General features: G+C 52.8%; 38 protein-coding genes and 1 other annotated feature (1 of these 39 running past the window's edge). Of the genes, 28 read left to right on the top strand and 10 right to left on the bottom strand.

Annotated features, from left to right (window positions below):
• Positions 1–629, bottom strand: partial view of a bifunctional aspartate kinase/homoserine dehydrogenase I gene (gene thrA, locus R2X38_RS21940; protein ID WP_317524487.1) — the 5' portion only. 1,831 nt of this gene lie to the left of the window's left edge; the window shows 629 of its 2,460 coding nt (coding positions 1–629); it begins with the start codon at positions 627–629; its stop codon lies beyond the left edge, outside the window.
• Positions 630–699: 70 nt separating this feature from the next.
• Positions 700–819, bottom strand: a sequence feature (Thr leader region).
• Between the two features lie 316 nt (positions 820–1,135).
• Between thrA and aceK the strand changes: the two genes are divergently transcribed.
• Both aceK and R2X38_RS21930 read left to right on the top strand, forming a co-directional pair.
• Positions 1,136–2,866: a bifunctional isocitrate dehydrogenase kinase/phosphatase gene (aceK, locus tag R2X38_RS21935; protein WP_317524486.1), complete on the top strand. Its 1,731-nt coding sequence runs from the start codon at positions 1,136–1,138 to the stop codon at positions 2,864–2,866.
• Positions 2,867–3,004: 138 nt separating this feature from the next.
• Complete coding sequence (locus tag R2X38_RS21930; RefSeq protein ID WP_317524485.1) at positions 3,005–3,463, top strand: hypothetical protein; 459 nt, start codon at positions 3,005–3,007, stop codon at positions 3,461–3,463.
• A gap of 96 nt (positions 3,464–3,559) precedes the next feature.
• Here R2X38_RS21930 and R2X38_RS21925 read toward each other — a convergent pair whose 3' ends face one another.
• Together R2X38_RS21925 and R2X38_RS21920 are read right to left on the bottom strand one after the other, a co-directional pair.
• The gene (locus R2X38_RS21925; protein ID WP_317524484.1) at positions 3,560–4,057 is read right to left on the bottom strand and encodes a putative 4-hydroxy-4-methyl-2-oxoglutarate aldolase; all 498 of its coding nucleotides are present in this window, start codon (positions 4,055–4,057) and stop codon (positions 3,560–3,562) included.
• A gap of 73 nt (positions 4,058–4,130) precedes the next feature.
• Complete coding sequence (locus R2X38_RS21920; protein WP_317524483.1) at positions 4,131–4,532, bottom strand: DUF3293 domain-containing protein; 402 nt, start codon at positions 4,530–4,532, stop codon at positions 4,131–4,133.
• 394 nt (positions 4,533–4,926) lie between these two features.
• On the opposite strand from R2X38_RS21920, the gene arcA reads away from it, so the two are divergent.
• Entirely contained in the window at positions 4,927–5,646 is a 720-nt protein-coding gene (arcA, locus tag R2X38_RS21915; RefSeq protein ID WP_039467143.1) for a two-component system response regulator ArcA, read from the top strand.
• 102 nt (positions 5,647–5,748) lie between these two features.
• Here the strand turns inward: arcA and R2X38_RS21910 are convergent, their stop codons facing one another.
• The 4 genes from R2X38_RS21910 to R2X38_RS21895 form a co-directional block, all read right to left on the bottom strand.
• The gene (locus R2X38_RS21910; RefSeq protein WP_317524482.1) at positions 5,749–6,318 is read right to left on the bottom strand and encodes a hypothetical protein; all 570 of its coding nucleotides are present in this window, start codon (positions 6,316–6,318) and stop codon (positions 5,749–5,751) included.
• Complete coding sequence (arcB, locus tag R2X38_RS21905) at positions 6,315–8,681, bottom strand: aerobic respiration two-component sensor histidine kinase ArcB (RefSeq protein WP_317524481.1); 2,367 nt, start codon at positions 8,679–8,681, stop codon at positions 6,315–6,317. Before arcB ends, R2X38_RS21910 begins: the two co-directional genes overlap by 4 nt.
• Positions 8,682–8,808: 127 nt before the next feature.
• The gene (locus tag R2X38_RS21900; RefSeq protein WP_317524480.1) at positions 8,809–10,635 is read right to left on the bottom strand and encodes a diguanylate cyclase; all 1,827 of its coding nucleotides are present in this window, start codon (positions 10,633–10,635) and stop codon (positions 8,809–8,811) included.
• Positions 10,636–10,818: 183 nt separating this feature from the next.
• The gene (locus R2X38_RS21895; RefSeq protein WP_317524479.1) at positions 10,819–11,763 is read right to left on the bottom strand and encodes a TIGR01212 family radical SAM protein; all 945 of its coding nucleotides are present in this window, start codon (positions 11,761–11,763) and stop codon (positions 10,819–10,821) included.
• Between the two features lie 616 nt (positions 11,764–12,379).
• Between R2X38_RS21895 and gltB (R2X38_RS21890) the strand changes: the two genes are divergently transcribed.
• The 10 genes from gltB (R2X38_RS21890) (at position 12,380) to R2X38_RS21845 (ending at position 29,636) form a co-directional block, all read left to right on the top strand.
• A complete protein-coding gene (gene gltB, locus R2X38_RS21890; RefSeq protein WP_317524478.1) occupies positions 12,380–16,927 on the top strand; it encodes a glutamate synthase large subunit in 4,548 nt (1,515 codons plus the stop codon).
• Entirely contained in the window at positions 16,920–18,392 is a 1,473-nt protein-coding gene (locus tag R2X38_RS21885) for a glutamate synthase subunit beta (RefSeq protein WP_317524477.1), read from the top strand. Before gltB (R2X38_RS21890) ends, R2X38_RS21885 begins: the two co-directional genes overlap by 8 nt.
• A gap of 349 nt (positions 18,393–18,741) precedes the next feature.
• Positions 18,742–23,205, top strand: a complete 4,464-nt coding sequence (gene gltB / locus R2X38_RS21880; protein WP_317524476.1) for a glutamate synthase large subunit — start codon at positions 18,742–18,744, stop codon at positions 23,203–23,205.
• A 12-nt stretch (positions 23,206–23,217) separates the two neighbouring features.
• The gene (locus R2X38_RS21875) at positions 23,218–24,630 is read left to right on the top strand and encodes an FAD-dependent oxidoreductase (protein ID WP_317524475.1); all 1,413 of its coding nucleotides are present in this window, start codon (positions 23,218–23,220) and stop codon (positions 24,628–24,630) included.
• A gap of 119 nt (positions 24,631–24,749) precedes the next feature.
• On the top strand, positions 24,750–25,448 hold the full coding sequence (mtnN, locus tag R2X38_RS21870; protein WP_317524474.1) for a 5'-methylthioadenosine/S-adenosylhomocysteine nucleosidase: 699 nt from the start codon (positions 24,750–24,752) through the stop codon (positions 25,446–25,448).
• A gap of 1 nt (position 25,449) precedes the next feature.
• Positions 25,450–26,406 carry a cobalamin biosynthesis family protein gene (locus R2X38_RS21865; RefSeq protein WP_317524473.1) on the top strand — a complete coding sequence of 319 codons (957 nt, stop codon included), beginning with the start codon at positions 25,450–25,452 and terminating at the stop codon, positions 26,404–26,406.
• Positions 26,407–27,231, top strand: a complete 825-nt coding sequence (gene btuF / locus R2X38_RS21860; protein WP_317524472.1) for a vitamin B12 ABC transporter substrate-binding protein BtuF — start codon at positions 26,407–26,409, stop codon at positions 27,229–27,231. It abuts the gene before it with no gap.
• Positions 27,232–27,351: 120 nt separating this feature from the next.
• Positions 27,352–27,963, top strand: a complete 612-nt coding sequence (locus R2X38_RS21855; RefSeq protein ID WP_317524471.1) for a TRIC cation channel family protein — start codon at positions 27,352–27,354, stop codon at positions 27,961–27,963.
• Positions 27,964–28,131: 168 nt separating this feature from the next.
• A complete protein-coding gene (locus R2X38_RS21850) occupies positions 28,132–28,548 on the top strand; it encodes a VOC family protein (protein WP_317524470.1) in 417 nt (138 codons plus the stop codon).
• An 89-nt stretch (positions 28,549–28,637) separates the two neighbouring features.
• Positions 28,638–29,636: a questin oxidase family protein gene (locus tag R2X38_RS21845; protein ID WP_317524469.1), complete on the top strand. Its 999-nt coding sequence runs from the start codon at positions 28,638–28,640 to the stop codon at positions 29,634–29,636.
• Positions 29,637–29,774: 138 nt separating this feature from the next.
• Here R2X38_RS21845 and tyrS read toward each other — a convergent pair whose 3' ends face one another.
• A complete protein-coding gene (tyrS, locus tag R2X38_RS21840) occupies positions 29,775–30,962 on the bottom strand; it encodes a tyrosine--tRNA ligase (RefSeq protein ID WP_317524468.1) in 1,188 nt (395 codons plus the stop codon).
• A 127-nt stretch (positions 30,963–31,089) separates the two neighbouring features.
• Here tyrS and R2X38_RS21835 point away from each other — a divergent pair, with 127 nt between their 5' ends.
• The gene (locus R2X38_RS21835; RefSeq protein WP_317524467.1) at positions 31,090–32,409 is read left to right on the top strand and encodes a peptidoglycan DD-metalloendopeptidase family protein; all 1,320 of its coding nucleotides are present in this window, start codon (positions 31,090–31,092) and stop codon (positions 32,407–32,409) included.
• Between the two features lie 116 nt (positions 32,410–32,525).
• On the opposite strand, the gene erpA is transcribed toward R2X38_RS21835, so the two are convergent.
• Together erpA and clcA are read right to left on the bottom strand one after the other, a co-directional pair.
• Positions 32,526–32,867 (bottom strand): iron-sulfur cluster insertion protein ErpA, encoded by a 342-nt coding sequence (gene erpA / locus R2X38_RS21830; RefSeq protein WP_107301349.1) that lies wholly within the window; start codon positions 32,865–32,867, stop codon positions 32,526–32,528.
• 60 nt (positions 32,868–32,927) lie between these two features.
• Positions 32,928–34,331 carry a H(+)/Cl(-) exchange transporter ClcA gene (gene clcA / locus R2X38_RS21825; protein WP_317524466.1) on the bottom strand — a complete coding sequence of 468 codons (1,404 nt, stop codon included), beginning with the start codon at positions 34,329–34,331 and terminating at the stop codon, positions 32,928–32,930.
• A gap of 277 nt (positions 34,332–34,608) precedes the next feature.
• Here clcA and hemL point away from each other — a divergent pair, with 277 nt between their 5' ends.
• The 14 genes from hemL to R2X38_RS21755 all read left to right on the top strand — a co-directional run bounded on the left by hemL (position 34,609) and on the right by R2X38_RS21755 (position 57,047).
• Complete coding sequence (hemL, locus tag R2X38_RS21820) at positions 34,609–35,907, top strand: glutamate-1-semialdehyde 2,1-aminomutase (protein ID WP_317524465.1); 1,299 nt, start codon at positions 34,609–34,611, stop codon at positions 35,905–35,907.
• Positions 35,908–36,241: 334 nt separating this feature from the next.
• The gene (locus tag R2X38_RS21815; RefSeq protein WP_317524464.1) at positions 36,242–37,327 is read left to right on the top strand and encodes an AI-2E family transporter; all 1,086 of its coding nucleotides are present in this window, start codon (positions 36,242–36,244) and stop codon (positions 37,325–37,327) included.
• A gap of 101 nt (positions 37,328–37,428) precedes the next feature.
• A complete protein-coding gene (gene rsmC, locus R2X38_RS21810) occupies positions 37,429–38,448 on the top strand; it encodes a 16S rRNA (guanine(1207)-N(2))-methyltransferase RsmC (RefSeq protein ID WP_317524463.1) in 1,020 nt (339 codons plus the stop codon).
• 302 nt (positions 38,449–38,750) lie between these two features.
• Entirely contained in the window at positions 38,751–42,137 is a 3,387-nt protein-coding gene (locus R2X38_RS21805) for a response regulator (protein WP_317524462.1), read from the top strand.
• Between the two features lie 614 nt (positions 42,138–42,751).
• Entirely contained in the window at positions 42,752–44,431 is a 1,680-nt protein-coding gene (locus R2X38_RS21800) for an ABC transporter substrate-binding protein (RefSeq protein ID WP_317524461.1), read from the top strand.
• A 134-nt stretch (positions 44,432–44,565) separates the two neighbouring features.
• Positions 44,566–45,552: an ABC transporter permease gene (locus R2X38_RS21795; protein WP_317524460.1), complete on the top strand. Its 987-nt coding sequence runs from the start codon at positions 44,566–44,568 to the stop codon at positions 45,550–45,552.
• A gap of 2 nt (positions 45,553–45,554) precedes the next feature.
• The gene (locus R2X38_RS21790) at positions 45,555–46,580 is read left to right on the top strand and encodes an ABC transporter permease (RefSeq protein ID WP_317524459.1); all 1,026 of its coding nucleotides are present in this window, start codon (positions 45,555–45,557) and stop codon (positions 46,578–46,580) included.
• Positions 46,580–47,551 (top strand): ABC transporter ATP-binding protein, encoded by a 972-nt coding sequence (locus R2X38_RS21785; protein WP_317524458.1) that lies wholly within the window; start codon positions 46,580–46,582, stop codon positions 47,549–47,551. The genes R2X38_RS21790 and R2X38_RS21785 overlap by 1 nt, the downstream gene beginning before the upstream one ends.
• A gap of 22 nt (positions 47,552–47,573) precedes the next feature.
• A complete protein-coding gene (locus R2X38_RS21780) occupies positions 47,574–48,569 on the top strand; it encodes an ABC transporter ATP-binding protein (protein WP_317524457.1) in 996 nt (331 codons plus the stop codon).
• Positions 48,570–48,579: 10 nt separating this feature from the next.
• A complete protein-coding gene (locus R2X38_RS21775; protein WP_317524456.1) occupies positions 48,580–50,313 on the top strand; it encodes a glycoside hydrolase family 9 protein in 1,734 nt (577 codons plus the stop codon).
• A complete protein-coding gene (locus R2X38_RS21770; protein WP_317524455.1) occupies positions 50,306–51,193 on the top strand; it encodes an N-acetylglucosamine kinase in 888 nt (295 codons plus the stop codon). Before R2X38_RS21775 ends, R2X38_RS21770 begins: the two co-directional genes overlap by 8 nt.
• Before the next feature lie 7 nt (positions 51,194–51,200).
• A complete protein-coding gene (locus R2X38_RS21765) occupies positions 51,201–53,132 on the top strand; it encodes a beta-N-acetylhexosaminidase (RefSeq protein WP_317524454.1) in 1,932 nt (643 codons plus the stop codon).
• Positions 53,133–53,171: 39 nt separating this feature from the next.
• Positions 53,172–55,577 carry a GH36-type glycosyl hydrolase domain-containing protein gene (locus tag R2X38_RS21760; protein ID WP_317524453.1) on the top strand — a complete coding sequence of 802 codons (2,406 nt, stop codon included), beginning with the start codon at positions 53,172–53,174 and terminating at the stop codon, positions 55,575–55,577.
• Positions 55,578–55,634: 57 nt separating this feature from the next.
• Positions 55,635–57,047, top strand: coding sequence for a phosphoglucomutase/phosphomannomutase family protein (locus R2X38_RS21755; RefSeq protein ID WP_317524452.1), 1,413 nt, complete (start codon positions 55,635–55,637; stop codon positions 57,045–57,047).
• The last annotated feature ends 624 nt before the right edge of the window (positions 57,048–57,671 follow it).

Here is a 57,671-nt window from a genome sequence, read left to right as displayed (position 1 = left end):
GAATAGTCCGAGCCATTACGGCCAAGGGTGACCAACTCGCCTTTTTCGTTACCGGCAGTAAAGCCCGGCATGATATTGACATGGTCCTGCGGCAGAGGGTTTTGACGGAAGTTCTGGGTAGAGGCTTCAATATCAACGTGGGCCTCGAGGTAATCACCCTGTGCCAGCAAGTACTCCACAGGGTCAATCAGACTAGCCTGGTGACCTTTGGCCTGCAGCAGCGACTGCATCATAACGATAGACAGCCTTTCACCCTTACTGATGATTTTGGCATAGACATTGTCAGGGCAGAGGCCCAACAATTTAATACCGTGAACGTATTGCTTCAGCTGACCCAGCGAGCTCGCCAATTTGGCCTCCAATGCCTCCTTGTCAAAGCCAGGCTCAACCTCTTTTAGCCCCGACAGCAGTTCATTGAACACCGCTTCCAGATCGGCCAATTGTGCTTCCGCCTCACCAAACTGGATACTGTTTTCAATCACTGACACCAATTTATTGGTGACTTTACCCGGTGCCGACAGCACCACTGAAACCGGCCCCTGCTGGGCGTTATTGGCGATAATATCCGCTGCCCGAGAAAACCGGTCAGCATCGGCCAACGATGAACCACCAAACTTTAATACTCGCATTCCCTACTCCCACAACTTCCTAAAACGTGCCCCCGGCGACTTTTTGCCACTCCAGGATGAAATATCAGGTTAAAAAAAAGCCCACATCTTTTTGGGATGTGGGCTTTTTTTTGCAATTCTTTCGCGCATCAGCCCACCCCAGCAATCATGGTGCCGGTAATAATAATGGTGGTTGTATTCATGCTGAATGCGTTAAACATAGGTGTCCTAAAAAGATAACCAATATATGTATGCATTTACGTTTACCGTAATCATTTTCCCGAGTCAACCTTATTTTTACCGCAAGATGTCTATTTAACTAGCAAAATGCAGGTAAAACTAGCAGCATAGCTATACCATTAAGGTATGGTTGATATCATTTTATTGCAGTTATCTAAAACACCATGCATAGTAGATATGGTGAATAATTAAGCAACTTAGGATGATGCGCCTGAGCTAGGGAATCTTGAGCTTGGGAACAATGTGCCGTCACTTGTAGGCTAACTTGATAAGAATAGGGAGTTCGGATGACAGCTGCTATGGAACAACTTGTCGCCCATACGATTCTGCAAGGTTTCGATGCCATGTATGGCCGATTTTTGGATGTGACGGCCGGCGCGCAGGAGCGCTTCGAAAGCCAGAATTGGCCAGCCGTTCAACAGGCGCTCAAGACCCGTATCAAGTTCTATGACCACCATGTCGGACTCGTCACCAGCCAAATTACCATCATGCTGGGTAAGCGCTATGCCAACCACGCATTTTTGATGGCGGTCAAAAATGCCTATGAGGATCTGCTGCTCGATTACCCCCGTTACGATATTGCCGAGAGCTTTTTCAATTCAGTCTATTGCCGGATCTTCGAGCATCGCAATATCAAACGCGACAAGCTGTTTGTCCATAGCTCGCAGGAAGGCAGGATCCCTATTTACCCGACCAACCTCAGCCGGCTGTACAATACCGGGGCGACGCTCGACACCTTGCTGAGCCGGATCCTCGATGATACGCCGTTCAGCCTCGAATGGGAGGACAAGCAACGGGATGTCCAGTTGCTCAGCGAGCGTATCAGCCAGCATTTGGCAGCAGTTGGCAATCCACCACCAGTGATCGAAATGATCCGCGAGCCGTTTTTCCGTAACAAAGCTGCTTATCTGGTAGGGCGTCTCCGTTTTGACGATGACCACCACCTCCCTATCGTGCTCCCTATTCTCACTACCAACGAAAACAAGCTGTATGTCGATGCCTGCCTAGTGGATGTCGATGCGGTCAGTATCCTGTTTGGCTTCGCCCGCTCCTATTTCATGGTTTACGCCCCAGCACCGGCCGCACTGGTCCGTTTCCTCAGTGAACTGATGCCAAACAAAACCAAGGCAGAGCTCTATACCGCAATAGGTTGCCAGAAGCATGGCAAAACCGAGCTATACCGCGAGTTTCTCCACCATATTGAACATTCCGATGATCAGTTCGTGTTAGCGCCGGGGATCAAAGGCATGGTGATGTCGGTATTTACCCTGCCGTCCTATGGTTTTGTGTTCAAGATAATCAAAGACAAATTTGCCCCGCAAAAAGAGATAAGCCATGCCGTGGTGAAGGAAAAATATCGGCTGGTAAAAGAGCACGACCGGGTAGGGCGAATGGCCGATACCCAGGAATATCGTAACTTCAGCTTCGACCGCCACCGCTTCAGTGACGAACTACTGGAAGAGTTGCTCAAGGTCGCCCCGTCTATCGTCAAGGTCACCGAACAACAAATCCTGATCAAGCACCTGTATATCGAGCGGCGGATGATCCCTTTCAATTTGTATATTGAGCAAGCCAACGATGACGATCTGCGCCATGCGGTTGATGAATACGGCAAGGCCATCAAGCAGCTGGCGGCCGCCAACATCTTCCCCGGCGATATGCTGTTCAAGAATTTCGGGGTGACCCGCCACAAGCGGGTAGTGTTCTACGACTACGATGAGATCAGCTACATGACGGAGATGAACTTCCGCCAGATCCCACCTCCACGCTATCCGGAAGACGAGATGGCGGCAGAACCTTGGTACAGTGTCGGGGTTAATGATGTCTTCCCGGAAGAGTTTCGGACCTTCCTGCTGATCAATCCAAAGGTTAGGCAGCTTTTCAACGAACTGCACAGTGATCTGTTCGAACCCCAATACTGGCAGCAATTGCAGAGCAATATCGAGGAAGGCAAATTCGAAGATGTTTTCCCTTACAGTAACCAGCAACGACTCATTTTCGGCCTGAGGCCTAGCTAAATAGGGCAAAAATGTCTCAGCAATGCAAAACCATTGTGTCATTTTTGTACTAAATGGCTTAATATTATTTTGTTCTTGATGGTACTTTGTTAAGGATACATACAAAAAATCACAACAATAAAACAGGGAAGGTGATGAATGCGTACATGGCTAATCACAATTGCCCTGCTGGTAGTGGCGTTACCAACAACAGCAGCAGAAAGCAGGCTATTGAACATACTTGACGATAATTCGTCTTCTGGGTGGTTTATGTCATCCCAGTCCAAAGGCGCAGAGCAGTTCGATCTCTGGCAAATCGACAGCGGCTATGCCTACTCTATTTCAGATAACACTGAGCTTTATCTCAGTACCCGCTTGAAAAGCGGCAACGAAAACCAATCAGCCAGTCGTGGGCTGTTATCCGGAGTGAAATATAGTTTCACCCCGAAACTGAGCTTACAAAGTGCCGTGACTTCCGAAACGCAGAACCAAGACACAGTGATGAGTGTGGAGGTATCGAGCCAATATGAAGTAACGGAAAGGCTGAACTTGCATGCTACGCTCGACTATGAGTCACTGGAGCAAATTTACCAATTCGGGATAGGCTTTCGTTTCTAGCGCTATTCCATCACCTCTTTTCCCGTAAACCTAGCAAAACGCCTGGCTCAGCCAGGCGTTTTGCTATTGGGTTCCTTGTTGCCATCAGGCCTTTCACTACGAATTGATAACGGATAGATCAAGCGGCTGCTTGCTAAAGACAATACCATTGAGGTCGGCATAGAGCATGTCTCCCGGATACACCAAGGTATGGGCAACGGTAAGCGTGACGTTTTCCTCACCGGTTTGGCGCTTGACGGTTTTCACCGGACAGGTTGCCAATGCCTTAACTCCGATATCCAACGTTGCAATGATCCCGACATCGCGCGCAGCACCGTTTATGATGATCCCTTCCCAGCCACTTTTCTGGGCCAGCAGCGCCAGCTGATCGCCAAGCAGGGCTTTGTTACAAGAAGCGTGCCCGTCGATAAACAGTACTTTTCCTTTACCTTCGCGGGAGAGGATATCTCGCACCAAGCTGTTGTCCTCAAAACACCGCAAAGTAACTACTTCACCATAGAATACCGTCCGGCCACCATAATTCTGCAGAGTCAGCGGTAACCAACGCACATCCTGTTCAAAGTGATCGCATAAATCCGGGGTTAAATCTTTCATCGCAGGCTCCTTTATTGTCTTTGTTGCCTTCCCTATCCAAGGCCATTTTTTCCCCATCTCCTTTGGGGCTACGTTAAGTGTAGAGAAAGCTCGGCCAATCACCCAATCTTTGTGTCTCCACACCGTCGAGTAAAACTGGCACTAAAAACAGCTCGTTACCTTCGACCCAATAAATTGCGTTCTGCTCCCAGCGCCGGGCTTCCAAACATGCGGCCTCCTTGCTCAGTGGCACGATAAAGCCTAATTCCTGCCACTGCCCATCCGGGGCGCTGCAGCTGATCGGCAACACACTGTCGCATTGTGATTTGAGCGCTAACTCAAGCTTTTGATGTCGAACTAGGTTGTCTTTCTTGCTAAGAACGATGCTTCTCGGATTAAATGCTGTTAGAATTGCAAAGCAAGGGTAAACAGGGTGTTGCTTAAGATTAAAGATGATCGATTGGTAGCTACACCATAGCGATTTTTTTTCACACATAGAAAGTGACACCTGAGGGACGATGCATTTTTTTGTAGCGAATGTTAAACAAAGTAGAGAGTCGTAATACACTTCATACTGTTTGATGTAAATCAATAAAGTGCCCGAAAGCAGCACGGAAACAATGCACTTATATTGTTAGCGAGCTGTTAAGTGAATACAATCGTCGCCATCCCACGGAAATTGTAGCCAATGCCCCTAAGTTTGGGCTTTTTCAGCGAAAATCATCATGTCATGATGAGCTGGATAAATGGATGGCGTACCAACAGGAAAATGAGGAAATACGACCAAGCACGTATTTCTCCCAAGTTTTTGCCTGTATGTGAATTTTTTATATAGAATTTTACTATTCTGTTTTTGACCAGATTCCGTTTTTAGAAATTAGGTACTGCCAATGCAAACCCCTCACATTCTAATTGTAGAAGACGAGCACGTAACACGTAATACCCTGAAAAGCATCTTTGAGGCAGAGGGTTACACAGTATTTGAAGCCAATGACGGCGCTGAAATGCACCAGATGCTTTCTGAGCACCCAGTTCACCTAGTGATCATGGATATCAACCTACCAGGCAAAAACGGCCTGCTGCTTGCGCGTGAACTACGCGAGCAAGGTGACATGGCACTGATGTTCCTGACTGGCCGTGACAACGAAGTGGATAAGATCCTTGGTTTGGAAATTGGTGCTGATGACTACATCACTAAGCCATTCAACCCTCGAGAGCTGACTATCCGCGCTCGCAACCTACTAACCCGTGCGATGAACCAAGGCTTGCCAACTGAAGACAAGCGTATGGTTGAGCGTTACGAGTTCAACGGCTGGTCGCTTGAGATCAACAGCCGTTCATTGGTTAGCCCAAGCGGTGATCAGTTCAAACTGCCACGCTCTGAGTTCCGTGCCCTGCTTCACTTCTGTGAAAACCCAGGCAAGATCCAGACACGTGCCGAGCTGCTGAAAAAAATGACCGGCCGTGAGCTTAAGCCACATGACCGTACTGTCGACGTGACTATCCGCCGTATCCGTAAGCACTTCGAATCCGTGGCTGATACCCCGGAAATCATCGCGACAATCCACGGTGAAGGTTACCGTTTCTGCGGTGATCTGGAAGAAGAATAATCTCTCCGGCTCTTGGCATAGCAAAAAGGCTCCTTTCGGAGCCTTTTTTGTTTTTGTTTTTTGTAACAACGGAAATGGCTGAGGCCGAATTACAACCACCAATCAGAACACCTGACTGATCAATACCTCTTGCTGGATCACTACCTGCTCCTGACCTTGGTAAAGTACCGTCACCGCAATATCAGCCTTGCTACCCGGTAGCCACTCCGGCCCACCACGCATACTGACTTCCAGGCTCATTTCACCTTCCGAGCGAATCTCCAGGTTTTCCTGCGCCAACCACTGCTGGTCGTCCTGCGCTATCATCACCTGCATGATTTCCACCCCTTTAGGCAGTGGCTTCATATCGCGCGTCAACAAGCGGATAGAGGCATGCAGTTTATTGGCGGGCTGGCTACCATCGTCACCGATCACCGGCATGCTGTTGAGCCATAGCTCACTGCCCAAATAGACGGTCACGTCTGACAGCATCAGCTCCTGTGGGGATTGCCAGATATCAATCTCCGCCGGTAAGGTCACCGGAGCCTCCTCGGCAGATGGCGCTTCGCGGTCGGCTTGCTCTCCGACAACAGCAGGATCTTTGGATTCTGCTTCTTGCGCCCTTTCACCACAGCCTGTAACCAATATCATCCCTGCAGCTAGCAGCAACGCTCTTGCATCAGTTCTCATCATCCCCTCTCCTGCTGGGCTAACCAGTCTTTAAGCACCTTAAGATCATTGTGGTAGCCTTCTTTGATTTCATCGACCCAATCGTTGATATTCTCCCACCAGGCCGGCAATTCCGGCGATTGGGCCTTTTGGGCAACCTGCTGGATATGCTTGAGGCCAATGGAGCCGGCCGCCCCTTTAATTTTATGCGCCTCAAACTTGATGCCGTCCTGATCCTTGGCCGTCATGTTGGAGTCGAGGATCGCAATGTATTCCGGCATTTTGGCCTCAAACATTGCAATGCTGTCATACACCGGCTTGGTACCGACAATCTCCACATAGGACGACAGCATTTCCAGATCCAACAAGGTATTGATCATTTCATCGCTAACCCCTTGCGGGCCTTCATTCTCAATCACCAACTCTTCTCCTTCTTCCTCATCCAGCGGGCATGTCAGCACCAAACGCTGGATCACTTCAGTGATTGCCTTGACGCTTAGCGGCTTGCTGATTGCATCATCCATACCTTTGGCCAGATATTCACTTTTATCCTTGATAACATTCGCGGTCAGGGCCACTAGTGCCGGCAGGTAGTCAAACTGCTCACGCAGTTTGGCGGCGACATCAAAGCCGGTCATATCCGGCAGCTGGATATCAAGCAGTACCAAGTCATAGGCTTCAGGGTCGAACATCTCCAGGGCCTCGTCACCGCGCATCGCCACCGTGACCTCATGGCCCAGACTCTCCAACAGAGCCTTGGCTACCGTAATATTGAGCTCGATATCTTCCACCATAAAGATATTCAGGCTGATCTGCGGCGCGGTTGGCAAGGCTTCCTCTTCAACGACACGCTCAACCAATGGGGCGGTGATTGTCACGGTGAATGTACTGCCTTCGCCGACTTCCGAGCTGACGGTAATATCTCCGCCCATCATCTGCACCAGTTGGCGGGACACCGACAAGCCGATGCCGGTACCAACGGCGTGCAGGTTGTCGTCTTCATCCTTAACCTGATAGTACATGGCAAAGATCTTATCGAGCTCTGTCGCCGGGATCCCGATTCCGCTATCCTCAACTTCGAAGGTGATATGAGCCTGCTCATCATCCACCTCGCTGCTAACCGACATCACCACACCGCCATCCTTGGTAAACTTGGTCGCGTTGCTGATCAGATTCCACAGCACCTGACGCAACCGGGTGCCATCTACCTCAATGCACTCAGGTAGCTCTGTCAGCCGCTCGAGGTCGAAGCGTAGGCCTTTTTGGCTTGCCATCAGGCCAGAGATATTCTCCATCTCAGAGACAAAGTCATGGAAGTCGAGCGGTTTAGGCACCAGTTCGAGGCGGCGACGGTCAGATTTGTCCATATCAATAATATCGTTGAAGATATTGCCCAAAGTGATGGCACTGACATAGATGGTACGCATGTAGTCGCTCTGCTCTTGATCGAGCTTGGTCTCAAGCAACATCCGGCTAAGACCCACGATACCATTGAGCGGGGTACGTAACTCATGGCTAATGGTCGAAATGAAAGCGGTCTTGTCGCGGCTTGCCTTCTCCTGCGCATCCTGGTACTGCTTGCGCTCGGTAATATCACGACCAAAGCCCATCAAACCCAGACGTCGGCCGTCACGGCTGTAGAACGGTACCTTACGCAACTCAAAAATAGCCTTACGGCCATCGGGGTACTCCAACCACTGCTCGTAGGTCAAAGAGACATTATTGTTGAACACCTGCTGGTCTGTTTCGGCGATTTTGCTTGCCACTTCTTCGCTGTAGACATCCCAAGGCGTGAGGCCAACCAATTGTTTTTCGGTGCGATTGGTGAGCTCTTCCATCGCCCGGTTACAGCCGGAGAACTGGCCTTTCTCATTACGGTAGTAAATCAAATCAGGCGAGGCATCGAGGAAAGACTTGAGCAATGCGCTCTGCTCGGCCAATTCCAGCTGGGCATTTTCGCGCTGGTAGACTTCGTTTTCAAGATCTTGCATCGCTTCAAGGCGGGCTTGTTCTGCCTTTTCCCGCTCTTCGATTTCCTGATTGAGCTGGTTGATGTTTTCATGCAGCTGCTTGTTGAGTTGCATATCACGCGAGCGCATCTCTTCTAGCTTGGTGACTAACTTGGACAAGCGCTGGCGGGACTCTTCTAGTTGATCCACCACAACAGATAGAAAATAAACGGCCCACGGCGTGATCAACAAACCAAAGAACACCGAGCGGACAATATCAATATCCAGCACTTCGCCCTGCAAAACCAAGGTGACGCCTATCTGCACCACCACTGCCAAGGCCACCAGCGCAAGGGCCAGTAACAAACTAAACTTAACCAGTCCTAGTTTGACCAGCAGATCAACGTAATATTGTGCCAGTACTTTGATGTGTTTCATTATTGCTTCCTATTCACTACCGCTTCACCATCATAATGGCGAGCCGCCGAGAACCCAAGCAGGCTTTTTCCGATCGCCTGCCGTCCTTCACATTTTGGTTGTCCGGCCGTATTACCTACGCTCCAGTCTACCCGGCCTCTTTTTCTGACATGGTCATGGTACAGTTTCGCCCTGCCGCCTTGGCCCGGTACAGCGCCACGTCTGCCAGCTCCACCAGCTCACCATAATCCTGATTCGGTTTCGGTGTCAGGGTAGCTACTCCCAGACTCACCGTCAGGATCGAGGCGATATCCGAATAGCGGTGAGTCAGCCCTTTCTCGGCCAATGCCCGATGGATTTCCGTTGCGACTACCTGGCCGCCTTCCAGGCTGGTATTCGGTAGCAGGAAGGCGAACTCTTCACCACCGTAGCGGGCGACCTCGTCGGTCTCGCGCTTGACCACACTGCGCAACACTTTCGCCACTTCTCGCAAGGCAAAATCCCCCTGTTGATGGCCATAGTTGTCATTGAAAGCCTTGAAGTAATCAATATCACACAGGATCAGCGTCAGTGGGTGCTGTTCACGGATATGGCTGTACCACATCTTACGCAGCTGCTCATCGAAACTCCGGCGGTTGGCAACCTTGGTCAGGCTGTCAACAAAGCTGAGCTCCTGCAATTCCATGATGGCATCGGCAAGTTGCTGCTCGGCCATCTTACGCTCGGTCACATCCCGGGCCATCATCAGCACCCCGGTGGTATCATCGGTTGGATCCCGGTAGGGTGACTTGAGGACTTCGTACCAGATAGGCGTACCATCTTCCAAAATCACGTAGTCATCGAGTTTGACACTGATCCCTTGCTGGATAACCTGCAAATCGGTCTGCCGGAACAACTCATATTTGTCCGGCTCCAACACATCGGCCGCAGACTTACCCAGCAACGATTGCTGGGTATAGCCCAATGAGCGTGCAAACGGCTCGTTACAGCCAACATAGACACCATGCTCATTATATAAGGCTATCGGATCCCGGCTGGCACTGAGGATAGTGTCAAGTAAGGTATTTCGCTGGGCCAACTCCTGTTCGGTCACTTCCCGCTTTTCAATTTCGGTTTTCAATACCTCCTGCATCTCATGCCAATCCGTCACGTCATGGCTGATACTAAGGGTACCGATAGCCTCGCCGGTATCACCGATCAACAAATTACAGTTGGTTTCCAACAGCCGACTCGAACCATCGGGGGCCGTGGTCCAAGTATGGGACGCGGTATTGCCCAAAGCGCCGATATCCTGCTCTTCGGTGATCCCTTCATCGAGCCTACCCCGCCAGAAACGATCAAAGGCTTTATTGGTGCCAATCAGCTTGCCTGATTTATCTTTGAAATACACCAGTTCCGACAGGGAGTTCAGTACCTGCTGGAAGATCCGCTGCTCATTTTCCAGCTTTGTCTGCTCACCATGACGGGAGCGGGGCGAATCGATAAACAACAACCAGCAAGGCTGCCACTGGCATCGGATCGATTGGCCTGAAACCAGCAGTGGGATCACCTTGCCATTGCTTTGAAGCAAGGCCTCATCAACATCCCTGAATGCTTTCAGGCCGGTAAAGGGGCGCAGGAAGTCACACAGCATCTTGCTGCTGAGTCCATCGGGGTAGAGGTAGCGTTCATTAATCTTGCGTACTCCCAGCAACTGGCGACAGGGCTTGTTGCCATAGATCAAATGGCCATCCTTTTTACGGACAAGCGCAACAGCAACAGGCATCAGGGTAAGCTGGCCATGCAAGCGGCGGAAGGAACTGGCTTCAAGGTGATGAAATAGCAAGGTTAGTAACCCTCCGCCGATAACTAGCACAAGGATCAACAAAGAGAAAAGCAGCGCCGGATTGTCAGCTTGAAACCATTGGGAAACGGTTGAGGCCAAGGAGGCAGGAGCAAACAAGCTCGCCCCCAGCAATAGTAGGCGGCGAGACATCCCCTTGCTCAGAAGCACCCCGCAACTGGCCAGTAAGGTTAGCAGTGTAAGCAATATCGGACTAACAGAGCGTTCCTGACAGGAAGTATGCATTGATTTTAGTAATTGACGTCATTTTACTCGTAATCTAACACACTTACCGATACATCCGCTAATGCCAGCCTGGTTGTTTGGTTGCAAGTTTTAACTCGAACGAGGCACCGGCGGGGTATATTCAAACGACTGCCCCAGTGCCGTGCCCTGGCCACCGTTTTGATCTAAGTTGCGGCCAATCTCCGTCATTGCCAGCCAACGGTTTTCACACCATTCAGGGGCCAGCAGGGTTGGCTTACGGGCACTGGCAGAAACACGGTGGTAAACCACCTCCGGTGGTGTCAAACGGATCATCTCAGCAGAAATCTCGGTGTATTGCTCAAGGCTGAGCTCGGCCAATCGGCCGGCTTTCCATGACAAGCCCATGATACTGCCTTCAACGATATGAAGCGGGTGCAGCTTGATACCATCCACACCGGCATCGACCACTTTGCGGACGGTCTCCAGGTTATCCTCGCGATTGTCTCCCGGCAGGCCGACAATCAGGTGGGCACACACTTTCAGCCCAAGCGCCCTTGCGCGCTTGGCGATAGCCTCATAACAAGCAAAGTCATGGCCACGGTTGATCCGCTTGAGGGTTTTATCGTTGGCGGTCTGTAGCCCGAGTTCAAGCCAGATTTCATAGCCCTGCTCGCGGTAGCCTGCCAGCAGTTCGAGCACTTCGTCCGGCACGCAGTCCGGGCGGGTACCAACACACAGGCCAACGATATCAGCCGCTTCCAGCGCCTCTTCATACATAGCCTTAAGCGTCTGCACTTCGGCATAAGTGCTGGTATAAGCCTGGAAATAAGCCAAATAACGTTTGGCACGGTTCACTTCACCGGCACGCTGCGCCAACTGCTCGGTGATCGGCTTGTGCTGCGCCTGTTCATCGGCGAACGAGGCAACATTACAGAATGTGCAGCCGCCACGGCCAATAGTGCCGTCACGGTTCGGGCAGCTGAAGCCACCATGCAAGGTCAGTTTGTGTACCTTCTCTCCGTAGCGACGCTGTAGGTCCTGGCCAAATGTATTCACGAGCTCATGCAGCTGCATCTTGTCACCTAGTCATTCAAGGGGTCGAAAAAAGCGGCACAGGTTAGCACCGATGATATTGGCAAAAGTTGTGCGAGAACAAAAAAGGCGTTTTTTTCACCATGTATCGGTAGGAAAAAGGAATGAAAATTAGCAACAACATCATTTTGTAATACTTTGGTCTATACCCCAACCCCATAACCCTACACTTTTCATGGTCAAATAAACCCACTATGCAGATAGATGGTTATTTCCGAATAGATACGCACCTAATTAAGCAATTAATTCATAGTGATGCCGAGATGTTACAGGGTGGGGATATTTTTTGTTGGTAATTAATCAATCAAAATTGTAGGATAGTTACAGCTGTGTGCAATTTATGAACAATAAAAGTAACTAAACCAGACGAATATTTAGTGGTTTATGTTGCTTCCCCTCAAAACTGCAGCGCTTTTGCATACCAGAGCACAGGTGCTACAGAATGAAGTTTGCTATTGATTGACTACATCATCCCACAGCAAACCCATCCGACATGGCCGGACAGGAGTCCACCATGAGCCGTGAAGGATGCATAACCAAAATTAGGGATAACTCAGGTGCCAGGATTGGTGCCTGTTGAAACTGGAAGGAAGTATCTATGACAGATCAAGAGCTGAATGCTCAGGGACTTTATGTGCCTGAAATGGAGCACGATGCCTGTGGTATCGGCTTTGTGGCCCACCTGAAGAACCGTAAATCCCACGAAATTGTCACCCAAGCCCTTGATATGCTAGCTCGGATGGAACACCGTGGCGGCCAAGGCTGTGACCCGTGCAGTGGTGACGGTGCAGGTATATTGCTACAGAAACCGCATGAATTCCTGCTGGAAGAAACCGTCAAACAAGGTATCCGCCTGCCGTCTTTCGAGCAATACGGTGTGGGTGTGGTACTTTTCCCTAAAGACGAGTACAAACGTCAGCAGTGCCGTGACATCCTTGAGCGCAATGCCAAACGACTTGACCTAGAAGTCATTGGCTACCGTGTGCTACCGGTCGACAATTCAATGATTGGCGTCGACCCGCTAAGTACCGAGCCCCAGTTCGAGCACGTCTTTATTACCGGCGGTACCAGCATGGAGCCTGCCGAACTTGAGCGTAAACTTTATGTTCTGCGTAACTACACGGTGCGTGTCTGCCTGGAAAGCATCTCCAACATCGGTGATGACTTCTATATTAACTCCCTGTCATACAAGACATTGGTGTACAAGGGTCAGCTAACCACTGAACAGGTACCTCAATACTTCCTTGATCTACAGAACCCATCAATGGTGACGGCACTGGCGCTGGTTCACTCCCGCTTCTCGACCAACACCTTCCCGAAATGGCGCCTGGCCCAGCCTTTCCGTTACATCGCCCACAACGGTGAAATCAACACCGTGCGCGGTAACCTTAACTGGATGAAGGCTCGTGAAGCGATTCTTGAGTCTGAGCTATTCAGCCAGCAAGAAATCGATATGCTGCTGCCTATCTGTCAGGAAGGCAGTTCGGATTCGTCCAACTTTGATATGGCGTTGGAGCTGCTGGTGCTATCGGGCCGTAGCCTGCCGCATGCACTGATGATGCTGATCCCTGAAGCTTGGCAAGAAAACAAGAACATGGATCCGAAGCGTCGTGCTTTCTACCAGTACCATGCCAACGTCATGGAGCCATGGGATGGCCCGGCCTCGGTGTGTTTCACCGACGGTGTTCAGGTTGGTGCGACCCTTGACCGAAACGGCCTGCGCCCATCGCGCTACACCGTGACCAAGGATGACTTCCTGGTCATGGCATCGGAATCCGGTGTGGTTGAGATCGAGCCGGAGAACGTCCAGTTCCGTGGCCGCCTGCAACCGGGCCGTATCTTCGTTGCCGACCTTGAGCAAGGTCGTATCATCTCCGACGAAGAAGTCAAAGACACAATAGCCTCAGCCCAGCCTTATGAGCAGTGGGTCAAAGACAACCTGCTGACATTGAAGAGCCTGCCTGAAGCGGACAACATGCACCACCAGCCAACGCCGGAACGTCTGCTGCACCACCAGCAAGCCTTTGGCATGAGCTCGGAAGAAGTCAACGACATCATTGTGCCGCTGGCGAAAACCGGTTACGAGCCACTGAGCGCCATGGGTGCCGACTGGCCGCTGGCTGTGCTGTCGCATCAGTCTCAGCACCTGTCGAACTACTTCAAGCAGCTGTTTGCCCAGGTGACCAACCCGCCGATCGACCCGATCCGCGAGCGTATGGTGATGTCACTCAATACCTACCTGGGTAAAGACCACAACCTGCTGGCAGAAACGCCTGAGCACTGCCAGAAGGTGGAAATCGAATCACCGGTACTGAGCAATGCTGAGCTGGAAAAACTGCGAGCTATCGATAACGAGTACCTGCAGGCCAAGACACTGGATATCGTCTTCCGTGCCAGCGGCGAAGACGGCAAGCTAGAGCGTGCCCTGAAGCGTATCTGCCAGTACTCGGAAGATGCAGTTATCGACGGTTACTCGATCATCATCCTGACCGACCGTGCCGTAAACTCCAACCATGCCGCCATTCCGGCGATGCTGGCAGTCGGCGCTGTTCACCACCACCTGATCCGCAAAGGCCTGCGCGCCAAGTGTGACATCGTGGTTGAAACCGGTGATGCCCGCGAAACCCACCACTTTGCAACTTTGGTTGGCTACGGTGCCAATGCGGTTAACCCATATCTGGTGACCGAAACCATTGTTGACCTGCAGCGCAAGCGCAAGCTGGATCCGGAAGTACCGACCGAAGAGCTGTTCAACAACTACCGTAAGGGTGTGAACGGCGGCCTGCTGAAGATCTTCTCCAAGATGGGGATCTCGACCCTGCAGTCTTACCACGGCGCCCAGATCTTCGAAGCCCTTGGTATCAGCAAGTCAGTGGTTGATAAGTACTTCACCGGTACGGTTTCCCGTATCCAGGGTCTGACCATCGATGACATTGCCAAGGAAGTATTGGTTCGCCACCGCTTGGGTTACCCAACCCGCGAAGTGCCAATCCAAATGCTGGATGTCGGCGGTGTCTACCAGTGGAAACAGCGTGGTGAAAAGCATCTGTTCAACCCAGAAACTATTTCACTGCTGCAGCAATCTACCCGAAACAAGGACTTTGCCCAGTTCAAAGAGTACGCCAGCGCCGTTGATGCCCAGGGTGATAACGCAGCGACCCTGCGTAGCCAGCTTGAGTTCATCAAAAACCCAGCCGGCTCTATTCCGCTGGCAGACGTTGAGCCAATCGAGAGTATTCTCAAACGCTTTGCGACCGGTGCAATGAGCTTCGGCTCTATCTCTTACGAAGCCCACTCAACGCTTGCAGTCGCGATGAACCGTATCGGTGCTAAATCCAACTCCGGTGAAGGCGGTGAAGACCCAGCCCGTTTCGAGAAGAAAGACAACGGCGACTGGGAACGCTCTGCTATCAAGCAGGTCGCATCTGGCCGCTTCGGTGTCACCTCCTACTACCTGACCAACTCTGATGAAATTCAGATCAAGATGGCACAGGGTGCCAAGCCGGGTGAAGGTGGTCAGCTACCGGGTGACAAGGTCGATGACTGGATCGGTGCAACCCGTCACTCAACACCGGGCGTCGGTTTGATTTCACCACCGCCACACCACGATATCTATTCTATCGAGGACTTGGCGCAGCTGATCTACGATCTGAAGAATGCCAACCGTGCCGGCCGCGTCAACGTTAAGCTGGTATCGGAAGCCGGTGTCGGTACGATTGCCTCGGGCGTTGCCAAAGCGAAAGCAGATGTCGTGCTAATTGCGGGCTTCGATGGCGGTACCGGTGCATCACCAATGTCATCTATTCGCCACACAGGTCTACCGTGGGAGCTTGGCTTGGCCGAAACCCACCAGACCCTACTGAAGAACGGCCTGCGTAACCGTATCGTAGTCCAAACCGATGGTCAGATGAAGACTCCGCGTGACCTTGCTGTCGCAACCTTGCTAGGTGCCGAAGAATGGGGCGTGGCAACCGCAGCCTTGGTGGTTGAAGGTTGTATCATGATGCGTAAGTGTCACAAGAACACTTGTCCAGTGGGTATCGCGACCCAGAACAAGACCCTGCGTGAGCGTTTCGACGGCCGTGTAGAAGATGTTGTGACCTTCTTCCAGTACATGGCTGAAGGCCTACGAGAAATCATGGCAGAGCTAGGCTTCCGTACTATCGACGAGATGGTTGGTCAGTCGCACAAACTGAAAATCCGCGACAACATTGGCCACTGGAAGTACAAGAACCTGGATCTAAGTCCGGTACTGTTCATCGAGCCAGCCCGTGACGAAGACGGCGTGTACAACCAGCGTGAGCAGAACCACAACCTCGAAGAGGTATTGGATCGCAAGCTGATTGAAGCCGCGGCCCCTGCCCTTTACGAAGGCAAGCAGGTGGATGCCGAATTTGACATCATCAACACCGACCGCAGTGCCGGTACCATGCTGTCGAACGAAATCTCCAAGATTTACAAAGACAAGGGCCTGCCTCAGCCAATGAACGTCAAGTTCAACGGCTCTGCCGGCCAGAGCTTCGGTGCCTTCCTGGCCAAGAACGTCAAGTTCGAAGTCGAAGGCGATGCCAACGACTACTGGGGCAAAGGCCTGTCAGGCGGTACGCTGGTGCTCTACCCGGATGCCAAGTCTGACATCGTCCCAGAAGACAACATCGTTGTCGGTAACGTCTGTTTCTACGGTGCTACCTCGGGTGAGTCCTACATCCGCGGTATGGCGGGCGAGCGCTTCTGTGTCCGTAACTCGGGTGCCAAGGTCGTCGTTGAGGGCGTGGGTGACCACGGCTGTGAATACATGACTGGCGGTGTGGCGGTTATTCTAGGCCAAACAGGCCGTAACTTCGCAGCCGGTATGAGTGGCGGTGTGGCGTATGTTTGGGATCAGTTCGAAGACTTCGACACCAAGCTCAACCCTGAGCTGGTTGACCTCGACCCAATCGAGCAGGAAGACAAAGATCTGCTGCACGATATGCTAACCAAGCACGTCGAGCTGACTGGCAGTACTGTGGCAGAAACCTTCCTGTCTAACTTCGAGGCCAACCTCGAGAAGATGGTGAAAGTCATGCCAAGGGATTACAAGGCAGTACTACAGAAGCGCAAGGCAGAAGCACAAAACAAGGAAGAGTTGGAGGCCGTCAATGGGTAAGCCTACTGGATTTTTAGAGTTTGGCCGTGAGCTGCCAAAGAAGCTGGATCCGAGCGTCCGTATCCAGGACAACAAGGAGTTTGTCCTTAATGAGGAGTTCGGCGACAAGATTAACACGCAAGCATCGCGCTGCATGGACTGTGGCGTACCGTTTTGCCACAACTCTTGCCCGATCGGTAACATCATCCCGGAATTCAATGACGCGGTGTACCGTGACAGCTGGGAAGAGGCGTGGAATATCCTGAGCTCGACCAACAACTTCCCGGAATTTACCGGCCGTGTTTGCCCAGCCCCTTGTGAAAGTGGCTGTGTACTGGGGATCAACCAAGACCCAATCACGATTTGTAATATCGAGAAGACCATTGTCGAGACGGCGTACCGAGAAGGGTACGCCAAACCGAAGACACCGCGTTCGCGTACCGGTAAAACGGTCGCGATCATCGGCTCGGGCCCTGCGGGCCTGGCGGCAGCCGAGCAGCTCAACAGTGCCGGTCACTGTGTAACGGTGTTCGAGCGTGATGAGAAAGTGGGGGGCCTACTGCGTTTCGGGATCCCTGACTTCAAACTAGGCATGGACATTATCGATCGCAAGATCAACCTGATGGCCGATGCCGGTATCAAGTTCGAAGTGAATGCCCATGTCGGTGTCAACATCAACGCCCAGCAGCTGCGTCAGGACTTTGATGTGGTCTTGCTGACCGGTGGCTCGACAGTTCCTCGCAACCTGCCGATCCCGGGCCGTGAACTCAAAGGCGTGCACTTCGCCATGGAGTTCCTTGCCCAGAACAACCGCCGTGCCAACGACATGGATCTGAAAACCGAAGAGATCCACGCCAAAGGCAAACATGTAGTGGTGATCGGTGGTGGTGATACCGGCTCTGACTGTGTGGGTACATCCAACCGCCACGGTGCTGAGAGCATTACCCAGGTTGAGATCATGCCGATCCCGCCAGAGAAGCGCCCGGCCAACCAGCCATGGCCTTCTTACCCGATGATCATGAAAACCTCGACTTCTCACGAGGAAGGCTGTGAACGTCACTGGAATATCCTGACCAAGGAATTCATCGGTGATGAAGCGGGTAATGTCAAAGCACTGCGTATTGCTGACATCCAGTGGGAAGAGGCAAAAGCAGGTGAGCGCCCAGGCTTTACCGAAGTGGCAGGCTCTGAGCGTATCATTCCGTGTGATATGGCCTTCTTGGCAATGGGCTTCCTGCACCCAGAGCCAACCGGTGTGCTAGCACAGCTGGACATTAAACTCGATGACCGTGGCAACGTGGCAACCCAAGGTTTTGCCACCAACCAGCAAGGTGTATTTGCTGCTGGCGATATGCGTACCGGCCAATCACTGGTGGTTCGTTGTATTAACGAAGGCCGTGAATGTGCCCGCGAAATCGATGCCTATCTGATGGGTGACAGCAACCTCGAAGCCAAGGCCGATTCGCTAATGCTATCGAATGCCTAGTCGGGATAATCCCCACCCACCCGGGAAACATAAACCAAACCGGCCTCCTCAGGCCGGTTTTTTATTCCTCACAAGCCCGCCTCGCCATAATTATTCACTCTACACTCTCCCTATTTCACTGCATTATCCGTGCCTATAGCGGATGTTAATTTATTGTTTATAGTTTGACCTTTCTGTAAATTGCCGTTAACTTGAAAGGTCGCTGGAAGCAAAAAGGTACCTTCAGCGGCCACCCGATAATCACAAGAAACAACCCGTGGTACGCGTGAAGGTTGTCAACGACGGTCAGGAAGACCGTCAAAAGATGCAGTATTTCTGCTTATTCAGGCAGATGCTAGGGAGAGTTGTAATGACACTGTATAACCCCATGCTGGATAAAGATAACTGTGGTTTCGGGTTGATTGCCCATATCGAAGGAGAAACCAGCCACAAACTTGTCCGGACCGCGATTTCCGCCCTTGACCGAATGACCCACCGTGGCGGCATTGCTGCCGATGGCAAAACCGGTGACGGTTGCGGACTGCTAATGAAAAAGCCGGATAGCTTCTACCGCATCGTGGCCGAAGACAACGGCTGGAAGCTGTCGCGGGAATTTGCTCTTGGCATGCTGTTCCTCAGCCAGGATCCGGTGCTTGCCGAGCAGGCCCGCACAATCATCAGCGAAGAGCTGGCCAAGGAAACCCTGTCATTGGTTGGCTGGCGTCCGGTGCCGATCAACCCTCAGGTGCTTGGCCCGATAGCGACCGAAACTCTCCCCAATATCGAGCAGGTTTTTATCAACGCGCCTGCCGGCTGGAAGCCAAGGGATATTGACCGCCGCCTCTATGTTGCTAGGCGCAGGATCGAAAAACGCATCACCGCAGACCCCGACTTCTATATCTGTAGCCTGTCGACCCAAGTGACCGTTTACAAAGGGCTGTGCATGCCAGCGGATCTGCCCCGCTTCTACCAGGATCTGGGAGACATCCGGCTGGAGTCATCGATTTGCCTGTTCCACCAGCGTTTTTCAACCAATACCCAGCCTCGCTGGCCGCTGGCCCAGCCGTTCCGCTACCTTGCCCACAACGGTGAGATCAACACCATTGCCGGTAACCGCCAGTGGGCGCGGGCGCGGGCATACAAGTTTTCATCCCCCTTATTGCCAGATCTGCAAACCGCGGCTCCGTTTGTCAACGAGACCGGCTCGGACTCCTCGAGCCTCGACAACATGCTCGAGCTATTCCTTTCCGGCGGCATGGATTTGTTCCGCGCGATGAGAATGCTGGTACCGCCGGCGTGGCAGAACCACCCGGATATGGATCCTGAGCTGAGGGCCTTTTACGACTTTAACTCCATGCACATGGAGCCATGGGACGGGCCGGCCGGTATCGTGATGTCCGACGGCCGCTATGCCGCCTGTAACCTTGACCGAAATGGCCTCCGCCCGGCCCGCTATATCATCACCAAGGACAAGCTGATCACCCTAGCTTCCGAAGTCGGGATCTGGGATTATGCCCCCGATGAAGTGGCCGAAAAAGGCCGCGTCGGGCCGGGCGAATTACTGGTGATCGACACCAAGTTCGGCAAGATCTGGCACTCTGCCGACATTGATAACGATCTGATGGGACGTCACCCTTATAAAGAATGGATGGACAGCCATGTCAAACGGCTGGTGCCCTTCGAGGAGCTCGGCGATGAACAAGTCGGCAGCCGCTCGTTCGGTGATACCGAGCTGAGCACCTGCCAGAAGCAGTTTGCCATGAACCGTGAGGAAATTGATCAGGTCCTTAGAGTGATCGGTGAGAACGGCCAGGAAGCCACTGGCTCGATGGGCGATGACGCACCAATGGCCGTCCTATCTTCCCGCGAGCGTGCCGTCACCGATTATTTCCGCCAGATGTTTGCCCAGGTCACCAACCCGCCGATAGACCCGTTGCGGGAAAAACATGTGATGTCGCTGGCGACCTGTATCGGCCGTGAAATCAACGTGTTCTGTGAAACCGACAGCCACGCCTACCGGGTTGCTTTCGCCTCCCCGGTACTGCTCTACTCCGACTTGGTCCAGCTGCTGGAACTCGACAACCAGCACTACCGCAACAGCATCATCAATATCAACTTTGACCCGAACGAGAAAGATCTCAAGCAGGCGATCATCGATATTTGTGATCAGGCAGAGCGGCTGGTCCGCAACGGTACGGTACTTATCGTGCTGTCAGACCGCGGCATTAATGCAGGCAAACTGCCGATCCCTGCGGCCATGGCCGTGGGGGCGGTTCAGAATCGCTTGGTGGCCGAGCAGCTCCGCTGCGATGCCAACATTATCATTGAAACCGCCACCGCACGCGATCCGCACCAGTTTGCGGTATTGCTTGGCTTCGGTGCCACGGCGGTGTATCCGTATCTCGCCTATGAAACCCTCGGCCAGCTTGTTGATAGCGGCGCTATAACTAAACCGTACCGCGAAGTGATGCTCAATTTCCGCAACGGCATCAACAAGGGTCTGTACAAGATCATGTCCAAGATGGGGATCTCCACCATCGCCTCCTACCGTTGCGCCATGTTATTCGAAGCGGTCGGGCTCGATGACGAGGTGGTCGATCTCTGCTTCCGTGGTGTCTCGAGCCGGATCCAGGGTGCTGGCTTTGCCGATTTCCAGCAGGACTTATTCAACCTTTCCCGTCGAGCGTGGCTCAAGCGCAAACCCATCGAGCATGGCGGTTTGCTCAAGTACGTCCACGGCGGAGAGTTCCATGCCTATAACCCGGACGTGGTCGGCACCTTGCAAAAAGCGGTCAAGTCCGGTGACTACGCCGACTACCAAGCTTTTGCCAAACAAGTTAACGAGCGACCTGTCGCAGCGATCCGTGATTTATTCAAACTGAGTTCGGATCAAGCGCCTATTGCCATCGACAAGGTCGAGCCAGCGTCAGCGCTCTACCAACGGTTTGACTCCGCGGCAATGTCTATCGGTGCCCTGAGTCCAGAGGCACACGAGGCTCTTGCTATTGCCATGAATCGGTTGGGTGGATTTTCTAACTCCGGCGAAGGAGGCGAAGATCCTCGCCGCTTCAACAGCGAGCGTAACTCCCGCATCAAGCAGGTCGCTTCGGGCCGCTTTGGTGTTACCCCGCATTACCTGGTCAACGCCGATGTTATCCAAATCAAAGTAGCGCAAGGGGCCAAGCCCGGTGAAGGCGGACAGCTTCCGGGCCACAAAGTCACCACCGAAATTGCCAAATTGCGTTATGCGGTACCGGGCGTTACCCTGATCTCGCCACCGCCTCACCACGATATATATTCGATTGAAGATCTGGCCCAGCTGATCTTCGATCTCAAGCAAGTCAACCCGACTGCCATGGTATCGGTCAAACTGGTGTCCGAGCCCGGCGTCGGCACCATTGCGACCGGGGTAGCCAAAGCCTATGCCGATCTCATTACTATCTCTGGCTACGACGGCGGCACCGGTGCCAGCCCGCTTACCTCGGTCAAATATGCCGGTAGCCCTTGGGAGTTGGGACTTGCCGAAACCCAGCAGGCGTTGGTCGCCAATGGGTTGCGCCACAAGATCCGGCTCCAGGTCGACGGTGGCCTCAAAACCGGCTTGGACGTAGTCAAAGCTGCTATACTCGGCGCCGAGAGCTTTGGCTTCGGTACCGCGCCAATGGTGGCACTAGGGTGTAAATACCTGCGGATCTGCCACCTCAATAACTGTGCAACGGGCGTGGCAACGCAGGACGAAACCCTGCGGCGCGATTTCTTTAAAGGATTACCCGAGCAGGTGATGAATTACTTCATCGGCCTTGGTGAGGAAGTCCGAGAACTGCTCGCAGAGCTCGGGGTAGAAAAGCTCACCGACTTGATCGGCCGTACCGACTTACTCGAAGTCATCGAAGGCTATACCGCCAAACAGAGCAAGCTGGATTTATCGCCAGTACTGGCGACCAGCGAGCCTCTGGAAGGCAAAACCTTGTACTGCAGCGAAAGCAATAGTCCGTTCGATAATGCACCGCTCAATGCCGCCCTACTCGAACAGGCACTGCCAGCTATCGAAGCGCGTAGCGGTGCAAACATCTTCGAGAACATCCGTAATACCGACCGCTCGGTAGGCGCAAGACTATCGGGGGAAATCGCCAAGCGTTGGGGTAACCAGGGGATGGCGTCGACACCGGTCAACCTCCACCTGACCGGTACTGCCGGGCAATCTTTCGGGGTATGGAATGCCGGAGGCCTTAACCTCTTCTTGACCGGCGATGCCAATGACTATGTCGGTAAAGGCATGACTGGCGGGCAAATAGTCATCCGCCCACCAGTTGGCTCGGCTTTCAAATCCAACCAATCAACCATTATCGGCAACACCTGCCTTTATGGCGCAACGGGCGGTAAGCTGTTTGCCGCCGGTAAAGCTGGTGAGCGATTTGCGGTCAGGAACTCCGGCACCATCGCCGTTATCGAAGGTGCGGGTGACAATGCCTGCGAATACATGACCGGGGGCATTGTCGCCATTCTCGGCAAGACCGGGGTCAACTTCGGCGCCGGGATGACCGGGGGCTTTGCCTACATCCTCGATGAAGACGGCGACTTTGCCGGACGGGTCAACCCTGAGCTGGTCGAGGCCCTGCCTCTATCTGAGCTCAAGATCCACCAGGAGCATCTGCGCGGCCTGATTGACCAGCACCTCGAGCTGACCGGCTCGGATCGGGCTCAGGAGATACTGGCCGAGTTCGACCAGTGGATCCCGCGTTTTTACCTGGCCAAACCAAAGACTGCCGATGTGAATACCTTGCTCGGCCACCAGAGTCGCTCAGCTGCTGAGCTGCGCATTCAAGCACAATAGGGAGGGAACCCGATGAGCCAGAATATTTACCAGTTTATCGATGTTGCACGTATCGACCCACCCAAAAAGCCACTGAAAGTGCGCAAGATTGAGTTTGTCGAGATCTACGAACCTTTCACCCAGCAACAGGCCAGCGCCCAGTCTGACCGCTGCCTCGATTGCGGCAACCCGTATTGTGAATGGAAGTGCCCGGTTCACAACTATATCCCCCAGTGGCTCAAACTCGCCAACGAGGGACGGATCATCGAAGCGGTTGAGCTGTCGCACCAGACCAACACCCTGCCGGAAGTCTGTGGCCGGGTCTGCCCACAAGACCGCCTGTGCGAGGGGTCGTGTACCCTTAACGATGACTTTGGTGCCGTCACCATCGGTAATGTCGAGAAGTACATTACCGACAAGGCCTTCGAGATGGGCTGGAAACCAGACATGTCCCATGTCGAGTGGACCGACAAGAAAGTGGCCATCATCGGGGCTGGCCCTGCTGGTCTCTCCTGTGCAGATATCTTGGTGCGTAACGGCGTCAAGCCAGTGGTGTTCGACCGCTATCCAGAGATCGGCGGCCTGCTGACCTTCGGGATCCCGTCGTTCAAGCTGGAAAAAGAAGTCATGATCAACCGCCGCCGGATCTTCAGCGAAATGGGTGTGGAGTTCCGCCTCAACACCGAAGTCGGCAAAGATATTCAAATGGCCGAGCTGACCGCTGAATTTGATGCGGTCTTCCTTGGTGTCGGCACCTACCAGAACATGCGTGCAGGCTTGGAGAACGAAGACGCCCCGGGGGTGTTCGATGCCCTGCCGTTTTTGATCTCCAATACCTACCGGGTGATGGGGCTCGATGACAGTCCGCCATTCATTGATATGGCAGGCAAGAATGTGGTGGTACTCGGCGGTGGTGATACTGCCATGGACTGTGTTCGCACCTCGGTACGCCAAGGTGCCGGCAGTGTTATCTGTGCCTACCGCCGAGATGAAGCCAACATGCCCGGATCCAAGCGCGAGGTAAAAAATGCCCGCGAGGAAGGTGTGAAATTCAAGTTCAACTTGCAGCCGACTGGCCTGGAGCTTGGCAGCAATGGGCAAATTAGCGGGGTGAAAATGGTCAAAACCGCCCTTGGTGAGCCCGATGAGGCGGGTCGCCGCCGCCCTGAGCCTGTGCCGGGTAGCGAGCACATCCTGCCGGCCGATGCGGTGATCATGGCCTTTGGTTTCCAGCCCCATGCGATGCCATGGCTGGCTGAGTTCGGGGTCGAGCTGGATCAGTGGGGCCGCATCCAGGCACCGGAGGGCGGCAACTTTGCCTTCCAGACCACCAACCCGAAAATCTTTGCCGGCGGCGATGCCGTCCGCGGCTCGGATCTGGTCGTCACTGCCATTGACGAAGGACGCCGCGCCGCAGACGGTATCCTCGACTACCTAGATGTGTAGCTATTAGGTGCATAACTAACCGGCTGGCAACTTGGCAAAATTGCCGCCCAGCATGTTACAATCTGCCCATTCCCACGCCCCCTTTATGGGGGCTTGTTACCTAACAAGAGACTGTATTGATGAAAATCGGCATTATCGGCGCGATGGAGCAAGAAGTTGCCATCCTAAAAGACCAACTGGCTAACTGCGACACGCACCACAAAGCAGGTTGTACTTTCTACACAGGTACACTGAACGGCCATGATGTGGTGCTGCTTCAGTCAGGCATCGGTAAAGTAGCAGCGGCAGTCGGCAGTGCAGTACTGCTAGAAATCTTCCGGCCAGATGTCGTATTAAACACAGGCTCTGCCGGCGGCTTCGACAGCAGCCTGAATGTTGGCGATGTAGTGATCTCAACAGAAGTTCGTTATCACGATGCTGACGTAACGGCTTTCGGTTACGAAATCGGCCAGATGGCCCAACAGCCAGCGGCGTTTGCTTCTGATGCCAAGCTGATGGACGTTGCCGAGCAGGCTCTGGCGACCATGGGTGATACCCACGCGGTACGCGGCCTGATCTGTACTGGCGATGCCTTCGTGTGCTCGGCAGAAAAACAAACCTTCATTCGTGACAACTTCCCGTCAGTGATTGCGGTTGAGATGGAAGCGGCAGCCATTGCCCAGGCTTGCCACCAGTTCAACGTACCATTCGTTGTTGTCCGTGCCATTTCCGACGTGGCAGACAAAGAGTCGCCAATGAGCTTTGAAGAGTTCCTGCCAGTTGCAGCCCAGAGCTCATCGGTTATGGTTGCCAAGATGGTTGACCTGCTGAACCAATAAGATGACCGACGCCATTGCAAATATCGCCGGAAACAGCACCCTGCTAGCCTTGTGGGGTGCACTGGCATTGCAATGGCTGTTGCCCATCCCTTCCCAGTTACACCCGCTACAAATCTGGCGCCAATTAGCCTTAACCCTCGCGCAAAAAGTCAATAAACCCAATGATGCCCCGCAACAGAAACGCCTTTCAGGCCTGCTGTCGTGGTCTCTATTGTGGCTCACTGTTCTGATTGTACTTATCTGCCTTTACCAACTGGTCTGGATCGATACCGCTTTCCATCTCCTGTTGCTTTGGGTTGCCCTCGATTGGCGCAATATGCACAAGTTCAGCAAGCAGTTTGTCCGAGCCTACAGCCGGGAAGATAAAATTCATTGCCGAACACTGCTTTCCAGCAAACTCAACCGCCATACCGATAGCCTCTCTTTGCTTGGCCTCGGCAAGGCCGGCGCAGAAACCATGCTGATCGGCTATGGACGATTGGTCGCTGGGGTATTGTTCTGGTATGCCCTTGCTGGCGGGATCGGCGCGCTCCTTTATCGCCTAGCCGTTGAGCTCAGTCGCTGCTGGTCACCCACCAGACAGCAGTTCCGCCATTTTGGCCAGCCGGCCACCACCGCCCTCGCGATTCTTGATATCGTGCCACTGCGCCTGTTTGCCCTCGCCCTGACTATCGGGCATAACGCCCAGGTAGCGCTAAAAGGGCTCAAGCAGCAGGGTGAAAGCTGGCTCCTTCCAGGTCCTGGGTGGTTACTGGCTGCTGCCGGGCACAAGCTGTCACTGTCATTGGGCGGGCCGGCTATCTATGACCAAACCAAGGTGGAGCGACCCAAACTCGGCGGCAGAATTGCGCCCGCAGCCTTCCACTTGAGTCAAATCAATCGCCTCGCCACCCAGCGCCTATGGGCATGGGTGATTGTCCAAAGCCTATTATTACTCATGCTACAAGGAGCCGTTTAAGTGCGTTTCGCTGCCCTCTGCCTGCTGTTATTCCCAGCCTTCTTTGCCTCTGCCCAGCCAGTGAAAACCATCATCAGCCTTTCGCCCCACACCACCGAAATGGCCTATGCTGCAGGACTCGGCGATAAACTGATCGCTGCCAGTGATTACAGCGACTACCCGGAAGCGGCTAAATCCCTTGAGCGTGTCGCCAACTACCGCGGGATCAAAATGGAGCGCATTGTTGCCCTGCAGCCGGATCTGATCCTAGCTTGGGAAGGTGGAAACCCGACCCGCGAAATGACCCGGCTGGAGCAACTAGGCTTCAAGGTATTTTATTCCAACCCGAAATCACTGGAAGACATTGCGGCTACCCTCGAGCAACTCGGCCAGTTTGCTAACACGCCGGAGCAAGCCCAGCACAATGCTCAAGACTTCCGCCAGCGACTGGACAAGCTGCGCCTGGCGCACAAAGAAAAACAACCGGTCAGCTACTTCTATCAACTTAGCACTAGTCCGATCATCACTGTCGCGGGTGATAACTGGCCGAGCCAAGTCTTCTCCTTATGTGGCGGACAGAACATCTTCGCCAACAGTACTGTCGCTTACCCTCAGGTTTCACAAGAACAGGTGATTATCCGCCAGCCAGAGGTGATTTTCGGTACCTCCCATGCCGCGGCCGATCCTTCAGTGTGGAACAATTGGCGAGAGCAGTTACCCGCAGTAGAAAAACAGCATATTTTTACCGTGACATCAGACTGGCTGAACCGACCTACACCACGTACCATCAAGGCGGCCGAAGAGGTTTGCCAGTATCTAGATCAGGTACGCGAGAGCGACCTGTAACACGCTATCAACAATCAATGTGAGTCACCTCACAAAGCGATTGCAGCGAGTTGTCAGCCAGCTTATTCGTCGTACAATCTGCGCGATCGCCCTATATTCTCTGACTCAGCAGGTATCATGATGCTCATTTATCTTCTCGATATGTTCGGAACGGCCGTGTTCGCCGCTTCGGGTGTATTACTGGCAGGCAGGCTCCGGATGGACCCATTCGGGGTTGTGGTGCTGGCTAGCGTCACCGCCATTGGAGGGGGAACCATCCGCGATATGGCCCTTGGCGCGACACCTGTTTTCTGGATCACCGATACCAATTACCTATGGGTGATTTTCATTACCTGTTTAGTCAGCATGCTGGCAATCCGTCGCCCGCGCCAGATGCCCTGGTGGATATTGCCAGTATCCGATGCCATCGGCCTTGCGGTTTTCGTAGCAATTGGTGTCGAGAAGGCACTGCGTTTTGGTGCGACGCCTATGGTCGCAGTGATCATGGGTGTGATGACCGGCTGTGGTGGTGGGGTTATTCGTGATGTATTGGCACGTGAAATCCCGATGGTACTGCGTACCGAGGTGTATGCCACCGCCTGTATCCTTGGCGGTATTGTCCACACCGTTGCTCTGTCAGCCAACGTTGATACCGCTATCGCGACCCTGGCCGGCATTATCACGACACTAACTATTCGCCTGGCAGCAATTCGCTGGCACCTTTCCCTGCCGACGTTTGCCCTGAGGCACTGATCAGCCTCGCGCTTTGGCATGTAAGCAGTATTTATCTTTCACAAAAACCGCCACGCTGGCGGTTTTTTTGTAACTCCGGCCCATTAAGTAAATAAAAAACTTTACTTACCAACCCCGAGCCCTACACTTAAGTAAACAAAAAACATTACTTAATAAAAAGAGGTGCCTATGACCCCCTACGTAGAACACGCCAACATCACGGTCAGCAACATCGATCGCACTATCGAGTTCATCCAGACCGCCCTGCCGGCATTTACTGTCCGCCATTGCGGCCAAAGTGATAGCTACCGCTGGTGCCATATCGGGACGGAACATAGCTACCTCGCCCTGCAGGAGGTCGTCGAGCGGGACTCTGTAGACCGTACCCCATATGTAGACAGTGGTATCAACCATATTGGCTTGGTGACTGAAGATATTATGGAAGTCAGAGCCCGATTGCTGGCAGCAGGTTACAAAGAAAATGAGATGGAGACGTCGCACCCTTGGTGCAAGCGGGTGTACTTCTGGGATCCCAATGGCATAGAGTGGGAGTTTATCGAGTACCTGAGCCAAGATAACAGTCAGCGTAACGACTACAGCCAGTAACAATCTGCGTACTGGTTTCCAAAAAATACGAGTAACGGTTTGCTGTTCAAGCCATGGCTTGAAAACCGCCTCTAGCAAGAGGTTTCAACATGTTCCAGTCTATCTCCCCTAAGGCGCTGCAACTGATCAGGCAAGGCCAGCAGTTTGATCCAAGCTACCAAGGCGGCCTATCCAATCATTTGCCAATGGCGCTGGCCGCACTGTCATTCAGTGGTGCTACAGACTTCCAACTGGAGGCATTCTACCGCCACTATATTCCGCGGCTCGAGCCTATCCGCCAGGCATCCTCTACAGCAAAATCCGGCACTGCCATTTTGGGCAACAAACAACATTTTCCCTACTTCCTGCACGCTTATCGCCAGCAGGTTGAAAAAGAAGGGATTGAACAAACAGTGAAAAATGCCATACCTCAACTGCTTCCGGGGTTGGCGACCGCGGCTTTCCATGCCCTGATCCGCCTCAGCTATGCCGTGCAGGTGCAAGACAAAGCGGAAACAGCCATTGCCCTGGCATATTGGTCCAGTGAGTTCCAGCCGCTTGGCGACTTGGAAATAACGCACAAGTACCAGGGGCTAGAGCAGGCCCAAATGGCCTTCGGGCACTTCAAGGACTATTCATTCCAGCCCGGCAACATTGTTGACAGAATCGATCAGCTCACCCGCATACCGGAATACCAGGCCATCTCTGCCATCCCCGCAGACCTTACCTTTGAAGCCATCGCGCAAACCAGTATCCGACTTTATCTGGCATCCGGTAACTTTACCCTGCTGCATGGCGTGACAGGCTTGCAGGCATTACATGCCCTGATGCCGCTGATAGGGCAAAAAGGCTTGGCGGTAAACTACTTCTGGCAATCCTACATTGCCGCATTATGTGTATCCAGGGCAAACAGCATCTCAATGAAAGTGGTCCAGACTTCACCACTTGCAAGCAATGAACAGTGGAAAATTTGGCTCGGGCAGACACTCAGTAACAAGGACGATCATGTCGTCAAACTGGCCTATAGCTGCGCCTACCTCCACCAGTATTTTTCCTTGCCCGAGTACCCTGCTGCTGTCAACGCGTTGCTTGCGCATCAAGTCGTATGAGAAGGAGCCTACTACGGGTGCGTAACCATATTCATGCCAAACAATTTTCATGCGAAGTAGCACGAGCACATAAACCACAGGCATAAAAAAGGTGCCCAGTTTACACTGGGCACCTTCAGGGTATCTTTATTGAAGCAATTACTTCAGCGTCACACGGGCAAACTTGCGCTTACCAACCTGGAATACCGCAGTACCGGCTTCAGGGATAAGCTTGGTATCTTCGATCTTGTTGCCGTCGATTTTCGCCGCGCCCTGGCGGATCATACGCATCGCGTCAGAGGTTGAGTTTACCAGACCCGCATCTTTCAGTAGGTTACCAATCGCAATGCCGGCTTCGAATTCGAACTCTGGCATTTCATCTGGCATCGCCCCTTTCTGGAAGCGGTTGATGAACTCCTGCTCGGCCGCATCGGCATCGGCTTCGCTGTGGAAACGGGCAATGATTTCTTTCGCCAGCAAAATTTTCACATCACGCGGGTTACGGCCCCCCGCAATGTCAGCCTTGAACTGGTCGATTTCTTCCAACGGACGGAAAGACAAACATTCGAAGTAGTTCCACATCAGATCGTCAGAGATAGACATGATTTTACCGAACATCTCACTTGGTACGTCAGTCACACCAATGTAGTTGTTGGCAGACTTGGACATTTTCTTCACGCCGTCCAGACCAACAAGCAGTGGCATAGTCAGGACAACCTGTGGCTTCTGGCCATTGGCTTTCTGCAGTTCACGGCCCATCAGAAGGTTGAACTTCTGATCAGTACCACCTAGCTCTACATCAGTCTCCATGGCTACCGAGTCATAGCCCTGAAGCAGCGGGTACATGAATTCGTGGATCGCAATCGGGCGACCTTCGTTGTAACGCTTTTTGAAGTCGTCGCGCTCAAGCATACGGGCAACTGTCTGGTTTGCGGCCAGGCGGATCATGCCTTCTGCGCCCAGGTCTGACAGCCAGCTCGAGTTGAACTCAATCTTGGTCTTGGCAGGATCGAGGATTTTGAAAACCTGCTCTTTGTACGTTTCCGCATTACGCAGTACGTCTTCGCGAGTTAGCGGTGGACGGGTAGTATTTTTACCTGTTGGGTCACCCACCATACCGGTGAAGTCACCGATCAGGAACGTGACGTCATGGCCTAGCTCCTGGAACGTACGCAGTTTGTTCAAGATCACTGTGTGACCCAGGTGAATATCCGGTGCAGTTGGATCGGCACCTAGTTTGATTCGCAGAGGACGGTTCTCTTTTAGCTTGGCAATCAGCTCCTCTTCCGGAATCAGCTCATCCACACCACGCTTAATTTCAGCTAAAGCTTGTTCAATGCTGGCCATTCTTGTTCGCTCCCACAGAATTGGCAAAAAAGTAATAATCCTCAATCTTACTTGAATAGCGATGTTTTTTGAAACCAGTTAGACTAAGGGTTGTCTTATTTTTTACGAAATCGCAAAAAAACACCACATGCAAGTACCGATACTCCGCCGGTTGCCACGGATGCACCAAACTCTCATCACCGTGATCAGCACGCTGCTCGTGGTGTTAATATTATGGCCGAGCTCACAAAGCAGTGGACACCCTGAGCGAAAATTCGAAATCGGCAAGCTCTACCCGCTGGAAATCTCTCTCGATACCGACCAGCTTCGGCCGATGGAGGGTGATGAAAAGCCCACAGTTCCCGCCCTTAAGTGGAAAGAACACGAAGTGCAATCCGGCGAAAGCCTGGCGGTGGTATTCAACAAGGTTGGCTTATCGCCTGCGACCCTTTACCGCTTGGTCAATGCCGATGATGGCACCAAAACCTTAACTAGCTTGCGTCCGGGCGACAAATTACGCTTTGGTTTTGACGAAGACAATCAATTGGTCCAGTTGATCCAGCCACAGAGCGCAACCGACAGCTTGGTGATCACCCGCACTGCCGATACCTTCTATTCGAACAAGGAAAGCAAAGAGGTTGACCTTCAGCTCAACTTTGCCCAAGCCGTGATCACGTCGAGTTTCTGGAATGCCGCCGATAAAGCAGGATTAACAGCCAACCAAATCATGGAAATTGCCGGAATCTTCGGCTGGGATATCGACTTCGCCTTGGATATCCGTGCCGGTGACAGCTTCTCTGTATTATTTGAAGAGCGCCTGGTTGAAGGCGAGCCAATCGGCCGTGGCAATATCCTTGCCGCCACCTTTAGTAACTTGGGTCAGACATTTACTGCCATTCGCAGTGAAGATGGCAAATATTATGATGAGAAAGGCCAGGCGATGCGCAAGGCGTTCCTGCGCTCACCGATCAACTTCCGTTACGTCAGTTCGAACTTCAACCCGCGCCGCCTGCACCCGGTGACCGGACAGGTCCGTCCCCACCGAGGTACTGACTACGTAGCCCCGGTCGGTACCCCGATTTGGGCAGCCGGTGACGGTGTAGTCATGCAATCGAGCTACAACAAATTCAACGGTAACTATGTCTTCATTCGCCATAGCTCGACCTACATTACCAAGTATCTCCACCTGACCAAGCGCAAAGTCAAGACAGGCCAGCGAGTCAAGCAGGGACAGACAATCGGTACGCTAGGTGGCACCGGCCGGGTTACCGGCCCGCACCTGCATTATGAATTCTTGGTCAACGGCGTACACAAGAACCCGAGGACGGTAAAACTGCCTCAGGCCCGCTCGCTCAGCGGCAAGGAAAAGACCCAGTTCCAGAAGTACGCCAAAGAGCGGATGGCACAGCTAAACCACTTCAGCCAGTTTATTGCCGACAACAGCCCACTGCTTGGCAACCGTACCTAACACGTACCTATCCGCAGCCACAGCCAACAAAAAAGCCGCCCCCTCTCGGGAGCGGCTTTTTATTCGTCCGTTTATTCGCCAATGCACGGGCAACCTGTTTGGCTGCCAATACTCAATTAGACGCTGAACGATGCACCACAACCACAAGTGGTTGTCGCGTTCGGGTTGTTTACGAAGAAGCGGGAACCTTCCAGGCCTTCCGTGTAATCAACCGTGCCACCGATCAGGTATTGCAGGCTCATCGGGTCAACAACCAGTGTGACGCCGCTTTTTTCAATTGTGGTATCGCCTTCGTTGACTTTCTCGTCGAAGGTAAAGCCATACTGGAAACCACTACAACCACCGCCGGTGATGTAAACACGTAGCTTCAGCTCCGGGTTCTCTTCCTCGGCAATAAGCGTTTTCACTTTGTTCGCTGCAACATCAGAAAAATTCAGCGGCAGATTAGCATCGCTCATTAAAAACCTCTCAAATACTCTCGGTCATGGTTGTGATTATCTAATACCTGACTATCTCGTTCAAGTATTGACCACCGTAGACTGCTCTCTGTTTGCCATTTTTTCCTTTTCTATGGTTCGATGCAAGAGTTGAGAGTAAATTGGCTTACCGCCAAGTACCTGTGCCAGCATAGTTGCCCCCAGGGTTGTAATGATCAATGGCAGGATCAAGTCATAATTATCGGTCATCTCTATCACCAGCAAGATACCGGTGATCGGCGCCCTTACTGTGGCAGCAAACAGTGCCCCCATGCCGGCAATAGCGAACATCCCCGGCTGCAGGCCAAGCTCGGGGAACAACTGCTGGGCAATGGCACCAAAAAAAGTACCGAACAAGGTGCCCAATGCCAACATCGGCGCGAAGATCCCACCGGGCGCCCCCGAGCCGAAACACAACAAGGTGGTCGCCACACGGGCCAAGAAGAGGATAAATAGTATGCTGATACCATACTCGCCATTGGTCGCACTTGGGATCAAGCTGATCCCCCCTCCGGTCATTTCAGGGACATACAGCAGAAGCAAACCGAAGCTTCCCCCCAATAGCGTCCCTGTTAATAAATAGCGGCGGCGGTCATGGCGGTGGATACGGGCAAACATATCCTGGGCCATGGTGACCAGCTTATTGAACACCACGCCGAAAATACCGAAGGCCATCCCGAGCAAAAGGAACAACCATAGCGAGCGCAATAAGGGAGCATCATACTGCGGCATGGTGATCACCGCCTGCTGGCCCGAAATACTACGGAACACGATATTGGCAACAATCGCCGATATCATGACGCACTTAATCGAAATGAGACTATAGCGAAACTGCGGCCGCATCTCCTCGACCACAAACATGATCGCCGCCAGCGGGGCATTGAACGCAGCGGCCAAACCGCCTGCGGCCCCCGAGGCTAGCAGCGCATGGCGGCCTTCTTTATCTTTCAGTCGGAACAGATCGGAGACCATCCGGCCGATATTACCGCCCATCTGTACCGAAGGCCCCTCACGGCCCAGTACCATGCCGGAGCCCAGTGCACCCAGGCCACCGATAAACTTAACCGGCAGCACCCGCCACCAGCGCACCGGACGGATGTCATCCATCGCCCCTTCAATCTCCGGGATCCCCGAACCGGCCGCCTCCGGGGCAAAACGATGGACCAGGTAATACCCCACCAAGGCCAGCAAGGCGCTGATCAAGAAAGCCGACAACCACAACGGCAGCATATTGCTGATTTCATGACGTAACCATTCCGTTCGCTGCTCGGACACCCAGTGCACGGCAATCTCAAACAAGGTCGACAGCAAGCCCGCTCCCAGGCCCACCAGCGCGGAGAGGAAAAGGACGGATACAGGGGTTTTGTCTCGGGATAAAAAGCGCCGGACCAGCCCGCTCGGCTGCAGTCTTTCAGGCGCAGGTGTGCCTTGGTTTTTCTCTGTCATCAACAATGCCGTAAGTATGAAATCATCCCGGAGCCGGGAAACAATAGAAAGGGACGCCTTATATAGGGAAAGCGCCTTGAGAAAGCATAGCTGACCGGTTGTTTTTTTTACATATTCAATGTTGAAAACTAGCTTTGCAGTGATGCACAGCATTTTTGTGCCCCGCAATGCTTTGCGCCGGCCCATAGTTCCCGTCGCCCCCAATTGAAAGCCCCCATTAGCCTAGGTACAATGCCGACAGTTCAAATCGGACAATCTTCAATAACAGGACATCACAATGAGCAAGTCAGCTGATTTATTTGCCAAAGCGCAACAGACGATCCCTGGTGGCGTTAACTCACCAGTCCGTGCCTTTGCCGGCGTGGGCGGCAGCCCGCTATTTATCGAGCGCGCAGACGGCGCCTACATCTTCGATGCCGATGGCAAAGCCTATATTGACTATGTTGGCTCGTGGGGTCCGATGATCCTTGGTCACAACCATGTCGCTATACGTGATGCCGTTATCAAAGCTGCCCAGCAGGGCCTGAGCTTTGGCGCACCAACCGAGATGGAAATCACCATGGCTGAAATGGTGTCCCAGTTGGTGCCGTCGATGGAAATGGTGCGTATGGTGAGCTCGGGTACCGAAGCGACCATGAGTGCTATCCGCCTGGCCCGTGGTTTCACCAATCGTGACAAGATCATCAAATTCGAAGGTTGCTACCACGGCCATGCCGATTGCCTGTTGGTGAAAGCCGGTTCCGGTGCCCTGACCCTTGGCCAGCCAAGCTCGCCGGGCGTACCGGCTGACTTTGCCAAACACACGCTAACTTGCACTTTCAACAACCTAGACTCTGTTCGCGAAGCCTTTGCCGAGCACCCAGAGCAGATCGCCTGTATCATTGTCGAGCCTGTAGCCGGCAACATGAACTGTATCCCACCGGTACCCGGCTTCCTTGAAGGCCTGCGTGAGATCTGTGATGAATTTGGCGCATTGCTGATCCTCGATGAAGTCATGACTGGCTTCCGTGTGTCTCACGGCGGTGCGCAGGGTTACTACAACATCAAACCGGATCTGACCACGCTGGGTAAAGTGATCGGTGGCGGTATGCCAGTCGGTGCATTCGGTGGCCGCCGTGAAGTGATGGAATATGTGGCCCCAACCGGTCCGGTTTACCAAGCAGGTACCCTATCGGGCAACCCTGTCGCCATGGCCGCTGGCCACGCTTGCCTAAGCGTATTGACCAAAGAAGGTCATGAGCAACAGCTTGCCAGCACGACCCAGCGCTTGGCAGAAGGTTTCCAATCTCTGGCTGATAAGTACGGTGTTCCACTGAAAACCAACCAGGTAGGTGCAATGTTCGGTTTCTTCTTTACCGATCAGGAAGCAGTCAACTGCTACGACGATGTTGCCAAATGCGATATCGAGCGCTTCAAGCGTTTCTTCAACCTGATGCTGGAAAAAGGCGTTTACCTGGCACCTTCTGCTTTCGAAGCTTGTTTTACTTCGCTAGCCCATGGCGACAAGGAAATTGAAGCCACGTTGGGTGCGGCAGAGTATGCCTTCAAGACCCTGGCAGAAGAAGCTGCCGCATAATACGGTGCTGACGTCACCCTATTCGTTTTGAAAAGCCGATAGACACAAGCCGCTCACTGAGCGGCTTGTTACTTTTGGGACGGTCTAAAATAAGAATCTACGCATTACTGCCAGAAGACAAGCGCCAAAACGGCCAATGCAGCCAAGACCAAAACCGCCAGCGGAACCCGCTTTTTTTTCTTGGTCTCACAACCACAGTCACAACACCCCATCGTCATACCTCCTCGCTGGAAAATCAGACAGATATTATCGATTGCCTCGTAAGCAATGTGGTGCAATCATAATACCAGACAGCAACAATAGCCTCATTAAACCTATCGATAAGGGATGCACAGTGCCCAAACCATTCAAAGTTGAATCTCGCCACTGGATGCTCATTGCCTCTTTGGCGCTGGCTGCCTACGCCAGCTACACGTTGATTGAGCCGTATATCGGCCCGATCGTGATGGCTTTTATCATATCACTGCTCTATTACCCGCTGCATGTAAAGCTGGACAGGTTGATGCCTAGCTCGCCCAACCTGTCATCGGTACTGTCCTGCACCCTGCTGACCTTCATCATCGTGATCCCGATGCTGGTGGTGTTTAGCTCAATCATCCATCAGGGCACTACCTTTTCCAAGGAGAGCTATACCTGGCTGACCTCAGGCGGGGTACAGGAAGTGCTGGCCCACCCTTATGTGGTCAAACTCCTCTCGCTTATCGAAAAGTATTCACCGTTCGAGCCGGTCGATACCCAGATCATGGTCCAGAAAGTGGCCTCTGCCTCTTCGAAGTTCGGCGCACAGTTGCTGAATGTCAGTGCCCGCCTGCTGGGAGATGCCACCAACTTCCTGATCAATTTCATGCTGATGCTGTTCGTGCTGTTCTTCCTGCTGCGCGACCATGACAAGATTGTTCAGACCATCCGCCATGTGCTGCCGCTCTCGCGCAGCCAGGAAGATGCGGTGCTTAACGAAGTCGAGCAAGTGGCCAAATCCGCGGTTCTCGGCTCTTTCCTCACCGCGCTGGCCCAGGGCTTTGCCGGTGGCTTTGCGATGTGGATGGCCGGGTTCCAGGGTTTGTTCTGGGGCTCGATGATGGCTTTCGCCTCGCTGATCCCCGTTGTCGGTACCGCGCTGATCTGGCTACCGGCCAGTATCTACCTGCTACTGATCGGCAAATGGGAGTGGGCGCTGTTCTTGGCTGGCTGGGGAGCGATTGTGGTCGGTTCAATCGATAACTTCCTGCGCCCACTGCTGATGCAGGGCAGCTCAGGCATGAGTACGCTGCTGATCTTCTTCTCCATCATTGGGGGCCTGCATGTGTTTGGCTTGATCGGCCTGATTTACGGCCCGATTATCTTCGCCGTCACCTTGGTACTGTTCAAGCTCTACGAAGCCGAATTCCAGGACTTCCTCCAGCACCAAGACCATCATTAATCAGTTAGGCTGGGGCTCTGCCCCAGCCCGGCTTTTCTTATCCGCATTTTTGTGGAACAATTCGCGCCCCAACACAGCTTTCATCCATTCTTGAGGTCGTTATGTCATACAGTGCTGCTAGTCAGGTTGCTGCCCGTCAACTAGAGTTTTTCGAAAACCGCAAAGTCCTGGTGGCCGGTGAGCTCGATGACAGTTTTCCAAATGAGCTATCACAGACCGCTGCATCAGTAACGATCTTTACCACCAATTTCGGCTATGCCCGCCGTATGGCTGCCTTTAGCAATATCCATACAACCTTTGGCGCTGAGTTCAGTGATGAAGCCGATATCGATATGATTCTGCTGTATTGGCCGAAAGCCAAAGCCGAAGCCGAGTACCTGTTGGCGATGCTGCTGGCCAAGTTTGGTCCGGAAACCGAAATCTGTGTCGTGGGTGAAAACCGTAGCGGTGTGCGTAGTGCCGAGAAAATGTTCGCCCCTTATGGCAAGCTTACCAAGTACGATTCGGCCCGTCGCTGCAGCTTCTTCTGGGGCCGCTGCGATACCCAGGCTCCGGCTTTCGATATCAATGACTGGTTCCGCAGCTACCCACTTAGCATCGCAGGTACCGAGTTGACGATCCGCTCTCTGCCGGGCGTCTTCAGCCACGGTGAGTTCGACCAAGGTTCGAAACTGCTGCTGGAAACCCTGCCTTCACTGAAAGGCCGCGTACTGGACTTTGGCTGTGGGGCCGGTGTCATTGGTGCGGTAATGAAAACCAACAACCCATCCATTGAGTTGGAACTGTGTGATATCAGCGCCTTGGCCATCGCATCTGCCGAAGAGACTTTCCGGGAAAACCAACTGGAAGCAACCTTTACAGCCACTGATGTCTATGCGTCCCTGCAAGGCCCATACGACTACCTGATCAGCAATCCGCCATTCCATGCCGGACTGAAAACCTTCTATGCCGCGACGGAAGACTTTATTGCCAAGGCGCCGCAGTACCTAAACAATGAAGGCCAACTGATCATTGTTGCTAACAGCTTCCTCCGTTATCCACCGCTTATCGAGGAAAGCCTGGGCAACTGCGAGACCACAGCCAAGAACAATAAATTTAGTATTTACACTGCAAAAAAATGACTTAATGAGGCCGGGTAACGCCCGGCCTCAGCCCAACTTTTCATACAAAACTGCTCATTCTGGGCAATTTCGTCTCCATAATTGACGGCAAAAACGTCAAATCTGTGTGTCGGCACACGCTTCCGCTACCACTTTCTTGCTTCCACGAAAAAACAAAGTATAACTGATGGTTATGGTGATTTTTCCGCACGATTGAACCGTTAATTTCGTCAATTTTACGGAAGCAATCAACACCTATATCAATAACATCAAGGCGTTACCACCAACGCAGCTTTGTCCCACAGGTATTTTCAGGCACCGGAATGCAGCAGACTACCCGTTTAAAGCGTCTCCAGCACACTTTAATGCTGGCTTTTTTAGTATTGAGTATTACCCCACTGATACTATCGGCCCTATTTTTCCTCAACTCCCATACCAAAGATCTGGCTGAACAGAGCACCAACCATCTTGCGTCCCTACTCGACAACAAGAAAAAACAGCTCAACAATTTCTTTGCCGGCCGGGAATCGGAGGTACAGAGCTTCGCCCGCTCCGAACTGGCCAACGCCAGCGGTGGCCGTTTCTACGGTTTGGTCGGCGCCTACCATCAGCTTGGCGATATTTCCGAGGTACTGCACAAGACGGGTAGAAGCCGCTACTACACGGAAACCTTGACCAATAAATCTCTCAACGAGCAAGACACCGGCAACTATGTCGGCCATGAGCGCTACCGGTTAATGTACAAACGTTATAACTGGGCCTATGAAGAGTACCTTAAACGCTCTTCGTTCAGTGATATCTTGCTGGTCGATATCAACGGAAACATCGTCTATGCTGCCAACAGCCCGGGGATTTTTGGTATCAACTTGCCCCAGTCGGCGCAAGCGTACCCGGCATTAAGCCAAACATTCTCGTCGATCCAGAAAAAAACCGAACAATCGGAAAGTGCGACCGACCAAGTCCCGGTTGCCTTCACCGATTTCAGCCCGTCTCAGGGCGAAGCCGATCTCGCAGCCTGGTTTGCCGCCCCTATCATCCAGCAAGGCTATTTGCACAGCTATGTATTCTTCAAGCTGAGCAATCAATCTATCCGTGACTTCCTGAGTGACACTGGCAATAACTCCTACTCCGTCCAGACCTTGCTGGTCGGCCAGGATCACCGTTCTAGATTACCAACCGCGAGCGGAGATCCCGCTTCATTTTCCAGTAACAGTATCAACCGGGCGCTGGAAGGAGACAGCGGCGTGGGTAGCTTTGCCAACTTCAATGGCGTCCCGGTTCTCAGCGCCTTTTCCCCACTCACTATCATGGATAGCCCTTGGGCTTTGGTGGTCGAACTGCCAGAAGAGGAAGCCTTTGCCCGGATCCGCCAGCTAGAAGTGATTTTCTTCGTTGCCATGCTAACGGCCATTGTCTTGGTCATTATCGCCTCGCACTGGCTGTCGAATTCCATTACAGCCCCTCTGCTTCGCCTGACCTGGGCTGCAGAGCAGGTCTCCGCAGGCGATATGGATCAGAAAATTGAAGGAACGGATCGCTGTGATGAAATAGGCCGCCTGGCTGTTAGCTTTGCCAGGATGCAGGCCTCGGTCAGGGAGAAAATGACCCTGATCCGCGAGCAAAACAATGAGCTGGAGCAAAATCTCCAGATCATCCAGCAGAAAAACAAGGAGCTGCAAACAGCTGACAAGCTCAAGGATGAGTTCCTGGCAACCACTTCCCATGAGCTGCGAACCCCCTTGCATGGCATGGTCGGTATTGCCGAGTCACTGCTGGCAGGCGCCAACGGTCCCGTCCAGCACTCTCAGCGCCGCCAGCTTGAAATCATGATCAACAGCGGCCAGCGCCTGACCAATCTGGTCGATGACTTGCTCGATTACCACAAGATGCGCTATGGCGATCTGGATATCCAGCAGCACGCGGTCGATGTCTCCTCTGCCGCCAGACTGGTGTTGGAACTTTCAAGCCATTTACTCGGCAGCAAACCGGTTCGCATCATCAACCAAATCCCCAACGACTTACCGCTGGTACAAGGGGACGAGCAGCGACTGGAGCAGGTTCTCTATAACTTGGTCGGAAACGCTATTAAGTACACCTCCGAAGGTAAGATCATTCTCTCGGCAACCATACTGGAATCGCAGCTTCGGATTCAGGTGGTCGATACCGGGCAAGGGATCCCGGCAGAGCAGCTTGAGCATATCTTCGAGCCCTTGATCCAGGCCAATACCCAATCGGCCAACTACCGCCAAGGCTCCGGACTCGGCCTGTCGATCAGCCGCCAACTCATAGAACTGATGGGAGGACGCCTGTACGTCAGCAGCCAGCCGATGATAGGCACAACCTTCAGCTTCACGCTGAATCTCGCTTCAGAGGCTGATATTGCCAACAGTGAGATCTCAAGCCGCAGCGGCCACTTCCAGATCCCGTCACCGGAAGCCCAAGCTTGCGAGCTTGAGCATATCGAGGAAAACCCCGATGGCGAACTGCTGCTGATTGTCGACGATGAACCCGTCAACCTTCAGGTTCTCAATAACTTCCTTCGCCTCGAGGGATACCGAGTGATCACAGCAGAAAGTGGGCCGCAGGCGCTGAAACTGGTTGAAAGCCACCAGCCAGCCCTGATGCTGCTGGATATCATGATGCCGGAAATGTCCGGCTATGAGGTCTGTGAGAAGCTGCGCCAAGACTATAATATGCTCGAGCTCCCGATCATCATGCTCTCGGCCCTCGGCCAGGTGCAGGACAGGATCCGCGGTTTTGAATCAGGCGCCAATGATTACCTCACCAAGCCATTTAACAAAGAAGAGCTCACCGCCCGTATCGGCGCCCACCTCAAAGCCGGGCAGACAGAGCGCCAGCTTAAAGAGAATCAACGTCTTACTGAGGAGATTGAACGCAGGGAGCAAGTTGAAAATAGCCTACTGGAAACGCAAAATCGCTTGCTGGGTTTACTCGAGTCGTCTAACGAGGCAATCCTCTGCGTCCAAAGTGGTGGCCGCATACGCTATGCCAATGCCGCAGCCGGCAAACTGTTCAATCGTTCGCCGGAACAAGTAGAGCGCCACCATATCGAAGATATTCTGGCCACACATTTACCGCAGGACATCAGTCTAAGCCACCACTTCCATGGCAGTTTGATGTTCAAGATCGGTGACAGCCTGACGTCATTGGAAACCGATGTCATCAACCTCCCAGAGGAATCAGGCCTGCAGCGGATGTTTATCTTCGACAACCAGGGGCAGACCAGCAGCCACCGAATAGAGGTGCTGGAAAATGCCGTCGAAGTACTCTCAGGCTTTGCTTTCAACCGAAATAAGGACAACCTACAGAAGCTGCGCCACTTGGGGGACGAGTTCTGCTTCATAGCCGACAAACTAGAAGGTAATGGCAAAAGCAAAAATGACACTTTGCGCGAACTGCTTGTGGAGATAATGAAGACCACACTGAAGCAATGGGAGGAGTCCACCCAGAAGACCAAGTTCGAGCTAGCCGAGGAGAGCGGATTGTGGCGGGTCTATCTCGACCGCAGCACCCTGCAGACACGTACGCTGGATAAGTACCTTCATCTGGAAACCCTACCAAAGACACCACGCTGGCGAACGGTACTCAGTACCATCGATTTTGTCCTTGAGCGTAGCCCTCAAAACACCCCGACACATAACGAGCTTGTGACGATGAAAGAGCAACTCCAGGATATCGTCAACCAATAACCAGAACTCTTTATTCACTCTAAGCCTGCTCTGTGCAGGCTTTTTTTTGCCTCGAATTATCCCTCTCAAACCGCAAAAAAGCGCCCTGACACAGACAAAAACAATGGCGAAAAATCCCTCAGATAAGGCTCTCTTTCCCACCTTATCCCACCCTCACAGCAAAAAGTTTCGGTTTATGAGAAGGTAATCACAACAAACTGCACTGATAAATTTTCCGCAGGGAATTAAGCGTCCTGATTGACCTTGTTACATTATCTCGCCACCAGAATAACCATAAAACGCTGATTAAAAAGGGATAAAATGAAAAAACAAAATCCATCATTATGAAACAACAAAACAAATATTGAGAGGCAAAGCACACCAGTCTCATCAGCAAGCGCGGGATCACAGTCTGTTATTAACGTTTTTTACGGAGAATAAAACGAATTTAACGTTTTTAACGAGCAGCCTAATTGACCGTTTTGCCAATCAGGAGTTTCCTTAAGGCACACAGAGCCTACAAGGCCATTTGTTCAGGTACGTTACTCAGCTTGGACAAAGTAGGTTCTTCCTCCCCGTGAATGCGGGGGCTTTTTCCATAAGTGAAACTTAGAGCAATAGAGTAAGGAACAGCTATGCTTGCCAATATAAAGAAAACCCAGTTAGCGCTAGCCGTTGTCGCAGCCGCTTCAACCATGTTAGCCGCCCCAGTGGCGACCGCTGCAGAACGTAGTGAGCTAACCATCGTTTCAAAGTTCTTCCCAACTTTTGTACGTAACTTCAACCCTTACCTACAAACTCAGCTTGATACCACCTATGACTTTTTGTACGAGCCACTGGTTGTCTTCAATGAGCTTAAGGGTAATGAGCCGGTTATGCGCTTGGCGAAAGACTACTATATGTCTGACGACCTGATGCAGGTAACTTTTGAAATTCGAGACGGCGTGAAATGGTCTGACGGCAAGGCTTTCTCTGCCAAGGATGTAGCATTCACCTTCGAACTGTTGAAAAACCACCCAGAACTTGACCGCACAGGTATCAATGCCCGCCTCAAAGACGTGAAAGCCAAGGGCAACAAAGTTACTTTCAGCCTTACAGAAGCTAACTCGAATGTTCCTTACCTGATTTCTAAAGTCGCTGTGGTGCCAGAGCATGTATGGAGCAAGATTGAAGATCCCACACGCTTCACCAATGAAAACCCGGTGGGTACCGGTCCATTTACCGAAATCGACACTTTCACGCCTCAGCTATACACCCAATGCCGTAACCCTAACTACTGGGATAACGACAACCTAGAGGTTGACTGCCTTCGTGTACCGCAGGTCAGCGGCAACGATCAATTCCTTGGTCAGGTGCTGAGCGGCCAGTTCGACTGGACGTACGCTTTCATCCCTGATGTCGACAGCACATACGCGGCGGCTAGCCCAGACAACAAATACTGGTACCCAGCCGGCGGTACGCAAGCGTTCATGCTGAACTACAAAACACCAAACAAAGGCAACCACGAAGCAATCAACAACATTGATTTCCGTCGCGCCTTCTCAATGGCTATCGACCGCGAAACGATCATTGATATCGCCTTCTACGGTGGCGGTGTCGTCAACGACTATGCTTCAGGTCTAGGCCAAGCATTTGAGTCTTGGTCTGATAAGGCTGTACACGAGAAATACAAGCCATTCATGACTTACAATGTCGAGAATGCGAAAGCGCTATTGAAGCAAGCGGGCTTCAAGGATACCAACGGTGACGGCTTCGTTGAAACACCAACAGGCAAGCAAATTGAGCTTTCTATCCAATCACCAAACGGTTGGACTGACTTCAACAACACCGTTCAGCTAAGTGTTGAGATGCTTCAGGAAGTGGGCATCAAGGCTAAAGCTAGCACGCCTGACTTCTCGGTATATAACCAGGCTATGCTGGATGCGACCTATGATGTGGCTTACACCAACTACTTCCACGGTGCAGATCCTTACACTTACTGGGACAGTGGTTACCACTCTCGCTTCCAGGCAAACGAAGGCATGCCTCGCTTCGCCCTTCACTACTGGAGCAACGACAAGCTGGATAACCTGCTAGCGGGTTTCTACAAAACGGCTGACCGCGGCGAGCAGGTACAAATGGCGCATGCCATCCAAAAAATCATTGCTGAGAACCAGGTGACTATCCCTGTTATGTCAGGCGCCTACACGTCTCAGTACAACACTGCGCGCTTTACCGGTTGGTGGAACGAGAACAATCCGAAAGGACGTCCGATGCCTATCACCAACACCCAAGAGCGTTTACTCCAAGTGCTTGACCTGAAACCTAAATCGTAATTGTCATAATTTGCGGTGCGCGCTTTGCGCACCGCCCCTTCAACCTTCCCCCTTAGAAATAACTATGGCCAGTGGTCAGGGAAGAGTGTGTCTGAAATCTGGTTGGAGAAGCTGGATATTTTAAGGTGTGAGTTATGGGATTTTTTGTACGCAGACTTAGTTTTTATTTTATTGCGCTGCTGTTCGCAATAACAATTAACTTTATTATCCCCCGGGCGATGCCTGGGGATCCGGTCACCATGATGTTTGCCAATGCCGCAGTACAGGTGACGCCTGAGCGTATTGCCGCGATGAAAGAACTGCTGGGCTTTGTCGATGGCCCAATGTATCAGCAATACTTTATCTATCTCAAAGGGATCCTGTCATGGGATCTGGGGATATCAATTCAAACCTACCCTCAAACGGTTAACCAAGTGCTGGGCAACGCTGTTGGCTGGTCGCTGTTTCTAGCCGGTACCGCTGTGATCCTGGCTTTCTGCCTGGGCTCGACACTGGGTATTTTTGCCGCCTGGAAGCGCGGCAGCAAATACGATGCCTTCATTTCCCCTGGAATGATGGTTGTACAGGCGGTTCCACCCGTTGTTGTCGCTATGCTGGTGCTTTATACCTTTGCCATCGGTGCAAAATGGTTCCCCTCAACCTACGCCTACACCCCGGGCACGACACCGGATTGGACCAGCCTAGATTTCTATCTGGATGTGGGCTACCACGCCGTGCTGCCCCTGTTCTGCGCCACCGTCATCCAGATCGGCGGCTTCCTGATCAACATGCGCAACAACATGATCAACCTGCTCAATGAAGACTACATCACTATGGCAAAAGGCAAGGGGCTGAATGAAAACCGCGTGGTCTTCAAGTACGCCGCCCGTAACGCCATGCTGCCAAGTGTCACTGCCCTTTCGATGGCCATCGGTATGGCGATCGGTGGTCAGCTGATCATCGAGATGATTTTCAACTACCCAGGTCTCGGCACCGTATTGCTCAATGCCATTAACACCCGGGACTACCAAGTGCTGCAGGGCCAGCTGCTGATCATGACCCTGTTCATGCTGTTCTTCAACTTCTTGGCCGACCTTCTTATTGTTGCTCTGGATCCTCGCCTACGTAAGGGAGGCAAATAATCATGAAAGGACTAATCAAGCTACTCTCCGGTAACAGCAAGGCGCTTTTTGGCCTTATTGTCATCGCCACCTTCGTTTTGGGTGCCGTATTTGCGCCGGTCATTACCAAGCATGCCCCAGACAAGCGCACTGGCAGCCCGCACGAATACCCGGCATTCGTTGTCAAGGCAGCCCAAAACAACCCTGACGGCTGGGTCGCAACCAACTTGGCAGACAGCAAACGCACCTTGCGCATCTCCAAAGATGCCGACCATGCTCTCGGTACGACCCGAATGGGGCGCGATGTCTGGTCCCAGGTGGTTTACGGTGCCCGCACCTCGCTGGCGGTTGGATTTGGCGCCGGATTAATGGTCTGCTTCCTTGCCACTGTGATCGGGGTATCAGCAGGTTACTTCGGTGGCCGGGTCGACGACATCCTGTCGGCCGCCATGAACATCATGCTGGTTATCCCGCAGCTCCCGCTACTGTTCGTGATTGCCGCCTTTATCGGCCAGGCAGGCCCACTGACAATCGCCATCGTGATCGGGATGACCTCCTGGGCATGGGGAGCCCGTGTCGTCAGGGCACAGACCTTATCCCTGCGCGAGAAAGAGTTCGTCAAGGCCGCAGAAGTCCTGGGCGAGTCGTCAGTTCGCATCATCTTTGTCGAGATCCTGCCTAACCTGATCTCGATTGTCGGGGCCAGCTTCATCGGTTCAGTGATGCTCGCGATTATGACCGAAGCAACCCTGTCCTTCCTCGGCCTGGGCGACCCGAACTCCATCAGCTGGGGGATTATGCTCTACAACGTGCAGACTTCATCCTCGATGCTGGTGGGTGCCTGGTGGGAGCTACTCGCGCCATGTATTGCCCTGACGCTCATTGCAATTGGCCTCGCGATGCTGAACTTCGCCGTCGATGAAATTGCCAACCCGCAGCTGCGTTCGCACAAAGGTATGCGCCGCTGGAAGAACATGGCTAAAGAAAACCAGAAACAAGCTCAGGCAAGCCTCGCGCCTCAGCCAGCCCTTGAAGGGGGAGAGAAATAATGACCGAACCACAAATTTCTATCCGCAATCTTTGCGTCGACTACATTACCGATGCCGGTGATGTGCGTGCGGTAAACAACGTCAGCTTCGATATTGGCAAAGGCGAAATCTTCGGTCTGGCTGGGGAATCTGGCTGCGGTAAATCCACCGTCGCCTTCTCGCTGATGCGCCTGCACAAGCCGCCAGCATTTATCACTGGCGGTGAGGTCATCTTCGATGGCCATGGCGATATCTTGAAATTCAACGATCAGCAGATGTCGGCCTTCCGCTGGAGCGAGATTTCGATGGTGTTCCAGAGTGCGATGAACGCATTGAACCCGGTATTGACCCTGGAAGAGCAATTCTGCGATGTGATCATGCGCCACACCTCAATGACGCGCCAGCAAGCTGTGCGCCGTGCCGAAGGCCTGCTGGAAATTGTCGATATTCATCCGAGCCGACTGCGTGATTACCCGCACCAGTTCTCTGGCGGTATGCGCCAGCGCTTGGTCATAGCCATTGCCCTGGCCTTGAACCCGAAGATGATCATCATGGATGAGCCAACTACTGCTCTGGATGTGGTGGTACAGCGCGAGATCCTGCAAAAGATCTACGCCCTGAAAGAAGAGTTCGGCTTCTCTATCCTGTTCATTACCCATGACCTGTCGTTGATGGTCGAGTTCTCCGATCGCATCGGCATCATGTATTCCGGTGAACTGGTTGAGGTCGCACCGTCCAAGCAGATCCTGGAAACCCCATTCCATCCTTATACCGAAGGGCTGGGTAGCTCTTTCCCACCGCTGACTGGGCCTAAAACCCGTCTGACCGGGATCCCGGGCAACCCGCTCAACCTATTGGAAGTGCCGACTGGATGCCGCTTCCAGGCCCGCTGCAGCAAAGCTCACGACGCTTGCTTCAGCCATGCAACCCAGCTTCGTCAGCTGGAACCCGGCCGTTTTAGTAACTGCCACCTATTCAACAAGAGCAGTTAAGGATTAAGTAATAGGAAGCATTATGAGCAAGCCAATCGGACAACCAATTATCGAAGGGAAGAACCTGGTCAAGGACTTCCCGGTCAACAGCAACTCGCTGAAAAAATCCATGATGCGCGCCATCAACGACGTATCCTTCAAAATGTACAAAAGCCGCGGCCTGTCAGTGGTCGGTGAATCCGGTTCAGGTAAATCGACCACGGCCAAGATGATTGCCAAGATGTACGCGCCGACAGACGGAACAATCGAGTACTACGGGCGTGATATTGCCACCATCGAGAAAAAAGCCGACCTGATGCAATACCGCCAGGGTATCCAGATGGTATGGCAAGACCCGTTCGGCTCGCTGAACCCGACCCACACCATTTTCCATCATGTGGCGCGCCCGCTGCTGATCCACAACAAAGTCAGCAAAGGCAACAAGAAAGAATTGGAAGAAAGGGTCTACGATCTGCTTGAACAGGTTGGTTTGATCCCGCCTAAAGAAACCGCCGCCAAGTATCCACACCAGCTCTCTGGCGGTCAGCGTCAACGCGTCAACCTAGCGCGAAACATTGCCGTTGGTGCCGAAGTTGTACTGGCCGATGAGCCGACGTCGATGCTCGATGTTTCGATCCGTGCCGGTGTACTCAACCTGATGGAAGAGATGAAGTTCGAGCGCGAAATGGCGCTGCTTTATATTACCCACGATATCGCCACTGCGCGTTACATTGCTGAAGATCTGGCGGTGATGTACGTCGGTCACATGGTTGAGTGGGGGGATACCGAAGAGATCATTCACGATCCGCAGCACCCTTATACCCAGCTTTTGGTTTCGGCGGTACCGGATCCGAAGAAGTCAATTCACGAGAAGCTCAAGGGTAACAAAGGGGAGATCCCGCTGTGGACACCAGAAAGCCTAGGTTGCCCATTTGCCGGTCGCTGTACCCATGCGACAGACAAGTGCCGTGAGCAACTTCCGGGAGTAACCCAGCTCTCCGACAACCATTTCGTACGTTGTTACCTGTACGAGAATTGATGGAGGGATCATGCAGCTGTTAACCAACCACTTAGGCTATGAGCAATTTGGCCACAAGCAGGCAGTCGTCCAAACGGCATCAGCTATTGACGCTCAATATGCCGAGCTTATCTGTGCCCGCAGCCAACAGCCTATCATGCAGCTGCCTCTAGAGGCCTGTGGTCCGGTCGATCAATGGCACACAGGGCTCACCTACACTATCGACTTTTCCGCACTCAAGGAGTGCGGGAAATATCACCTTAGTGTCGGTGACACCTTGTCGGAGCCATTTGCTATCGCCGAGGGGCTATTGATGACTCGCACTTTCAGCGATGTCCTGCATTACTTTAAATCCCAGCGCTGCGGCGGCAAGTTTGACTTGTCCGATCGCACAGTTCCGCTACTCGGCACCGAGATCAAAGTTGATGTCAGCGGAGGCTGGTATGACGCTTCCGGTGATGTCAGCAAATACCTGAGCCACCTGTCCTTCAGCAACTATTTCAACCCGCAGCAAACCCCTATGGTGGTGTGGAATATGCTGTCTGCTTTCGACACCCTGGCAAACGAAGAAGCCTTTGCTGACTTCAGCCGGGTTCGCTTGCTGGAAGAAGCTCTCTATGGGGCCGATTTTCTTGTCAAAATGCAGGCACCGCAGGGCTACTTCTACACCACGGTCTTCGATAAATGGAGCAAGCAAACCGAACAGCGTGAAATCTGCAGTTATGCCCATCAAAGTGGCGACAAATCTACCGACTTCCAAGCAGGTTTCCGCCAGGGAGCAGGGGTTGCCATTGCCGCCTTAGCAGCTGCAAGCCGGATCCTGAGCAGCCCATCAGCAAAGCACATCGGCTATCCAACAACAGCCTGCGAGACCTATCTGGCGGCAGCGGAGCAAGGCTACTGGCACCTGGTTGAACACAACCTGCAATATCTTGATGACGGTATTGAAAACATCATCGATGAGTACTGTGCCCTGCTGGCCGCTGTAGAGCTTTTCCGTGCCACCTGCAATACCGATTTCTTGGCACAGGCCCGAAACTGGGCTGGCAGACTGGCTATGCGCCAACAGAGTGATGAGCAGCAGCATTGTTATTGGTCGGCCAACAGTGATGGCAGCCGCCCATACTTCCACGCCGCAGAAGCCGGTTTGCCGGTGATCAGCTTGCTCAAGTATTTAGCTATCGAGCCAGAGCCTCAGCGTCAGAAACAGCTAGGGGATGCCGTCGCCAAAGCGGTCGCTTTCGAGCTCGATATAACCCAGGAAGTCAATAACCCGTTTGGCTACCCGAGGCAGTACGCCAAACCGTTGGATGGCAACAAAGCCTCCATGTTCTTTATCCCTCATCATAACGAAACGGGTTACTGGTGGCAGGGCGAAAACGCCCGTCTGGCCTCATTGGCCAGCATGGCATTTATGGCGGCAAGCTATCCAAGCTGCCAACCATTGCGCCCGCAACTTAAAGCCTATGGCCAGCGGCTACTCGATTGGCTGCTGGGCCTAAACCCATTTGATATTTCCATGCTTGACGGGCACGGCCGAAACAACCCGGACTATTTGCCAGAACTCGGTTTTTTCAATGCCAAAGGCGGGGTCTGCAATGGCATCACCTCTGGGTTCGACAACGAGCATGATATTGCCTTTAATCCAGCCCCTCATCACAGGGACTTCTTGCAAAACTGGCGCTGGGGAGAACAGTGGATCCCGCATGCCGCTTGGTATCTCTTGGCCGTAACTCTGCAGTATAAGGAACGACACCATGACTGATCACATTCGCTATTTTGTTGGTGTTGATGGCGGCGGCACCTCATGTCGCGCCAGGATCATTAACACTAATGGCCAGGTAATGGGCGAAGCGAAAACCGGCAGTGCCAATATCCTACTAGGTGCAGATATCGCGATGGCCTCCATTATTGATGCCATTGCCACGGCAGCTGCCATCGCGGGGCTCAGCGATGAGGATTACTCAACCATGTCGGTGGGACTGGCATTGGCGGGTGCTGAGCAACGCTCAGCATGGTACGAGTTTATGGCTCAGCCTCATCCATTTGCAGCCGTAACCCTCAATACAGATGCTTACGGTGCCTGCCTTGGTGCTTGGAGCGGTCAGGATGGTGCGATTTTGATTGCCGGTACCGGCTCATGCGGGATCTTGATAAAAGGCACCGAGCAACAAGTGGTCGGCGGCCGTGAGTTTCCGATTTCAGACCAGGGAGGAGGAGCCGTGATGGGGCTGCGTCTCATCCAGCAAACCCTACTAGCACATGACGGGATCCGACCGACGACACCTCTTTCCGCCCATGTCCTTGCCCATTTCAACCAGGATATCGACACGCTAGTGAGCTGGTCCAAAACGGCCCGACCTTGCGACTACGGGCATTTTTCACCTGCTATTTTCACCCATGCCTACCAGGGAGACGCGCTGGGGATCGAGTTACTCAACCAAACCGCTGCAGACATTGAAATGTGGATGAAGGCACTGATCAAACGCGGAGCGGATCAAATCTGCCTGATGGGCAGCATTGCCGAAAGGATCAAGCCTTGGTTGATCCCGCCTCTTCAACAACGAATCGCCGAACCATTGGGTGACGCGATGGATGGTGCGCTGGCCATGGCCCGCGGTAACCACAACCTATACCCATTGTGAGGTAGCTATGAATTTTCGTCTCGATTTTGTCGTTATCGATCAGCAGCCGGAAGAGTCACGGCTGGCACTGACCATTCACAACCTATCGGATAAGCCGCTCCCACAGTGGTCACTGCATTTTACAATGGGCCGCTGGATCAACCACGCCAGCTTGACCCACGGCCAGCTAGCCCAGGTAGGAAGCTACTGCACACTGACGTCTGGCCGCAATGAACCGCTAACGCCCAATGGCCATTTCTATACTGAATTCACCATCGGGACCAAGCCATTCACCCTGCTCGATGATGGGATCATCGATGCCTTTGTCTGTAGTGAGGGCCAAGTGCCGTTTATCGAGCCGCAACCGGTGGAAATTACCGCTTTTGGCTTGCAGCAGCCGCCCCGTGAGCGCCACGGTACCCCGTTGAATCCCGCTGCTGCTATCAGCCTTGTTCCTGCCCCGCAGCACATCAAGCCACTGGCAGGGCTGTTTACTCTTAACCCGCATACGGCGATTTCACTAGGCACCCCTCTCGCCGCAGGCTGCTGCCGTTGGTTGCAAGCTGAGCTGGAGGGTTTACTTCACGAAGGGCTGGCTGTCGATCCCAAGGGCAATATTCATTACCAACACCAAGAGCAGCTCGCAGAAGGGGCATACCAGCTCCTGGTTGAGCAAGATGATATTTGGCTGCTGGCCAGTTCAGAGGCGGGCTTTTGCCATGCCACCTCATCCTTGCTGCAATTGATCCCGCCGGAGCCGAGCCACCACGCCGATGCGGCCTACCAAATCCCCATGGTGGAGATCAGCGATGCGCCGCACTTCGGGCACCGGGGCATGATGCTTGACTGCGCCCGCCATTTCCATCCGGTAAAACGGATAAAGTTTTTGCTTGATCAGCTGGCGCGGTTCAAATTCAACGTCTTCCATTGGCACCTTACCGACGACGAGGGCTGGCGAATCGAGATTGATGCCTACCCAGAGCTAACCCGGATTGGTGCCTGGCGAGGCCCTAATGAGCTTGTCCAGCCACAATTTACCACCATAGGCGAACGATACGGTGGGTATTACAGCAAGCAGGATATACGCGACATTATCGGCTATGCCGCCGATCGCGGGATCATGGTGATCCCAGAAATCGATATCCCCGGGCATTGCCGGGCGGCGATCAAGTCGCTCCCTGATCTGCTTGTTGACCCCGACGACCACTCCGTTTACCGCAGTATTCAGGGCTACAACGACAACATCTTGTCGCCGGCAATGGAGGGGACCTATACCTTCCTCACCAAGGTACTTGATGAGGTCTGTGAATTATTCCCCGCACCTTATGTCCATATCGGTGGCGATGAAGTGCCGCAGGGGGTCTGGACCGACAGTCCTGCCTGCCGCTCCCTGATGGCAGAACAAGGCTATGACGACCCCAAAGAGCTGCAAGGCCATGTATTGCGCTTTGCCGAAGAGCACCTGAGCAGGAAAGGCAAGAGGATGATGGGCTGGGAAGAGGCAACCCATGGTGACAAAGTCAGCAAGGACACCATTATTTTCTCCTGGCTGAGCGAAGAAGCAGGACTTCACTGCGCCCAGGCCGGATATGACGTTGTGATGCAGCCGGGCCAGACCACCTACCTCGACATGGCCCAGGGTCACGGTGCCGATGAAGCCGGTGTCGACTGGGCAGGCAAGCTGTCTCTGGAGCAGGTATACCAGTACCACCCGCTGTCCGAACTCCCCAAGGATGATCCGGCCCGCCATCACATCAGAGGCATTCAGTGCGCCCTGTGGTGTGAACTGATCAACAGCCAAAGCCGGCTTGAGTACATGCTTTACCCCCGCTTGCTTGCGGTGGCTGAAGTCGCTTGGACGACACCAGACAATCGCAGCTGGCCTGATTTCACGGCCCGCCTCGCCGGCCAGCTCGCATATCTAGACAAAGTAGGCATCAATTACCGTCGCTGCGAGTAAGGCGCAGGACAACGATTACAATAAAAGGATTGAAACACCATGAAATACGGTTTTTTTGACAACGATAATAGAGAGTATGTGATCACCCGTCCTGATGTGCCTGCTCCTTGGACCAACTATCTGGGAACAGAAAAGTTCTGTACTGTTATCTCGCACAACGCAGGTGGCTATTCTTTCTATAACTCGCCTGAGTACAACCGTGTCACTAAATTCCGCCCGAATGCGACATTTGATCGCCCGGGCCACTATGTCTATCTGCGTGATGACGAAACGGGTGACTACTGGTCCATCTCTTGGCAGCCAGTGGCGAAAAGCCTAGAGGAAGCCAACTATGAAGTCCGCCATGGCCTGTCGTACTCTAAGTTCAAGTGTGAATACAGTGGTATCACTGCGACCAAAACCCTATTTGTACCCAAAGGCGAAGATGCTGAAATCTGGGATGTCGTCATCAAGAACACATCCGATAAACCTCGTACTATCAGTACATTCTCATTTGTAGAGTTCTCATTTAGCCATATTCAGTCGGACAATCAGAACCATCAAATGTCGCTGTACTCTGCCGGTACAGAATATAAAGATGGCGTGATCGAATACGATCTTTACTACAATACCAATGACTTCGAAGGCTTCTACTACCTAGCCTCAACGTTCTCTCCTGACAGCTACGATGGTCAGCGCGACAGCTTCCTAGGCCTGTACCGAGATGAAGCTAACCCGATTGCAGTTGAAAAAGGCCAGTGTTCAAACTCAGCCCAAACTTGTTACAACCACTGTGGTTCACTGCATAAGCAATTCACGATCCAGCCGGGTGAAGAAGTCCGCTTTGCTTACATCCTAGGGATCGGCAAAGGCAATGGCGAGCGACTACGTGCAAAATACCAGAATTTGGAAGAAGTCGATGCCGCGTTTGCCGGGATCAAAGCCCACTGGGATGAGCGCTGTGCTAAATTCCAGGTCAAGTCGCCAAATGAAGGGCTGGACACGATGATCAATGCTTGGACCCTATATCAGGCAGAGACTTGTGTGGTCTGGTCTCGATTCGCCTCATTTATCGAAGTGGGTGGCCGTACTGGTTTGGGATACCGTGATACCGCTCAAGATGCGATCTCCGTTCCGCACTCCAATGCCGCAATGACTCGCAAGCGCTTGGTTGATCTGCTACGCGGCCAGGTAAAAGCAGGCTATGGTCTCCACTTGTTCGATCCTGATTGGTTTGATCCGGAAAAAGCCGATGTCGAACCGTCGAAGTCTCCAACGGTTGTTCCTACGCCGAGTGACGAAGATAAGATCCACGGTATTGAAGATACCTGCTCTGATGATCACCTATGGCTGATCCCTACCATCTGTAAGTATGTGACGGAAACCGGTGAGGAGAGCTTCTTTGATGAAGTGATCCCATATGCTGATGGCGGTGATGCTACCGTCTACGAGCACATGAAAGCCGCACTGGATTTCTCGGCGGAATATGTAGGTCAAACAGGGATCTGTAAAGGCTTACGAGCTGACTGGAACGACTGCCTGAACCTCGGTGGCGGTGAGTCTGCCATGGTTTCATTCCTGCATTTCTGGGCACTACAGGAATTCATCGAACTTGCGAAGTATCTTGGCAAGCACGATGACATTGCAAAATATACTGAAATGGCAGCCAACGTCCGCGAAGCCTGTGAGCAGCACCTATGGGATGAAGAAGGCGGCTGGTATATCCGCGGCCTAACCAAAAACGGTGACAAGATAGGTACCGCCCAGCAAACAGAGGGACGTATCCACCTTGAATCCAACACCCTTGCAGTTCTATCGGGTCTTGCCTCTCAAGAACGCGGTGAACAAGCCATGGACGCCGTTGACGAAAACCTGTTCTCTGAATACGGCCTTCATCTGAACGCCCCATCATTTGCCACACCAAATGATGACATTGGCTTTGTTACTCGGGTTTACCAAGGGGTAAAAGAGAATGGCGCTATCTTCTCACATCCAAACCCTTGGGCATGGGTAGCGGAAGCCAAACTAGGCCGTGGCGATCAGGCCATGAAGTTCTACGATGCCCTGAACCCGTTCAACCAGAATGACATTATCGAGAAACGTATCGCCGAACCTTACTCGTATGTTCAGTTCATCATGGGACGCGACCATCAAGATCATGGCCGTGCCAACCACCCTTGGCTGACAGGGACATCAGGCTGGGCTTACTTTGCCGTCACCAATTTCATCTTGGGTGTCCAAACAGGCTTTGCCGGCCTAACGATTAATCCATGTATTCCAACCAGCTGGCCTGGCTTTGAGGTCACTCGCCAATGGCGTGGGGCGACATACCAAATCAAAGTTGAAAACCCGAACGGTGTAAGCAAAGGCATTCAGTCTATCAGCCTCAATGGCGAAGCGATTGAGGGAGCTATTCCTGCCCAGCCTGAAGGAAGCACTAACACAGTTACGGTTGTGATGGGTTAACACATCTTGGGGCGCCTCTTGCGCCCCGTCTATCTACGAGAGAATAGGAGTTCCATTATGATCCAGTTTGGAACCGGTGGCTGGCGCGCCCTTATCGGGGAAGAGTTCACCAAAGACAATGTACGCCTTGCAGCCCAAGGGCTGGCAAATATCATGATTGCCGAACAAGTGACTGATAACGGTTTTGTTATTGGTTATGACCGCCGCTTTCTGTCAGACAAAGCAGCCGCCTGGTTCGCTGAAGTACTGGCCGCAAATGGTATCAGGGTGAGCTTTATCAATAAGTTTGTTCCTACCCCGATAGTCATGTTCCAAGCCAAAGAGATGAGCGCTACATACTCAGCCTGCATCACGGCCTCGCATAACCCAGCCGACTACAACGGTATCAAGGTCTTCATTGAAGGAGGCCGGGACGCCGATGAAGTCATAACGGCTAAAATTGAGCAACAGGTTGCGACACTCACAGCCAAAGACGTCAAGTCAGTCGATTTCGAGCAGGCGCTCGAAGACAAACTCATTACCCTGATCAACCCGATGAACGACTTTGTCGACTCCATCATTAACTTCATCGATATTGATGCGATCAAAAAAGCAAACTTGCGGGTACTGATTGACCCAATGTTCGGTGTTGCCAAGAACGCCCTACAAACTGTTTTGATCACCGGCCGTTGTGATGTGGATGTGATCAACGATGGACAAAACCCAGCCTTTGGTGGCTTGATGCCATCACCTAACGCGGCAACGCTCTACCGTCTGAAACACCTTGTAGCCCATGAAGGTTACGATATTGGTATTGGTACCGATGGTGATGCGGATCGGCTGGGCATCATTGATGAAAAAGGTAACTTCATTCATCCCAATGAAGTCTTGATACTGCTGTATTACTACCTGCTTGAATATAAAGGCTGGAAAGGCTCTGTGGTTCGCAACATTGCTACAACTCACCTGCTAGACAAGATTGCGACAGACCATGGAGAGAAAAGCTTTGAAGTTCCGGTCGGCTTCAAACACATCAGCTCTCAAATGGAAGCCGATGACTCGCTCATTGGCGGTGAAAGCTCGGGAGGCCTAACCATCCGTGGCCATATTAAAGGTAAAGATGGCGTGTTCGCTTCAAGCTTGCTGGTCGAGATGATCAGTGTGACGGGCAAGAAGTTGTCAGAAATGCTTGATGAAATTTATGGCAAGTATGGCTTTGCCTATACCGCAGAAGGCGACTGTACCTTCCGCCCTAAAGATCGCCAGCGCCTTTATGACAAGATCTACATCAACAAGGAGCTACCTGATTTCGAATGGGAAATTGACCATGTGAGCTATGCCGATGGGGCTAAAGTCTACTTCAAGAACGGTGGCTGGGCACTCGCCCGCTTCTCAGGCACCGAGCCTCTGTTGAGACTGTTTGCTGAAATGGAAAACCAAGAACAAGCAGAGAAGGTTGTATATCAATTAAAGGCTTTCCTCAACCTTTGACGCTTCCCCCTTTCTCAGCGTTAACCGTACCACTGCCTTGGTTAGCGCTGGGGAAACACGTTGAGTCCTAAGGTAACATGCACATAGCTGTTACATTTCGCAAGCTTTAAGCTTTCGCGGCAAGGGTAGCTTCGCTACCCTTTTTCTTTTTTGGGCGATGGGCGATGGGCGATGGGCGATGGGCGATGGGCGATGGGCGATGGGCGATGGGCGATGGGCGATGGGCGAACCAGAATTTTCAAATGCCCTCACAAGTCAAGTTCTTGCTTTTTCTCTTACCGCTTTATCAATGGCCATTCTTCCTTGCCCTTCCTCTAGTCCCAAGCCAATAGCCTCTGGCCCGGAACGCAAAAAGCCCTACTATTACTAGCAGGGCTTATAAATACATATCGATGAACAGGGATTACATTACTGCCCTTCAGCTAAGGAGAAGCTTTTGATCTCATGCTTTTCCCCGAATCCAGGACCCGCTCTTCCCAGATCCTTACGTTTTGCCGGAGGCCAAAACGTAAAAAAGCCCCGCTGTTTCCAGCGAGGCTTCTTAATAAGTGGCGGAGCGGACGGGACTCGAACCCGCGACCCCCGGCGTGACAGGCCGGTATTCTAACCAACTGAACTACCGCT

The sequence above is a fragment of the Photobacterium rosenbergii genome, assembly GCF_033022775.1.
GTDB classification, from domain to species: Bacteria; Pseudomonadota; Gammaproteobacteria; order Enterobacterales; family Vibrionaceae; genus Photobacterium; species Photobacterium rosenbergii_A.
Note: the sequence above shows the minus strand (reverse complement) of the source record. Positions and strands in the feature narration are given on the sequence as shown.

Bases quoted from the DNA above. Each gene is read 5' to 3' on its own strand.
- R2X38_RS21775 (WP_317524456.1), top strand. From the start codon at position 48,580: ATGCAGCTGTTAACCAACCACTTAGGCTATGAGCAATTTGGCCACAAG.
- R2X38_RS21765 (WP_317524454.1), top strand. From the start codon at position 51,201: ATGAATTTTCGTCTCGATTTTGTCGTTATCGATCAGCAGCCGGAAGAG.
- gltB (WP_317524476.1), top strand. From the start codon at position 18,742: ATGACACTGTATAACCCCATGCTGGATAAAGATAACTGTGGTTTCGGG.
- arcB (WP_317524481.1), bottom strand. From the start codon at position 8,681: ATGAAACACATCAAAGTACTGGCACAATATTACGTTGATCTGCTGGTC.
- R2X38_RS21795 (WP_317524460.1), top strand. From the start codon at position 44,566: ATGGGATTTTTTGTACGCAGACTTAGTTTTTATTTTATTGCGCTGCTG.
- R2X38_RS21925 (WP_317524484.1), bottom strand. From the start codon at position 4,057: ATGAAAGATTTAACCCCGGATTTATGCGATCACTTTGAACAGGATGTG.
- R2X38_RS21780 (WP_317524457.1), top strand. From the start codon at position 47,574: ATGAGCAAGCCAATCGGACAACCAATTATCGAAGGGAAGAACCTGGTC.
- R2X38_RS21850 (WP_317524470.1), top strand. From the start codon at position 28,132: ATGACCCCCTACGTAGAACACGCCAACATCACGGTCAGCAACATCGAT.
- R2X38_RS21885 (WP_317524477.1), top strand. From the start codon at position 16,920: ATGGGTAAGCCTACTGGATTTTTAGAGTTTGGCCGTGAGCTGCCAAAG.
- R2X38_RS21875 (WP_317524475.1), top strand. From the start codon at position 23,218: ATGAGCCAGAATATTTACCAGTTTATCGATGTTGCACGTATCGACCCA.
- R2X38_RS21920 (WP_317524483.1), bottom strand. From the start codon at position 4,532: ATGTGTGAAAAAAAATCGCTATGGTGTAGCTACCAATCGATCATCTTT.
- tyrS (WP_317524468.1), bottom strand. From the start codon at position 30,962: ATGGCCAGCATTGAACAAGCTTTAGCTGAAATTAAGCGTGGTGTGGAT.
- R2X38_RS21755 (WP_317524452.1), top strand. From the start codon at position 55,635: ATGATCCAGTTTGGAACCGGTGGCTGGCGCGCCCTTATCGGGGAAGAG.
- mtnN (WP_317524474.1), top strand. From the start codon at position 24,750: ATGAAAATCGGCATTATCGGCGCGATGGAGCAAGAAGTTGCCATCCTA.
- R2X38_RS21760 (WP_317524453.1), top strand. From the start codon at position 53,172: ATGAAATACGGTTTTTTTGACAACGATAATAGAGAGTATGTGATCACC.
- R2X38_RS21770 (WP_317524455.1), top strand. From the start codon at position 50,306: ATGACTGATCACATTCGCTATTTTGTTGGTGTTGATGGCGGCGGCACC.
- hemL (WP_317524465.1), top strand. From the start codon at position 34,609: ATGAGCAAGTCAGCTGATTTATTTGCCAAAGCGCAACAGACGATCCCT.
- rsmC (WP_317524463.1), top strand. From the start codon at position 37,429: ATGTCATACAGTGCTGCTAGTCAGGTTGCTGCCCGTCAACTAGAGTTT.
- R2X38_RS21855 (WP_317524471.1), top strand. From the start codon at position 27,352: ATGCTCATTTATCTTCTCGATATGTTCGGAACGGCCGTGTTCGCCGCT.
- aceK (WP_317524486.1), top strand. From the start codon at position 1,136: ATGACAGCTGCTATGGAACAACTTGTCGCCCATACGATTCTGCAAGGT.
- gltB (WP_317524478.1), top strand. From the start codon at position 12,380: ATGACAGATCAAGAGCTGAATGCTCAGGGACTTTATGTGCCTGAAATG.
- R2X38_RS21910 (WP_317524482.1), bottom strand. From the start codon at position 6,318: ATGATGAGAACTGATGCAAGAGCGTTGCTGCTAGCTGCAGGGATGATA.
- R2X38_RS21930 (WP_317524485.1), top strand. From the start codon at position 3,005: ATGCGTACATGGCTAATCACAATTGCCCTGCTGGTAGTGGCGTTACCA.
- R2X38_RS21895 (WP_317524479.1), bottom strand. From the start codon at position 11,763: ATGCAGCTGCATGAGCTCGTGAATACATTTGGCCAGGACCTACAGCGT.
- R2X38_RS21800 (WP_317524461.1), top strand. From the start codon at position 42,752: ATGCTTGCCAATATAAAGAAAACCCAGTTAGCGCTAGCCGTTGTCGCA.
- R2X38_RS21900 (WP_317524480.1), bottom strand. From the start codon at position 10,635: ATGTCTCGCCGCCTACTATTGCTGGGGGCGAGCTTGTTTGCTCCTGCC.
- arcA (WP_039467143.1), top strand. From the start codon at position 4,927: ATGCAAACCCCTCACATTCTAATTGTAGAAGACGAGCACGTAACACGT.
- R2X38_RS21790 (WP_317524459.1), top strand. From the start codon at position 45,555: ATGAAAGGACTAATCAAGCTACTCTCCGGTAACAGCAAGGCGCTTTTT.
- R2X38_RS21865 (WP_317524473.1), top strand. From the start codon at position 25,450: ATGACCGACGCCATTGCAAATATCGCCGGAAACAGCACCCTGCTAGCC.
- R2X38_RS21835 (WP_317524467.1), top strand. From the start codon at position 31,090: ATGCAAGTACCGATACTCCGCCGGTTGCCACGGATGCACCAAACTCTC.
- R2X38_RS21845 (WP_317524469.1), top strand. From the start codon at position 28,638: ATGTTCCAGTCTATCTCCCCTAAGGCGCTGCAACTGATCAGGCAAGGC.
- erpA (WP_107301349.1), bottom strand. From the start codon at position 32,867: ATGAGCGATGCTAATCTGCCGCTGAATTTTTCTGATGTTGCAGCGAAC.
- R2X38_RS21805 (WP_317524462.1), top strand. From the start codon at position 38,751: ATGCAGCAGACTACCCGTTTAAAGCGTCTCCAGCACACTTTAATGCTG.
- R2X38_RS21785 (WP_317524458.1), top strand. From the start codon at position 46,580: ATGACCGAACCACAAATTTCTATCCGCAATCTTTGCGTCGACTACATT.
- clcA (WP_317524466.1), bottom strand. From the start codon at position 34,331: ATGACAGAGAAAAACCAAGGCACACCTGCGCCTGAAAGACTGCAGCCG.